The 55,482-nt window shown below is 71.9% G+C and carries 55 protein-coding genes (2 of these 55 running past the window's edge); 28 read left to right on the top strand and 27 right to left on the bottom strand.

From position 1 onward, the window contains the following. Positions 1 to 263, bottom strand: the 5' end (the start) of a protein-coding gene (locus ABZ937_RS28865; protein ID WP_361696257.1) for a tetratricopeptide repeat protein. Its footprint begins 1,909 nt before the window's first position; the window shows 263 of its 2,172 coding nt (coding positions 1-263); the start codon lies at positions 261 to 263; its stop codon lies beyond the left edge, outside the window. Further along, positions 260 to 817 carry a hypothetical protein gene (locus tag ABZ937_RS28860; RefSeq protein ID WP_361696256.1) on the bottom strand — a complete coding sequence of 186 codons (558 nt, stop codon included), beginning with the start codon at positions 815 to 817 and terminating at the stop codon, positions 260 to 262. The genes ABZ937_RS28865 and ABZ937_RS28860 overlap by 4 nt, the downstream gene beginning before the upstream one ends. 36 nt (positions 818 to 853) lie before the next feature. Here ABZ937_RS28860 and ABZ937_RS28855 point away from each other — a divergent pair, with 36 nt between their 5' ends. From ABZ937_RS28855 to ABZ937_RS28825, 7 genes are all read left to right on the top strand, one after another. Further along, on the top strand, positions 854 to 1,708 hold the full coding sequence (locus ABZ937_RS28855) for a 5'-methylthioadenosine/S-adenosylhomocysteine nucleosidase (protein ID WP_361696255.1): 855 nt from the start codon (positions 854 to 856) through the stop codon (positions 1,706 to 1,708). A 19-nt stretch (positions 1,709 to 1,727) separates the two neighbouring features. After that, positions 1,728 to 1,853 carry a hypothetical protein gene (locus ABZ937_RS28850; RefSeq protein WP_361696254.1) on the top strand — a complete coding sequence of 42 codons (126 nt, stop codon included), beginning with the start codon at positions 1,728 to 1,730 and terminating at the stop codon, positions 1,851 to 1,853. Positions 1,854 to 1,870: 17 nt separating this feature from the next. Further along, positions 1,871 to 3,778: a tetratricopeptide repeat protein gene (locus tag ABZ937_RS28845; protein WP_361696253.1), complete on the top strand. Its 1,908-nt coding sequence runs from the start codon at positions 1,871 to 1,873 to the stop codon at positions 3,776 to 3,778. Between the two features lie 68 nt (positions 3,779 to 3,846). Continuing rightward, positions 3,847 to 5,220: an extracellular solute-binding protein gene (locus ABZ937_RS28840; protein ID WP_361696252.1), complete on the top strand. Its 1,374-nt coding sequence runs from the start codon at positions 3,847 to 3,849 to the stop codon at positions 5,218 to 5,220. Then, on the top strand, positions 5,217 to 6,080 hold the full coding sequence (locus tag ABZ937_RS28835) for a sugar ABC transporter permease (protein WP_361696251.1): 864 nt from the start codon (positions 5,217 to 5,219) through the stop codon (positions 6,078 to 6,080). Before ABZ937_RS28840 ends, ABZ937_RS28835 begins: the two co-directional genes overlap by 4 nt. A gap of 7 nt (positions 6,081 to 6,087) precedes the next feature. Further along, the gene (locus tag ABZ937_RS28830) at positions 6,088 to 6,915 is read left to right on the top strand and encodes a carbohydrate ABC transporter permease (protein WP_361696250.1); all 828 of its coding nucleotides are present in this window, start codon (positions 6,088 to 6,090) and stop codon (positions 6,913 to 6,915) included. Between the two features lie 139 nt (positions 6,916 to 7,054). Further along, a complete protein-coding gene (locus ABZ937_RS28825) occupies positions 7,055 to 7,744 on the top strand; it encodes a helix-turn-helix transcriptional regulator (RefSeq protein WP_361696249.1) in 690 nt (229 codons plus the stop codon). On the opposite strand, the gene ABZ937_RS28820 is transcribed toward ABZ937_RS28825, so the two are convergent. Further along, positions 7,741 to 8,766, bottom strand: a complete 1,026-nt coding sequence (locus tag ABZ937_RS28820) for an ATP-dependent 6-phosphofructokinase (protein ID WP_361696248.1) — start codon at positions 8,764 to 8,766, stop codon at positions 7,741 to 7,743. The two genes, ABZ937_RS28825 and ABZ937_RS28820, sit on opposite strands and share 4 nt — an antisense overlap. 192 nt (positions 8,767 to 8,958) lie before the next feature. Here ABZ937_RS28820 and pta point away from each other — a divergent pair, with 192 nt between their 5' ends. The 3 genes from pta (at position 8,959) to pyk (ending at position 13,769) form a co-directional block, all read left to right on the top strand. Continuing rightward, positions 8,959 to 11,049, top strand: a complete 2,091-nt coding sequence (pta, locus tag ABZ937_RS28815; RefSeq protein WP_361696247.1) for a phosphate acetyltransferase — start codon at positions 8,959 to 8,961, stop codon at positions 11,047 to 11,049. Next, the gene (locus ABZ937_RS28810; protein ID WP_361696246.1) at positions 11,046 to 12,257 is read left to right on the top strand and encodes an acetate kinase; all 1,212 of its coding nucleotides are present in this window, start codon (positions 11,046 to 11,048) and stop codon (positions 12,255 to 12,257) included. The genes pta and ABZ937_RS28810 overlap by 4 nt, the downstream gene beginning before the upstream one ends. An 84-nt stretch (positions 12,258 to 12,341) precedes the next feature. Further along, a complete protein-coding gene (pyk, locus tag ABZ937_RS28805) occupies positions 12,342 to 13,769 on the top strand; it encodes a pyruvate kinase (protein ID WP_361696245.1) in 1,428 nt (475 codons plus the stop codon). Between the two features lie 99 nt (positions 13,770 to 13,868). Here pyk and ABZ937_RS28800 read toward each other — a convergent pair whose 3' ends face one another. From ABZ937_RS28800 to ABZ937_RS28785, 4 genes are all read right to left on the bottom strand, one after another. After that, on the bottom strand, positions 13,869 to 15,275 hold the full coding sequence (locus ABZ937_RS28800) for a hypothetical protein (RefSeq protein ID WP_361696244.1): 1,407 nt from the start codon (positions 15,273 to 15,275) through the stop codon (positions 13,869 to 13,871). Further along, positions 15,265 to 15,858 (bottom strand): DUF6114 domain-containing protein, encoded by a 594-nt coding sequence (locus ABZ937_RS28795; protein WP_361696243.1) that lies wholly within the window; start codon positions 15,856 to 15,858, stop codon positions 15,265 to 15,267. Before ABZ937_RS28795 ends, ABZ937_RS28800 begins: the two co-directional genes overlap by 11 nt. Positions 15,859 to 15,975: 117 nt before the next feature. Further along, positions 15,976 to 16,614, bottom strand: coding sequence for a DUF6230 family protein (locus ABZ937_RS28790; protein ID WP_361696242.1), 639 nt, complete (start codon positions 16,612 to 16,614; stop codon positions 15,976 to 15,978). Between the two features lie 622 nt (positions 16,615 to 17,236). Further along, the gene (locus ABZ937_RS28785; RefSeq protein ID WP_361696241.1) at positions 17,237 to 18,217 is read right to left on the bottom strand and encodes a tetratricopeptide repeat protein; all 981 of its coding nucleotides are present in this window, start codon (positions 18,215 to 18,217) and stop codon (positions 17,237 to 17,239) included. 224 nt (positions 18,218 to 18,441) lie between these two features. On the opposite strand from ABZ937_RS28785, the gene ABZ937_RS28780 reads away from it, so the two are divergent. Further along, the gene (locus ABZ937_RS28780) at positions 18,442 to 19,065 is read left to right on the top strand and encodes a TetR/AcrR family transcriptional regulator (RefSeq protein ID WP_361696240.1); all 624 of its coding nucleotides are present in this window, start codon (positions 18,442 to 18,444) and stop codon (positions 19,063 to 19,065) included. Positions 19,066 to 19,071: 6 nt separating this feature from the next. Here ABZ937_RS28780 and ABZ937_RS28775 read toward each other — a convergent pair whose 3' ends face one another. From ABZ937_RS28775 to ABZ937_RS28760, 4 genes are all read right to left on the bottom strand, one after another. Continuing rightward, positions 19,072 to 20,772, bottom strand: coding sequence for a methylmalonyl-CoA mutase family protein (locus ABZ937_RS28775; protein WP_361696239.1), 1,701 nt, complete (start codon positions 20,770 to 20,772; stop codon positions 19,072 to 19,074). A gap of 75 nt (positions 20,773 to 20,847) precedes the next feature. Further along, positions 20,848 to 21,186, bottom strand: coding sequence for a DUF3817 domain-containing protein (locus ABZ937_RS28770; protein ID WP_361696238.1), 339 nt, complete (start codon positions 21,184 to 21,186; stop codon positions 20,848 to 20,850). 43 nt (positions 21,187 to 21,229) lie between these two features. After that, a complete protein-coding gene (locus ABZ937_RS28765; RefSeq protein WP_361696237.1) occupies positions 21,230 to 21,739 on the bottom strand; it encodes a MarR family transcriptional regulator in 510 nt (169 codons plus the stop codon). 22 nt (positions 21,740 to 21,761) lie between these two features. Next, positions 21,762 to 23,003 carry an MFS transporter gene (locus tag ABZ937_RS28760; RefSeq protein ID WP_361696236.1) on the bottom strand — a complete coding sequence of 414 codons (1,242 nt, stop codon included), beginning with the start codon at positions 23,001 to 23,003 and terminating at the stop codon, positions 21,762 to 21,764. An 89-nt stretch (positions 23,004 to 23,092) separates the two neighbouring features. On the opposite strand from ABZ937_RS28760, the gene ABZ937_RS28755 reads away from it, so the two are divergent. Then, the gene (locus tag ABZ937_RS28755) at positions 23,093 to 24,073 is read left to right on the top strand and encodes a DUF5937 family protein (RefSeq protein ID WP_361696235.1); all 981 of its coding nucleotides are present in this window, start codon (positions 23,093 to 23,095) and stop codon (positions 24,071 to 24,073) included. Between the two features lie 173 nt (positions 24,074 to 24,246). Here ABZ937_RS28755 and ABZ937_RS28750 read toward each other — a convergent pair whose 3' ends face one another. The 5 genes from ABZ937_RS28750 to ABZ937_RS28730 form a co-directional block, all read right to left on the bottom strand. Beyond that, positions 24,247 to 24,903: a TetR/AcrR family transcriptional regulator gene (locus ABZ937_RS28750; protein WP_361696234.1), complete on the bottom strand. Its 657-nt coding sequence runs from the start codon at positions 24,901 to 24,903 to the stop codon at positions 24,247 to 24,249. Beyond that, positions 24,900 to 25,580 carry a DUF4166 domain-containing protein gene (locus tag ABZ937_RS28745; RefSeq protein ID WP_361696233.1) on the bottom strand — a complete coding sequence of 227 codons (681 nt, stop codon included), beginning with the start codon at positions 25,578 to 25,580 and terminating at the stop codon, positions 24,900 to 24,902. Before ABZ937_RS28745 ends, ABZ937_RS28750 begins: the two co-directional genes overlap by 4 nt. Continuing rightward, complete coding sequence (locus ABZ937_RS28740) at positions 25,577 to 26,329, bottom strand: hypothetical protein (RefSeq protein WP_361696232.1); 753 nt, start codon at positions 26,327 to 26,329, stop codon at positions 25,577 to 25,579. The genes ABZ937_RS28745 and ABZ937_RS28740 overlap by 4 nt, the downstream gene beginning before the upstream one ends. Positions 26,330 to 26,483: 154 nt before the next feature. Then, complete coding sequence (locus tag ABZ937_RS28735; RefSeq protein ID WP_014675047.1) at positions 26,484 to 26,777, bottom strand: MTH1187 family thiamine-binding protein; 294 nt, start codon at positions 26,775 to 26,777, stop codon at positions 26,484 to 26,486. After that, positions 26,774 to 27,124 carry a DUF3817 domain-containing protein gene (locus ABZ937_RS28730; RefSeq protein WP_361696231.1) on the bottom strand — a complete coding sequence of 117 codons (351 nt, stop codon included), beginning with the start codon at positions 27,122 to 27,124 and terminating at the stop codon, positions 26,774 to 26,776. The genes ABZ937_RS28735 and ABZ937_RS28730 overlap by 4 nt, the downstream gene beginning before the upstream one ends. 153 nt (positions 27,125 to 27,277) lie before the next feature. Here ABZ937_RS28730 and ABZ937_RS28725 point away from each other — a divergent pair, with 153 nt between their 5' ends. The 4 genes from ABZ937_RS28725 (at position 27,278) to ABZ937_RS28710 (ending at position 29,937) form a co-directional block, all read left to right on the top strand. After that, on the top strand, positions 27,278 to 27,910 hold the full coding sequence (locus ABZ937_RS28725) for an AIM24 family protein (RefSeq protein ID WP_361696268.1): 633 nt from the start codon (positions 27,278 to 27,280) through the stop codon (positions 27,908 to 27,910). Between the two features lies 1 nt (position 27,911). Further along, a complete protein-coding gene (locus ABZ937_RS28720) occupies positions 27,912 to 28,562 on the top strand; it encodes an AIM24 family protein (RefSeq protein WP_361696230.1) in 651 nt (216 codons plus the stop codon). Further along, a complete protein-coding gene (locus ABZ937_RS28715) occupies positions 28,559 to 29,368 on the top strand; it encodes an AIM24 family protein (RefSeq protein ID WP_361696229.1) in 810 nt (269 codons plus the stop codon). The genes ABZ937_RS28720 and ABZ937_RS28715 overlap by 4 nt, the downstream gene beginning before the upstream one ends. Positions 29,369 to 29,460: 92 nt before the next feature. Next, a complete protein-coding gene (locus ABZ937_RS28710; RefSeq protein WP_361696228.1) occupies positions 29,461 to 29,937 on the top strand; it encodes a MarR family transcriptional regulator in 477 nt (158 codons plus the stop codon). Here ABZ937_RS28710 and ABZ937_RS28705 read toward each other — a convergent pair. The 3 genes from ABZ937_RS28705 to ABZ937_RS28695 all read right to left on the bottom strand — a co-directional run bounded on the left by ABZ937_RS28705 (position 29,919) and on the right by ABZ937_RS28695 (position 33,559). Beyond that, complete coding sequence (locus ABZ937_RS28705; protein WP_361696227.1) at positions 29,919 to 31,196, bottom strand: MFS transporter; 1,278 nt, start codon at positions 31,194 to 31,196, stop codon at positions 29,919 to 29,921. The two genes, ABZ937_RS28710 and ABZ937_RS28705, sit on opposite strands and share 19 nt — an antisense overlap. A gap of 148 nt (positions 31,197 to 31,344) precedes the next feature. Continuing rightward, positions 31,345 to 32,322: a methylmalonyl Co-A mutase-associated GTPase MeaB gene (meaB, locus tag ABZ937_RS28700; RefSeq protein ID WP_361696226.1), complete on the bottom strand. Its 978-nt coding sequence runs from the start codon at positions 32,320 to 32,322 to the stop codon at positions 31,345 to 31,347. Between the two features lie 37 nt (positions 32,323 to 32,359). Next, entirely contained in the window at positions 32,360 to 33,559 is a 1,200-nt protein-coding gene (locus tag ABZ937_RS28695; RefSeq protein WP_361696225.1) for an acetyl-CoA C-acetyltransferase, read from the bottom strand. A gap of 149 nt (positions 33,560 to 33,708) precedes the next feature. Here ABZ937_RS28695 and mce point away from each other — a divergent pair, with 149 nt between their 5' ends. From mce to ABZ937_RS28680, 3 genes are all read left to right on the top strand, one after another. Then, positions 33,709 to 34,149 carry a methylmalonyl-CoA epimerase gene (mce, locus tag ABZ937_RS28690; RefSeq protein WP_361696224.1) on the top strand — a complete coding sequence of 147 codons (441 nt, stop codon included), beginning with the start codon at positions 33,709 to 33,711 and terminating at the stop codon, positions 34,147 to 34,149. Positions 34,150 to 34,355: 206 nt separating this feature from the next. Further along, complete coding sequence (gene scy / locus ABZ937_RS28685; RefSeq protein ID WP_361696223.1) at positions 34,356 to 38,303, top strand: polarized growth protein Scy; 3,948 nt, start codon at positions 34,356 to 34,358, stop codon at positions 38,301 to 38,303. A gap of 182 nt (positions 38,304 to 38,485) precedes the next feature. Next, positions 38,486 to 39,421 (top strand): cellulose-binding protein, encoded by a 936-nt coding sequence (locus tag ABZ937_RS28680; protein WP_361696222.1) that lies wholly within the window; start codon positions 38,486 to 38,488, stop codon positions 39,419 to 39,421. A 64-nt stretch (positions 39,422 to 39,485) separates the two neighbouring features. On the opposite strand, the gene ABZ937_RS28675 is transcribed toward ABZ937_RS28680, so the two are convergent. Beyond that, entirely contained in the window at positions 39,486 to 40,949 is a 1,464-nt protein-coding gene (locus ABZ937_RS28675; protein ID WP_361696221.1) for a PQQ-binding-like beta-propeller repeat protein, read from the bottom strand. A gap of 36 nt (positions 40,950 to 40,985) precedes the next feature. Here ABZ937_RS28675 and ABZ937_RS28670 point away from each other — a divergent pair, with 36 nt between their 5' ends. The 4 genes from ABZ937_RS28670 (at position 40,986) to ABZ937_RS28655 (ending at position 45,126) form a co-directional block, all read left to right on the top strand. Next, positions 40,986 to 41,939, top strand: coding sequence for an ATP-binding cassette domain-containing protein (locus ABZ937_RS28670; protein WP_361696220.1), 954 nt, complete (start codon positions 40,986 to 40,988; stop codon positions 41,937 to 41,939). A gap of 3 nt (positions 41,940 to 41,942) precedes the next feature. After that, positions 41,943 to 42,716 carry an ABC transporter permease subunit gene (locus ABZ937_RS28665; RefSeq protein ID WP_361696219.1) on the top strand — a complete coding sequence of 258 codons (774 nt, stop codon included), beginning with the start codon at positions 41,943 to 41,945 and terminating at the stop codon, positions 42,714 to 42,716. A 131-nt stretch (positions 42,717 to 42,847) separates the two neighbouring features. Beyond that, positions 42,848 to 44,263, top strand: a complete 1,416-nt coding sequence (locus ABZ937_RS28660) for an ABC transporter ATP-binding protein (RefSeq protein ID WP_361696218.1) — start codon at positions 42,848 to 42,850, stop codon at positions 44,261 to 44,263. Next, entirely contained in the window at positions 44,260 to 45,126 is an 867-nt protein-coding gene (locus tag ABZ937_RS28655) for an ABC transporter permease (RefSeq protein ID WP_361696217.1), read from the top strand. The genes ABZ937_RS28660 and ABZ937_RS28655 overlap by 4 nt, the downstream gene beginning before the upstream one ends. A gap of 10 nt (positions 45,127 to 45,136) precedes the next feature. On the opposite strand, the gene ABZ937_RS28650 is transcribed toward ABZ937_RS28655, so the two are convergent. Then, complete coding sequence (locus ABZ937_RS28650; RefSeq protein WP_361696216.1) at positions 45,137 to 45,469, bottom strand: ATP/GTP-binding protein; 333 nt, start codon at positions 45,467 to 45,469, stop codon at positions 45,137 to 45,139. Between the two features lie 221 nt (positions 45,470 to 45,690). On the opposite strand from ABZ937_RS28650, the gene ABZ937_RS28645 reads away from it, so the two are divergent. Beyond that, positions 45,691 to 46,719: an LLM class flavin-dependent oxidoreductase gene (locus ABZ937_RS28645; RefSeq protein ID WP_361696215.1), complete on the top strand. Its 1,029-nt coding sequence runs from the start codon at positions 45,691 to 45,693 to the stop codon at positions 46,717 to 46,719. Positions 46,720 to 46,833: 114 nt separating this feature from the next. Here ABZ937_RS28645 and ABZ937_RS28640 read toward each other — a convergent pair whose 3' ends face one another. Continuing rightward, positions 46,834 to 47,226: an SCO5389 family protein gene (locus ABZ937_RS28640; protein ID WP_190013271.1), complete on the bottom strand. Its 393-nt coding sequence runs from the start codon at positions 47,224 to 47,226 to the stop codon at positions 46,834 to 46,836. Between the two features lie 276 nt (positions 47,227 to 47,502). On the opposite strand from ABZ937_RS28640, the gene nucS reads away from it, so the two are divergent. Beyond that, positions 47,503 to 48,174, top strand: coding sequence for an endonuclease NucS (gene nucS / locus ABZ937_RS28635; RefSeq protein WP_361696214.1), 672 nt, complete (start codon positions 47,503 to 47,505; stop codon positions 48,172 to 48,174). Between the two features lie 36 nt (positions 48,175 to 48,210). Here the strand turns inward: nucS and ABZ937_RS28630 are convergent, their stop codons facing one another. From ABZ937_RS28630 to ABZ937_RS28615, 4 genes are all read right to left on the bottom strand, one after another. Continuing rightward, the gene (locus ABZ937_RS28630) at positions 48,211 to 50,832 is read right to left on the bottom strand and encodes an ATP-binding protein (RefSeq protein WP_361696213.1); all 2,622 of its coding nucleotides are present in this window, start codon (positions 50,830 to 50,832) and stop codon (positions 48,211 to 48,213) included. A gap of 311 nt (positions 50,833 to 51,143) precedes the next feature. Next, entirely contained in the window at positions 51,144 to 51,467 is a 324-nt protein-coding gene (locus ABZ937_RS28625) for an STAS domain-containing protein (RefSeq protein ID WP_014675024.1), read from the bottom strand. Between the two features lie 158 nt (positions 51,468 to 51,625). Beyond that, positions 51,626 to 52,474, bottom strand: coding sequence for a 3-hydroxyacyl-CoA dehydrogenase family protein (locus tag ABZ937_RS28620; protein WP_361696212.1), 849 nt, complete (start codon positions 52,472 to 52,474; stop codon positions 51,626 to 51,628). A 122-nt stretch (positions 52,475 to 52,596) separates the two neighbouring features. Continuing rightward, on the bottom strand, positions 52,597 to 53,238 hold the full coding sequence (locus ABZ937_RS28615; protein WP_361696211.1) for a TetR/AcrR family transcriptional regulator: 642 nt from the start codon (positions 53,236 to 53,238) through the stop codon (positions 52,597 to 52,599). Between the two features lie 79 nt (positions 53,239 to 53,317). Between ABZ937_RS28615 and ABZ937_RS28610 the strand changes: the two genes are divergently transcribed. Genes ABZ937_RS28610 through ABZ937_RS28600 form a run of 3 tightly spaced genes read left to right on the top strand, consistent with a single transcriptional unit; the run spans position 53,318 to position 55,446 of the window. Then, positions 53,318 to 54,100 carry an ATP-binding cassette domain-containing protein gene (locus ABZ937_RS28610; RefSeq protein ID WP_361696210.1) on the top strand — a complete coding sequence of 261 codons (783 nt, stop codon included), beginning with the start codon at positions 53,318 to 53,320 and terminating at the stop codon, positions 54,098 to 54,100. Between the two features lie 10 nt (positions 54,101 to 54,110). Continuing rightward, positions 54,111 to 54,860, top strand: a complete 750-nt coding sequence (locus tag ABZ937_RS28605) for an ABC transporter permease (protein ID WP_361696209.1) — start codon at positions 54,111 to 54,113, stop codon at positions 54,858 to 54,860. Positions 54,861 to 54,873: 13 nt separating this feature from the next. Beyond that, entirely contained in the window at positions 54,874 to 55,446 is a 573-nt protein-coding gene (locus tag ABZ937_RS28600) for a cob(I)yrinic acid a,c-diamide adenosyltransferase (RefSeq protein WP_361696208.1), read from the top strand. A gap of 12 nt (positions 55,447 to 55,458) precedes the next feature. Here the strand turns inward: ABZ937_RS28600 and ABZ937_RS28595 are convergent, their stop codons facing one another. After that, positions 55,459 to 55,482 carry the final stretch of a DinB family protein gene (locus ABZ937_RS28595; protein ID WP_361696207.1) on the bottom strand. It continues 480 nt past the right edge of the window, so 24 of the gene's 504 nt are visible here — the last part of the coding sequence; its start codon lies off the right edge, out of view; it ends in the stop codon at positions 55,459 to 55,461.

The following is a 55,482-nucleotide window of genomic DNA, read 5'->3' as shown; positions in this document are numbered from 1 at the left end:
GCCGCCTGCACCGCCAGCGCCGTCTTGCCGATGCCGCCGAGGCCGGACACGGCGGTGACGAGGACGGCCTGCTCCGCCCCCGGGCCCGCGGGATCCAGGGCCGCCCGCAGCCGCCCCAACTCCTCGTCCCGGCCGGTGAATCCGGCGGCCGACGGCGGCAGCGCGTCCAGGGCCGTAGGCGCCGGCGCCTGCTGCCGGTACTCCGCCTTCCCGATGACTGTCCCGAGGTAGTCCCCACCCCGGAACTCGACGTGATCGCTCACCCGGCCCCACCCCCCGCCCCGAACGGCACGGCGTACTGCACCACGCACACCCCCAGCCCCACGACCCCGACCGCCTCCAGCGCGGACACGACCGTCAGCCCGGCCGGGACGTCGTCCCCGGCCCAGTAGACGACGAGCGCCGCCAGCGGCACCACGCAGAAGGCCAGCAGGTCCACCACGCACTGCACGACCTTCCGGGAGACCCGACGGGCGTCCCCCCGGTGCGCGGTCTCCCAGCGGAAGACCTCACCGCCCTCCGCCCGTGCCGTCGCGGCGAGCCGGGGTCCCAGGTCGTCCCGCACATACGCCCCGATCGCCGAGATCTTCTGGTCGTTGACGAGGTACGTCCAGCCCAGGACGACACACACCGGCGGCAGCGCCAGCAGCATCGCGCTCTGCTTCGCCTGCGCCGCGGCGGCGATCACCGCGGCCACGACGGTCAGCGTCACGTACAGCAGGTTGTCCCGGAAGCCGATCCGTGTCTTCTGCTCGTCCTTGACGGTCTGGTACTCGGTGAGCAGCAACTGCCCCACGGTGACGTCTCGTTCCGGCACGTAAGCCCCTTCCCCCCGCAGTACCGGCAGTACCTTATGAGTGTGCCGGAGACTCAACCCACTGTTCTGGTCCTGACCGCGCTCGCGTTGGAGTACGCGGCGGTGCGTCCGTACATCGAGGACCGCGAGGAGCACGTCCACCCCAAGGGGACCCGCGTCGAGATCGGCGGCCTGCCCGGCAGCCCCTGGCGGGTCGCGCTCAGCGAGCTGGGGGTGGGCGCCGAGCGGGCCGCGGCGCTCGCCACCCAGCTCATCGAATGGCTGAAGCCCGAGGCCGTCTTCTTCATGGGGGTGGCCGGCAGCCTGAAGGACGACATCCACATCGGCGATGTGGTGGTCGGCACCCAGGTGTACGAGATCCACAGCGGCAAGCAGACCGACCGGGGGTTCAAGGTCCGGCCCAAGGCCCTGCCCAGCTCGCACGCGCTGGAGCAGGCGGCCCGTTCGGCGGCGCGGGACCTCGCGGACGTGCGGGTGCACTTCGCGCCGATCGCCACCGGTGACGTGGTGCTGGCCGACTCCGGGTCCGCCGTCGCACGGCACGTCGAGACGCACTACAACGACGCCGGGGCGATCGAGATGGAAGGGTCCGGAGCCGCCAACGCGGCGCACTTCAGCGGGCAGTTGGACGCCCTCGTCGTCCGGGGCATCAGCGACCGGGCGAACGCGGAGAAGGCCCGGGCGGACGCCGGCGGCTCGCAGCAGCGGGCGGCGGCGCAGGCGGCCTCGGTGACGGTGGCGGTGCTGCGCAAGCACCTGCCCCGCGGCGGGGGTTCCGCCGGCTCCGAGGAGGGTCCCCAAGGACGGCACGGGGGCGACCAGATCGTGTTCCGGGGCGGGGTCTTCCACGGGACCGTCATCGGGAAGCAGGTCGGAGGAGAGCAGCGGTAGGGGCACGGTCCACGGGCCGGTGCCGCGCGCCAGCGCCACCCTGCCGCCCCGGCCCATCGGCTTCACCGGCCGTACGGAGGCGCTGGACCGCCTGCTGCCCTGCCTCGCGCCCGCTCCGAGAACGACAGCGCGCCACCCGTCCTGATCTCCGCGCTCACCGGCATGGGCGGCATCGGCAAGACGGCGCTGGCGCTGGAGGCGGCCCACCGGGCGTGCCGGAAGGGCTGGTTCCCGGGCGGAGCGCTCTTCGTGGACCTGCGCGGGTACGACGACGACCCGGTCACCGCCGACCAGGCGGTGCTGGCACTGCTGGACGCGCTCGGCATACGCGGCCCGGACCTGCCGGCGACGGCGACGGGCCAGTACGACACCTACCGCGCCCTGCTCGCCGCACGGCGGGACCGGACGCTGCTGATCCTGGACAACGTCTCGGACCCGCGCCAGTTCCTGCCGCTGCTGCCGGGCACGGACCACCACCGGGTGCTGGTCACCTCGCGGGAGCGGCCGGACGCGCTGCCCGTCCGGCGGATCGATCTCGACCCGCTCGCCGCGGACGAGTCCGTCGCCCTGGTGACGCGGGCCCTGCTGGACGCCGACGAGCGGGACGACCGTCCGGCGCGGGAGCCGGAGGCGCTCGGCGAACTTGCCGAACTCTGCGGTCATCTGCCGCTCGCCCTGCAGATCGCCGCCGCCATGCTGCGCCGCCGGCACCCGCGGGCCATCGCCTCGCTGGTGCGGGACATCCGCAGGACCGCCGATCGCACGGTCGTCCTGGACGGCGTCCCCGGCGGCACCGACCAGTACGGCCGCTCGCTCATCCTGCGCCCGGTGCTGGAGACGTCGTACCGCAGGCTGCCGGCCGACCAGGCCCGGCTGCTGCGGCTGCTCGCCCTGGCCCCCGGCACCGAGACGGCCACGTCCACGGTGGCCGCCCTCGCCGACGTCGGCTGGGAGACCGCGCTCTCGCTGCTGGAGGACCTGGCCGCCACCTGTCTGGTCACCCGGGTCCGCGGCGCCGAGGGGGAGACCGTCCCGCGCTGGCTGGTCCACGACCTGGTGCGAGCCTTCGCCGCCGGGGTGGTCGCGGCGCGGCCGGGCCTCACGGAGGAGGGCGAGGCGGCACGCGAGCGGGCGCTGGAGTTCTACGTCATGTGCGCGAGCCAGGCCAATGCCCGCCTGCGCTGGCTGCCGGGCCGGCCGGAGCCCGAACTCTTCCCCGACCGGCCCCGGGCGCTGGCCTGGCTGGACCGGGAGCGGGCCGGGCTGGTGGCGGCGGTGCAGTGGGCGGCCGAGGAGCGGTACGCGCGGCTGTCGGTGCCGCTGGCCGAGTTCCTCGCCGAGTACCTGGAGTGGCGGCGCTACTTCGACGACTGGCTCACCGTCGCCGGGGTCGCCCGGGACGCCGCGCACCGCACCGGCGACCGGCGGGGCGAGGCCGTCGGCTGGGACTACCTGGGGCTGGCCCTGCGGAACCTGGGCCGTACCGAGGAGGCGATCGACGCCCATCTGCACGCCCTGGAGCTGAGCCGGGCCGACGGGGACCGCAGTGGTGAGGCGGTCCGGTGGGGCCACCTCGGCAACGCCCTGCGCAGGGCCGGCCGGCCCCAGGAGGCGATCGACGCCCATCTGCGGGCCCGCGCCCTGCACCAGGACGAGGGCAACCCCAGGGAGGAGGCCGACGAGTGGAACAACATCGCCCTGTCGCTGCACGACGTGGGCCGCACCGAGGAGGCGGTCGACGCCCAGGTGCGGGCCCGTGACCTCTATCTGGCCCTCGGTGATCTGCACGGCGCGGGCATCGCCTGGAACAACCTGGCCCGCACCTGGGAGGTGGCCGGCCGGACGGCGGAGGCGATCGAGGCCTACGGCAACGCACTCGAACTGGAGCGGGAGTTCGAGAACTGGTACGACGCCGGGCTGACCCTGAGCAACCTGGCCCGGGTCCATGCGAACGCCGGTGCCCCGGACCGGGCCCGCGCCGCCTTCCTCGAGGCCGCGGCCGCCTACACCCGGGCCCGCGCCCCCGCGGAGGCCGCCGCCTGCCAATCCCGCGCAGACGCATTGACCTGACTAGACCACTCCTCTTACCTTCACACGGCAGCAATCTCCGCGCCACCCCCACGTGTGCTCAGGAGGTCATGCCCGTGCGCCCCACCGCCGTCCTCTCCGCCCTCCTCACCGCCGCCCTCGCCGCCACGGCTCTCACCGCCTGCGGCAGCGGCTCCGGAAGCAGCCCGGACACGATCAAGGTGTCGTACAAGCAGAGCACCGACAACTCCGTCAAGGTGATGGACACCTACCTCGCCGGCATGAAGAAGCAGTTCGAGGAGAAGTACCCCGGCAAGAAGGTCGAGTTCGTGCCGATCAAGGCGCCGGACTCGGAGTACTACACCAAGCTGCAGCAGATGCTCCGCTCCCCGCGGACCGCCCCGGACCTGGTCTACGAGGACACCTTCCTCATCAACTCCGACATCACCAGCGGATACCTGAAGCCCCTCGACGCGTACCTCGCCAAGTGGCCGGACTGGAACCGGTTCATCGACACGGCGAAGGCGGCGGCCCGGGGGCAGGACGGGAAGACGTACGGCGTTCCGGACGGCACCGACACGCGCGGACTCTGGTTCGACAGGCGGGTGTTCAAGAAGGCCGGGCTGCCGATGGACTGGCGGCCGAGGACCTGGGACGACGTGCTCGCCGCCGCCCGCACCATCAAACGGAAGGTCCCCGGCGTCATCCCGCTCAACGTCTACACCGGCAAGCCGGCCGGTGAGCGGGCCACCATGCAGGGCATGGAGATGCTGCTCTACGGCACCGGCGACGGAACCTCCGATCCCCTGTACGACAGCGGCAGCAAGAAGTGGATCGCCGGGAACCAGGGGTTCACGGACGCGCTGGCCTTCGTCGAGACCGTCTTCGAGGAGAAGCTCGGCCCCGACGTCTCCGACGCCCTCGATCCCAACTTCGCCACCACCGTCATGGGCGAACTGCTCCCCCAGGGCAAGCTCGGCATCGACCTCGACGGCTCCTGGCTGCCGCAGGCCTGGCTCCCGGGCAGCGGCCACGAGTGGCCCGACTGGTCCGAGCGGCTGGGGCTCGCCGCCATGCCGACCAAGGACGGTCAGGCGCCCGGCAAGGTGAGCATGTCCGGCGGCTGGACCTGGTCGATCCCGGCCAAGGCCGGCAACCCCGACCTCGCCTTCGACTTCGTCAAGGTGATGCAGACCGAGGCGAACGCCAAGAAGTGGTACATCGCCAACTCCGGCATCTCGGTCCGCGAGGACGTCGCCGCCGACCGCTCGTACGCCACCGCCCAGCCCGGTACCAAGTTCTTCACCGACCTGGTCTCCAGCACCCACTACCGGCCCGCCTACCCGGCGTACCCGAAGGTGTCGACCGCCGTCCAGGAGGCGATGGAGAGCGTGACGACCGGCGACGCGTCCCCGCAGGAGGCGGCGAGGACGTACGACTCGGCGCTGGGGGACGTCACCGGCGGCCAAGTGGTCCAGAGGTGAGGCGCCACCGCCGGCTCGCCCGGGCCCTCCCCCTCGCCCCCGCCGTCGCCCTGATCCTGCTCTTCCTCGCCGGCCCGATCGCGTACTGCGTCTGGATCGCCTTCACCGACCTCCAGCTGACCGGCCAGGCCCACTCCTCCTTCGTCGGCCTCGCCAACTTCCGCCGGGCCTTCGAGGACGACGCGTTCCTGAACGCCGTCTGGCTGACCCTGGTCTTCACCGTGCTGTCCTCGCTCGTCGGGCAGAACACCCTGGGGCTCGCCCTGGCGGCGCTGATGAAGCGCGCCTCGAAGCCGGTCCGTACCCTCACCGGCGGGATCGTCGTCACCGCGTGGGTGCTGCCGGAGGTCGTCGCCGGCTTCCTGCTCTACGCGTTCTTCCGGCGCGAGGGCACCCTGAACGCGATCCTGGACTGGCTGCGACTGCCCCGGCAGAACTGGTTGTTCACCCTGCCCATCCTCGCCGTGTCCTTCGCCAACGTCTGGCGCGGCACGGCGTTCTCGATGCTGGTCTACTCGGCGGCGCTCGACGAGATCCCGGCCGAGATCACGGAGGCCGCGGAGGTGGACGGGGCCGGCGGGTGGCGGCGGCTGTGGCACATCACGCTGCCGATGATCCGCCGCTCCATCGGCACCAACCTCATGCTCAACACCCTCCAGACGCTCTCCGTCTTCGGGCTGATCTGGGTGATGACCCGGGGCGGGCCCGGCGGCAGGAGCCAGACCCTGCCGCTGTTCATGTACGAGCAGGCCTTCCAGAACAGCATGATCGGGTACGGCACCGCGGTCGCCCTGCTCCTGCTGCTCGTCGGCTCCCTGTTCTCCGTCGTCTATCTGCGTCTGCTGCGGACGGAGGTGTGACACCGGCATGCCCCGCAAGCGCTCCTCCCGGCGGCTGGCCGCCGACGTCTCGCTGCTCGCCGTGGCCGTGGCCTTCGCGCTGCCCCTCGCCTGGGTGCTGCTGTCCGCCGTGGACCCGCACGCCGGGCTGCGGGTCGGCGTCCCGGACGGGGTCACCCTGGACAACTTCCGCGCGATCCTGACCCCGGACATCACCTACACCCCGCTGCTCAACAGCCTGATCCTGTGCGGGGGCGGCACCGCGCTGACCGTGGTCTGCGCCGCCCTCGCCGCGTATCCGCTGTCCCGGTTCCGGTCCCGGCTGAACCGGCCGTTCCTGCTGACCGTCCTGTTCGCGACGAGCCTGCCCATCACGGCGGTCATGGTGCCGGTGTACGCGCTGTTCGTCCGGGTGAACCTGATCGACACCCTCCAGGGCACGATCTGCTTCTTCGCCGCCTCCCAGCTGCCGTTCGCCATCTGGCTGATGAAGAACTTCATGGACGGCGTGCCGCGGGAGCTGGAGGAGGCGGCCTGGACGGACGGGGCCTCGGCGCCGCAGTCCCTGGTCCGGATCGTGCTGCCGCTGATGGGTCCGGGCGTCGCGGTCGTCACCGTGTTCTCGTTCGTGATGATGTGGGGGAACTTCTTCGTCCCGTTCATGCTGCTGCTCACCCCGGACCAGCTGCCGGCCTCGGTCAGCATCAACGACTTCTTCGGCAACCGGGGCATGGTGGCCTACGGCCAGCTCGCCGCGTTCTCCGTGGTCTATTCGACGCCGGTGATCCTTTTGTATGTTCTGGTGGCACGGCGGCTGGGCGGCGGGTTCGCGCTGGGCGGTGCGGTGAAGGGGTGACACGAGGTAGCACCAGGCCACAAGGGGTGACACCGAGTGTCACTTCACTCTGCGCGATCAACCCGTACGTTCCTACGATCCGTGATCTCGGCGGAACCGACCGTAGTCACCGGCCCGGCGCGCGCCTAGCTTGTGCCGGGTGCGCCAACCCTCAGCTCCTCCGTTCAACGCCCCGGCGGCCCGCCGGCTGCGCGCCGCGCTCGGCATGGGACCCGAGCACGTCGCCTACGGCATGCGGGCCTCGTACGGGCTGCCGTATGTCACACCCGATCTGGTGATCGCCTGGGAACGCGGTGCCGCCGCCCCGAGCAGCCCGGAACTGACCGCTCTCGCGGGCGTACTGTGGTGCTCTCCGGGCGAACTCCTCGGCCGCCCGCAGACCCTGCGCGAACACCGCATCGCCCGTGCCGTCGCGCCCGAGGACGTCGCCCACGCCGTCGGCATGGACCTGCGCGCGTATCTGCGGGCGGAGGAGAGCGGGCAGTGGAAGGGCAACGAGCGCCAGTCGGCCGCGCTCGCCCGGATCCTGGACCTCGCCCTGCCCGACTTCGTCGCCGTCACCGGCCGCGAGGCGAAGCTGGCCGAGCTGCTGCACAGCGCGGTGACCACCCGCTGGCAGGCCTATGTGCGGCCGGTGACGAAGGTGGCGCCCCTGGACAAGGCCGTCCTGGAGGGCGTCCTGCAGGAGCTGCACCAGGACTACCAGGGGCACATGGCCGCCACCCTCAGCTGGGGCGGCGGCAACAGCAGTGCCAGTGAGTCCGGGCGGGATTTCCTCGACCGGATCGTGGAGAACTTCTGGGCGGCCGTCGAGAGCCGGAACGGCTAGAAGACCGACTCGGCCTCGTCCATCCGGTCCTTCGGCACCGTCTTCAGCTCGGTGACCGCCTCCGCGAGCGGCACCATCACGATGTCGGTGCCGCGCAGCGCGGTCATCCGGCCGAACTCGCCGCGGTGCGCGGCCTCGACGGCGTGCCAGCCGAAGCGGGTGGCGAGGACACGGTCGTAGGCGGTGGGCACGCCGCCGCGCTGGACGTGGCCGAGGATGACCGGCTTGGCCTCCTTGCCGAGGCGCCGCTCCAGCTCGTAGGCGAGGGCGGTGCCGATGCCCTGGAAGCGCTCGTGGCCGTACTGGTCGATCTCGCCCTTGCCGTAGTCCATGGTGCCCTCGGCGGGGTGGGCGCCCTCGGCGACGCAGACGACGGCGAACTTCTTGCCGCGGGCGAAGCGCTCCTCGACCATCTTGACCAGGTCGGCGGGGTCGAAGGGCCGCTCGGGCAGGCAGATGCCGTGGGCGCCGGCGGCCATGCCGGACTCCAGGGCGATCCAGCCGGCGTGCCGGCCCATGACCTCGACGACCATCACCCGCTGGTGGGACTCGGCGGTGGTCTTCAGCCGGTCCATCGCCTCGGTGGCCACGCCGACGGCGGTGTCGAAACCGAAGGTGCGGTCGGTGGAGGAGATGTCGTTGTCGATGGTCTTGGGCACGCCGACGACCGGGAGGCCGGCGTCGGAGAGCATGCGGGCCGCGGTGAGCGTGCCCTCGCCGCCGATCGGGATCAGCGCGTCGATGCCGAACTCCTCGACCATGTCGGCCGCGCCCTCGCAGGCCTCGCGCAGCCGGTCGCGCTCGAGGCGGGAGGAGCCGAGGATGGTGCCGCCGCGGGCCAGGATGCCGCTGACCGCGTCCAGGTCGAGGGTGCGGTAGTGACGGTCCAGCAGACCCCGGTAGCCGTCCTCGAAGCCGATGACCTCGTCGCCGTACTGCGCCACCGCCCGGTGCACGACCGAGCGGATCACGGCGTTCAGGCCGGGGCAGTCGCCGCCTGCGGTGAGAACTCCGATGCGCATCGTGCTGTGTCTCCTGCTCGCTGTCGGTGCCGGTGAGCCACTGCCGATTCTTTCACGTCCGCCGGACCGGTGAAGTCCTGACGGGCGCCTTATCCGGCAGCAGGGGTATTGTCAAGAGGGTCCTGCTCACCTTGGTGAGCGATTTTTATGCCACAGAGGCGACAGAAGCGACATGAGGAACGGAGTGGACACGTGACGCGCAGCGTGTACGTGACCGGGATCGACCGCGGTGACGGCCGCCAGGTCGTTGAGCTGGGAGTCATGGAGCTCCTGACCCGGCAGGTCGACCGGGTGGGCGTCTTCCGCCCGCTCGTACACGATCGACCCGATCGGATGTTCGAGCTGCTGCGCTCCCGGTACCGCCTCTCCCAGGACCCGGCGACGGTCTACGGCATGGACTACCACGAGGCGTCCGCGCTCCAGGCCGAGCAGGGCACCGACGAGCTGGTCGCCACCCTCGTCGACCGCTTCCACCTGGTGGCCCGCGACTACGACGTCGTCCTGGTCCTCGGCACCGACTTCGCCGACACCCAGCTGCCGGACGAGCTGTCCCTCAACGCCCGGCTCGCCAACGAGTTCGGCGCCTCGGTGATCCCGGTGGTGGGGGGCCGCAAGCAGACCGCCGAGTCCGTGCTCGCCGAGACCCGCAACGCCTACCGCGCCTACGACGGCCTGGGCTGCGACGTCCTCGCCATGGTCGCCAACCGGGTGGCCCGCCAGGACCGCGACGAGCTCGCCGAGCGGCTCGCGAACCGCCTGCCGGTGCCCACGTACGTGCTGCCCGACGAGCCCGCGCTGTCCGCTCCGACCGTCGCGCAGATCGCCCACGCCCTCGACGCCAAGGTGCTGCTCGGCGACGACTCCGGGCTCGCCCGGGACGCGCTCGGCTTCGTCTTCGGCGGTGCCATGCTGCCGAACTTCCTCGGCGCCCTGACCCCGGGCTGCCTGGTCGTCACCCCCGGGGACCGCGCCGACCTGGTCGTCGGCTCGCTCGCCGCGCACAGCGCCGGCACCCCGCCGATAGCCGGCGTGCTCCTCACCCTGAACGAGGTGCCGAGCGAGGAGATCCTCACCCTCGCCGCCCGCCTCGCCCCGGGCACCCCGGTGATCTCGGTGTCCGGCAACAGCTTCCCCACCGCCGAGCAGCTGTTCTCCATGGAGGGCAAGCTGAACGCGGCCACCCCGCGCAAGGCGGAGACCGCGCTCGGCCTCTTCGAGCGGTACGCCGACACCGCCGGCCTGGCCCGCCGGGTCTCGGCGCCGAGCAGCGACCGCGTCACCCCGATGATGTTCGAGCACAAGCTGCTGGAGCGGGCCCGCTCCGACCGGCGGCGGGTCGTGCTCCCGGAGGGCACCGAGGAGCGGGTGCTGCACGCGGCCGAGGTGCTGCTGCGCCGGGGCGTGTGCGACCTGACCCTGCTCGGGCCGGAGGACCGGATCCGCAAGAAGGCCGCCGACCTGGGCATCGACCTCGGTGACTGCCAACTGATCGACCCGGCCACCTCCGAACTGCGCGACTCCTTCGCCGAGAAGTACGCGGCCCTGCGCGCCCACAAGGGCGTCACGGTCGAACTCGCCTACGACGTCGTGTCGGACGTCAACTACTTCGGCACCCTGATGGTGCAGGAGGGCCTGGCCGACGGCATGGTGTCCGGCTCGGTGCACTCCACGGCCGCCACCATCCGGCCCGCCTTCGAGATCATCAAGACCAGGCCGGACTCCTCGATCGTCTCGTCCGTCTTCTTCATGTGCCTGGCCGACAAGGTGCTGGTCTACGGCGACTGCGCGGTCAACCCGGACCCGAACGCCCAGCAGCTGGCCGACATCGCCATCCAGTCGGCGGGTACGGCCGCGCAGTTCGGCGTGGAGCCGCGGATCGCGATGCTGTCGTACTCCACCGGTACGTCCGGTTCGGGCGCCGACGTCGACAAGGTGCGCGAGGCGACCGAGCTGGCGCGCTCGCGCCGGCCCGACCTGAAGATCGAGGGCCCGATCCAGTACGACGCGGCCGTGGAGCCGTCCGTGGCCGCGACCAAGCTGCCCGACTCCGAGGTCGCCGGGCAGGCCAGCGTGCTGATCTTCCCCGACCTCAACACCGGCAACAACACCTACAAGGCCGTGCAGCGCTCGGCCGGCGCGATCGCCGTCGGCCCGGTCCTGCAGGGTCTGCGCAAGCCCGTCAACGACCTGTCCCGGGGCGCGCTCGTCCAGGACATCGTCACCACCGTCGCCATCACGGCGATCCAGGCCCAGCACCTCAACGAGAAGGCGTCCCAGCAGTGAGCTCCCCCACCCGTGTCCTCGTCCTCAACTCCGGCTCCTCGTCGGTGAAGTACCAGCTGCTGGACATGCGGGACAGCAGCCGGCTCGCGATGGGCCTGGTCGAGCGCATCGGCGAGCAGACCTCCCGGATCGAGCACACCTGCCTCACCGGCGGCGACACCCGCGAGCACACCGGTCCGATCGCCGACCACGACGCCGCCCTGAAGGCGGTCGCCGAGGAGCTGGGCCGGGACGGCCTGGGCCTCGACTCCCCCGAGCTGGCCGCGATCGGGCACCGGGTGGTGCACGGCGGGCTGTTCTTCACCGAGCCCACCGTCATCGACGACGAGGTGCTCACCGAGATCGAGCGGCTGATCCCGGTCGCCCCGCTGCACAACCCGGCCAACCTCACCGGCATCCGCACCGCGCAGGCGCTCCGCCCCGACCTGCCCCAGGTCGCCGTCTTCGACACGGCGTTCCACACGACGATGCCGGAGTCGGCGGCGCGCTACGCGATCGACCCGAAGATCGCCGACCGGCACCGGATCCGCCGCTACGGCTTCCACGGCACCTCGCACGCCTACGTCTCCCGCGAGACCGCGCGGCTGCTGGGCAAGGACCCGTCCGAGGTCAACGTGATCGTGCTGCACCTGGGCAACGGCGCCTCGGCCTCCGCGGTCGAGAAGGGCCGGTGCGTGGACACCTCGATGGGGCTGACGCCGCTTGAGGGACTCGTGATGGGTACGCGCTCCGGTGATCTGGACCCGGCCGTCATCTTCCATTTGGCACGGGTTGGGGATATGTCCATGGACGAGATCGACACTCTTCTGAACAAGAGGAGCGGCCTGTTCGGTCTGTGCGGGGACAACGACATGCGGGAGATCCGCCGCCGGATCGACGAGGGGGACGAAGAGGCCGCGCTCGCGTTCGACATTTACATTCACCGGCTCAAGAAGTACATCGGCGCCTATTACGCCGTGCTCGGCACGGTGGACGCGGTGGCCTTCACCGCCGGCGTCGGCGAGAACGCGGCACCGGTGCGGGAGGCGGCGATCGCGGGCCTGGAGGGCCTGGGCCTCGCGGTCGACCCGGAGCGCAACGCCGTACGCGGCCGCGAGCCGCGGCTGATTTCGCCGGAGTCCGCCCGGGTGGCGGTCGCCGTGGTGCCGACGGATGAGGAACTGGAGATCGCGACGCAGACCTACGCACTGGTCGGAAAGAACAACTGAATAGCACCTGAGCGGTGTGGCACTCATTTGTATCTTCCGCCAGACGGAATATTCCGTAGCGAAACAAACCGATAGGATCGCCCCATGCGCCGTTCGAAAATCGTCTGTACTCTCGGCCCCGCGGTCGACTCCCACGAGATGCTCGTCGCCATGATCGAGGCGGGCATGAATGTGGCCCGGTTCAACTTCAGCCACGGCACCCACGCCGAGCACCAGGCGCGGTACGACCGCGTCCGGGCCGCCTCCAAGGAGACCGGCCGTCCCATCGGCGTCCTCGCCGACCTGCAGGGCCCGAAGATCCGTCTGGAGACCTTCGCCGAGGGTCCGGTCGAGCTGGAGCGCGGTGACGAGTTCGTCATCACGACCGAGGACGTGCCGGGCGACAAGCACATCTGCGGTACGACGTACAAGGGGCTGCCGGGCGACGTCTCGCGCGGCGACCAGGTCCTGATCAACGACGGCAACGTCGAGCTGAAGGTCCTGGACGTCGAGGGCCCGCGGGTGAAGACGATCGTCATCGAGGGCGGTGTCGTCTCCGACCACAAGGGCATCAACCTGCCCGGCGCGGCCGTCAACGTGCCCGCGCTGAGCGAGAAGGACATCGAGGACCTGCGCTTCGCCCTCCGCATGGGCTGCGACATGGTCGCGCTGTCCTTCGTCCGGGACGCCAAGGACGTGCAGGACGTCCACCGCGTGATGGACGAGGAGGGCCGCCGGGTCCCGGTGATCGCCAAGGTGGAGAAGCCGCAGGCGGTCGAGAACATGGAGGAGGTCGTCGCGGCGTTCGACGCCGTCATGGTGGCCCGCGGTGACCTCGCCGTCGAGTACCCGCTGGAGAAGGTCCCCATGGTGCAGAAGCGCCTGGTGGAGATGTGCCGGCGCAACGCCAAGCCGGTGATCGTGGCGACCCAGATGATGGAGTCGATGATCACCAACTCCCGCCCGACCCGCGCCGAGGCCTCCGACGTCGCCAACGCGATCCTGGACGGCGCCGACGCGGTCATGCTGTCCGCCGAGTCGAGCGTGGGCGCCTACCCGGTCGAGACGGTCAAGACCATGTCGAAGATCGTCGCCGCGGCCGAGCAGGAGCTGCTCTCCAAGGGCCTGCAGCCGCTGGTGCCGGGCAAGAAGCCGCGCACGCAGGGCGGTTCGGTGGCCCGCGCGGCCTGCGAGATCGCCGACTTCCTCGGCGGCAAGGGCCTGATCGCCTTCACGCAGTCCGGTGACACGGCGCGCCGGCTGTCCCGCTACCGCGCGACCCAGCCGATCATCGCCTTCACCACGGACGAGGGCACCCGCAACCAGCTCACCCTCAGCTGGGGCGTGGAGTCGCACGTCGTGCCGTTCGTGAACACCACGGACGAGATGGTCGACCTGGTGGACCAGGAGATCGCCCGGCTGAGCCGCTTCGCCGCGGGCGACACCGTCATCATCACCGCCGGCTCGCCCCCCGGGGTCCCCGGCACCACCAACATGCTCCGCGTCCACCACCTGGGCGGCCAGAGCAACTGACGGGTCCCGCAAGGGCCTTGTACGGCACTGAGGGCGCCCCCTGTGAGACAGGGGGCGCCCTCAGTGTGTTGCGGCTCCCGAACTGGCTTGTGCGACCGCTCAGTCGGTCGTGTACACGTGCATGCCGGGCACGTGCAGGTTGCCGCCGAACTGCGCCGCCTGGACCACCTTGACGTTGGTGAAGTAGATCAGCGGGATGTTCAGCGGGGGCGGGCTGTCGGGGCTGAACGTCACCGGGATCAGCCCGAACAGGTTGCCCGAGATGCTCTCCGTGTACATCACCGTGTCGCCGCCGGTGATGGTGGACGTCGAGCCCTTGGCCGCCTGGACGTGGTACGTCTTGTTCGCCTGCTTGTCGTTCACCGTCTGGTGCAGGTCACCGATGTCGGTGCCGCCGGAGATGACGTACTTCAGCACCTTCTTCGTGGTGCCGTTCGCCGTCTTCACCTCGACGATGCCCTGGTAGTCGGCGCCCTTGAGAAGCAGGGAGCTGGCGTTCAGGTACCAGGGGTCGTCCGCCACCGGCACCTTGTTGTCGACGCCGCCCTTGTCGTCCGTGGCCACCGGGCAGTCCTCGGCGGAGGCGGACTCGCTCGCGGACGGGCTCGGCGTGGCCGACGCGGTCGCGTCCCCGGCCGCCGGGGTGGCGTCCTGGGCCGTCTTGGAGGCCGTGTCCGTGGCGTCCCCGGCGGTGTCCTTGACCGTGTCCGTGGCCTTCTTCGCCGTGTCCTTCACGGTGTCGGAGGCGCTGTCGCCCGCGTCCTTGCCGGCGTCGGCCGGGGTGTCCGTGCCGGACGACGACCGGTCCGTGCCGGACGACGACTGGGACGGCGTCGGGGCGGGGGTCGCCGTCGACGTGCCGGAGTCCTTGTCCCCGCCGGTGAGGATGTCACCGACCGTGTCGCCGATGGTGTCGAGGACACCGCCGCCGCCCTGGGTCTCCGACGGCGTCGGCGTGGCCGTGTCGCCGCCGGAGGCCGGGCCCGAGCCCGAGTCCGACGAACCGGAGCCGGAGCCCGGGTCGGAGGATCCCGAGGTCGCGGTCGGCTCGGGCGTGGCCTTGTCGCCGGAACCTGAATCCGACGAAGAGGTGCCGCCCGTGCTGTCCTTGCCCGTGCTGTCCTTGCCCGTGGTGTCCTGCGCGTCCTTGCCGTCGTCGCTCGCCGAGGGCGACGGCGTGGCCGAGTCGGACGCGGACGGAGACGGCGAGGACGAGGGGTCCTTGTCGTCGTCCAGCGCCTTCACGCAGTCCTTGTACTCGTCGGCCGTCAGGCTCTTGGCGGACGACGAGGGGGACGGGGTGCCGTTGTTGTCGGCCAGGGCGAGCGTGGACGTGAAGCCCATGCCCATGAGGACCGCCGTGGGCATCGCCACGGAGGCTATCGCCTTGCCGGCCGGCATGTGGAACCTGGTGAACAGCTGCTTCCTGGGGGCCGCGTGGCGGGGCCCGGTTCTCGCGCGGGACCCGTCCACGTCGGTCCCGCGGGTCACCTCGTCAGCCGGCACTGTGCCTCCCGTTCGCCCCGTTGGCCGGGCTCGTTCCTGACAGGTCGTTCTCCCACGGCGTCTTGTAGGGGTGGGAGGTGCCACCACCGTCGGTCACCGGGTCCGTGCCCTGGTGCGGCACCGGGGCCGCCTCGGGGGCACCGCCCTCGCCCGGGGCCGCCTCGGCCGGCGGCTGCGGCTGCGGAGGCGCGCCCGGCGCCCAGGCCACGGCCAGCGCCCCACCGATCAGGGCGAGCAGGAAGCCCATGACGAAGCCGCCGAAGTTGGCCACAGGGATGGACACCAGCGCGAGCAGGATCGCGGCGACGCCGGCGAAGGTCCGTACGTGCTTCTGGAACCAGAGGCTGATGCCCAGGACGATGAGCAGCACACCGATGATCAGGGATCCGGCTCCCGCGGTGGTCGACATCGCCAGCGTCAGATGCCCGAGCTGGAGATGGGCGTACGGGAAGTACATGATCGGAAGGCCGCCGAGCATGACGAACAGACCGGCCCAGAAAGGACGCGTGCCCCGCCAGGCGCGGAACTGCAGCCTCCGGCGGGTGAACTGGCCAGGTGCGGCGGCAGGAGTCTCGGCGCTCATGGAAAACAGCTCCCTGGTGCGGCGTTGCTGTGGTGGTGATGTGTGCCGCGTGTGAGGACGCGGCCGGAGAGTGGACGGGCGGGGGCGCCACCGGCTCCCCCGCCCGTCAGCGAGTGCTTAGAAGCACTCCTTGACACCCGTCGACAGCGACATCTTCAGGCCGCTGAGCTTGAAGGTGCCGGCCGTGGTCGCCCACGCCGTCTGCTTCACGCCGACCAGCGTGGCCTTGTCGGCCTGCTGCGCGAAGCCGAAGGGGTTGGCCTGCTCGCCGCCGCCCTTCATGCCGGGACCCTTGGAGGCGTCCTTGGCGGCCACACCGATGTCGATGTTGTCGAACGTCGCGTCGGCCTGGAGGTCGGCAACGTCGATGTAGATGTTGTCGGCCTGGACCTTGTCGTGGCCCTCGCCGCCGGCCCGCAGGATCAGGCTGACGTTGCCGAAGATCGGCACGTCCGGCGTGACCACGGACTGGCACAGGTTGGTGATCTCGGCGTGCTTGAACGCGGAGACGGCCACCGGGTGCGCCGTCTTCTTGCCGTCCATCGTGTAGCCGCTGTCGATGGCGCCGTACTGCTCGAACCCGGTGCCGACGAGCTGGTCGGCGGACACCTTGAACGACTGGCCGGACACGCTGAACGAGGCGGCGAGAGCACCCTGCGCGAGGGCGACACCTATACACGCCGTGGCGGCCACGCTGGGCACCATGACCACAGCGAACCGCTTCCATCTGGTCCCGCCACGCACCTGGGACTCCATATTTCCTCCTTCTCGGACGTACATCTCCTGGCCCGGAACGGCCCCGAACAGGCGGCTCAGCCGGGCAGGGATGGGAGAAGTGCTACGTCCTCGGGAAGGAGAGCGCCTGCGCTCGGCGGCACGAACCGCGCCCGAATCACCGGCGATCACCCCCGAGCGACAACCACTGGTCGCGCCTGACACGCATCACGCACAACCTTGCTGGACAGGCTTCGCCGGCCGGCGAAGACCCCCCTGCCCTAGACCCGGCGCCACTGCCGCCGGCTCTGCTCGGTGGGGACCCAGAGTCCCCGCGACCCGACCGGGTGTCGGGGTGCGGGAATGGACCGAGCGTCGCCGATCGTGGTGCATTCTCGCCTTGGGCACAAGGGGGTTCGTTACCGGCTAGTAACGGCGGGATAACCGGAGGACGACCGCCCGGTCTCGGAGTGCGACGCTCGGTGGCATCACTGGGCAGAGCAAAGCCGTTGATCCCTGGACGAAACCAGACAGACCAACGGCCTCGATTTACTCGGAGTAACAGTGACCGCGATTACCAAGATTTGGTAAAGCGCGGCCACCGTGACGCCCTGTCGGCGAATCTTTCACCCCGGCATCACAAGCCGTGGCGTTTAGCGACTGGTCAGAACAGGGCGCGCGCGAGCGCCCTGCGCGCCCCCACCACCCGTGGGTCGTCCGGACCCACGACCTCGAACAGCTCCAGCAGCCGGAGCCGTACGGCATCCCGGTCGTCACCCGCCGTGCGCTGCACGGTCTCGATCAGCCGGCCGAAGGCGTCCTCGACATGGCCGCCCACCAGGTCCAGATCGGCGGCGGCGATCTGCGCCTGGGCGTCCTTCGGCTTCTCGGCGGCCTCCTGGCGCACCTTCTGCGGGTCCATGCCCTGCACCCGCTGGAGCAACTCGGCCTGCGCCAGACCCAGCTTGGCCTCCGGGTGCGCCGGGTCGTCGGCCAGCACGTTCTGGTACGCCCGGACGGCCCCGCCCAGGTCGCCGGCGTCCAGCGCCTGCGCGGCCGCGTTCAGCGCCGCGTCGTACGGGCCCTCGGGCGCCCCGGCACCGGCGGCACCCGCGGCACCGCCCGGCTCGGCGTCCGGGTCGACGGTCAGACCGGTGATCCCGAAGCGCTGCTCGGCCACCTGCACCAGCTGGTCCAGGGTCTGCCGGATCTGCTCCTCGCCGGCCGCCCCCTGGAAGAGCGGCAGCGCCTGGCCCGCGACGACGGCGAAGACGGCCGGAATCCCCTGGATCCCGAACTGCTGCATCAGCATCTGGTTGGCGTCGACGTCGATCTTGGCGAGCAGGATGCGCCCGTCGTACGCGACGGCCAGCCGCTCCAGGATCGGGCTCAGCTGCTTGCAGGGCTGGCACCACTCGGCCCAGAAGTCGATGACGACGGGGACTTCGGCGGAGCGCTGCAGGACATCGCGCTCGAATCCGGCTTCATCGACATCGATGACGAGATCGGCCGGGGAGACGGCCGCCGTCCCGCCCTGCCGGGCGGCTTCGGCGCGCGCCTGCTCGGCCTTGGCCTTGGCCTCCTGGGCCGCCTTCACCGCGGCGAGGTCGACGACGCCGCTCATGGACATGTTCCGTGGCTGCATGCGTCTATCCTCCCCCGATCCCGTGCCTGAGTGAAAAAACGGTGTGCGTGAATGAGTGATGGCGGCGCCGGGTCCCCACCCCACGCCTGACGCTCGTCGCTCGCGTACGTCCCTCACGAGCTTTCGCTACGACCCGTAGCGTAATGCCAGAAGGGCACCTCGCGACACCACACCCCGGTGATCTCCCTCACGACCGCACAGATCCCGCCGGTTATGGTCGTGGAATGCAGAGCCGCACCCCCGCCAGCCGTACCGGACGCCCGCGCAGCGCCGCCGCGGACACCGCGATCCTGGCCGCGACCCGGGAGGCGCTGGTCGAGCTGGGCTGGTCCAAGCTCACCCTGGGAGACGTCGCGACCCGGGCCGGGGTTGCGAAAACCACGCTCTACCGCCGCTGGGCGGGCAAGAACGAACTGGTCGTGGACGCCGTGGCGGAACTCTTCGACGAGCTGGAACTCCCCGACCGGGGCAGCCTCGCCGCCGACATCGAGGGCGTCGTCCTGCAGTTCGCCGCGATCCTGGCCCGCCCCGAGGCCAAGAGCGGCCTGATGGCCGTGGTCGCCGAGTCCACCCGCGACGACGCCCTGCGCGAGCGCATCCGCGCCTCCATCGTGGACCGCCAGATGCGCCTGGTCCTGGAGGGCCGCGCCCGTGCCCAGCTCCGCGGCGAACTCCCCCCGGAGCCCGACCCCGCCGAGGCGGCCCGCACGGGGGACCTCATCTTCGACGTGGTGGCGGGCGCGGTCGTCCACCGCACCCTGGTCAGCGGCAAGCCGGCGGACGAGGAGTGGGTGCGCAGCTTCACCCGGGTGCTGCTGCTCGGCCTCGCCTCGTCCGCCGCCGCCTGAGCCCGCTCAGAAGCCCGCGGGCTCCGTGTACACCCCCCACTCGTCCCGCAGCACCCCGCAGATCTCGCCCAGCGTCGCCTCGGCCCGCACGGCCTCCAGCATCGGCTCGATCATGTTGGCGCCGGACCGCGCCGCGGCCAGCATCCCGTCCAGTGCCGCCCGCACGGCCGCGTCGTCCCGCGCGCCCTTCCGCTCCCGCAGAATGCGGACCTGCTCCCGCTCCACCTCATGGCTGACCCGCAGGATCTCCAGGTCCCCGGTCACCGACCCGGTGTGGACGTTGACGCCGACGACCCTCTTGTCGCCCTTCTCCAGCGACTGCTGGTAGCGGAAGGCGGACTCGGCGATCTCCCCGGTGAACCAGCCGTCCTCGATCCCGCGCAGGATCCCGGACGTGACGGGGCCGATCGGGTGCCGCCCGTCGGGGTGCGCCCTCAGGCCCCGCTCCTTGATCTGCTCGAAGATCTTCTCCGCGTCCGCCTCGATCCGGTCCGTCAGCTGCTCGACGTACCAGGCACCGCCCAGCGGGTCGGCGACATTGGCGACCCCGGTCTCCTCCATCAGCACCTGCTGGGTGCGCAGCGCGATCTCCGCGGCCTGCTCGCTCGGCAGCGCGAGGGTCTCGTCCAGGGCGTTGGTGTGCAGCGAGTTGGTCCCGCCGAGCACGGCGGCCAGCGCCTCCACGGCCGTACGCACCACGTTGTTGTACGGCTGCTGCGCGGTCAGCGACACACCCGCGGTCTGCGTGTGGAACCGCAGCCACTGCGCCTTCTCGCTCTTCGCGCCGTACACGTCCCGCATCCAGCGCGCCCAGATGCGCCGGGCCGCGCGGAACTTGGCGATCTCCTCGAAGAAGTCGACGTGCGCGTCGAAGAAGAAGGAGAGGCCGGGGGCGAAGACGTCGACGTCGAGGCCGCGGCTGAGCCCCAGCTCGACGTACCCGAACCCGTCCGCCAGCGTGTACGCCAGCTCCTGCGCGGCCGTCGCGCCGGCCTCCCGGATGTGGTAGCCGGAGACGGACAGCGGCTTGTAGGCGGGGATGCCGGCCGCGCAGTGCTCCATGAGGTCGCCGATCAGCCGCAGATGGGGCTCCGGCTGGAAGAGCCACTCCTTCTGCGCGATGTACTCCTTGAAGATGTCGGTCTGGAGCGTGCCGTTCAGGACCGACGGATCCACTCCCTGGCGCTCGGCGGCGACCAGGTACATGCAGAAGACGGGCACGGCCGGACCGCTGATCGTCATGGAGGTGGTCACATCCCCCAGCGGGATGTCCTTGAACAGCACCTCCATGTCGGCGGCCGAGTCGATGGCGACGCCGCAGTGCCCGACCTCGCCGAGCGAGCGCGGGTCGTCGGAGTCGCGGCCCATCAGCGTCGGCATGTCGAAGGCGACGGACAGGCCCCCGCCGCCGGCGGCGAGGATCATCTTGTACCGCTCGTTGGTCTGCTCGGCGTTGCCGAAGCCGGCGAACTGCCGGATCGTCCAGGTACGCCCGCGGTAGCCGGTCGGATGGAGCCCGCGCGTGAAGGGGTACTCCCCGGGCCAGCCGATCCGCTCGAATCCCTCGTACGTGTCACCCGGACGGGGTCCGTACACCGGCTCCACGGGATCGCCGGAGAGCGTGGTGAAATCCGCGTCCCGCTTGCGGGCCGCGTCGTAGCGGGCCTGCCAGCGTCGGCGGCCCTCCTCGATGGCGTGAGCGTCCATACCCACGAATTTACTTGGACGTCCTAGTAAATGTCGATGGCAGACCGCCGCACGGTGTCCGTACGGCGGTGAGCGCTACGCCTTGGCGACGGCCGGGGCCTGGTCGCCGACCCGGGCCTCCAGCTCGCTGCTGATCTTCCGCTCGACGAAGAACGCGGCGGTGGGGAGGGTGCCCGCGAGCAGCACCCAGAGCTGCTTGCCGACCGGCCACTTCGCCTTGGAACCCAGGTCGAAGGCGAAGATCAGGTAGACGACGTACAGCCAGCCGTGGGCGATGGCGACGACCCGGGTGAAGTCGGCGGCACCGTCGACGTCCAGCCCGTACTTCGCGATCATGCCCAGACACAGCAGCACCAGCAGGACGCCGGTGAGGTAGGCCATGACGCGGTAGCGGGTCAGCACGCTCTTTTTCATGGAGTCGAGCGTAACCACCCGTTCCGGGAGATCTTGCCCGGGGTCACTCCTCGTCGAAGTCGTGTGCCGCGATCCGCAGCGGACGGAACATCGCGAAGATCTCCCGGCACTCCTCCGCGTCGTACACCCCGAGCCCGAAGTCCATGGCCATCAGGTCGCGGGTGGCCGCGTCGACCACCTCGCGGCCCTTCTCGGTGATGACGGCGAGGGTGCCACGGCCGTCGTTCGGGTTGGGGCGCTTGGCCACCAGGCCGGACTTCACCAGCCGGTCCACGGTGTTCGTCACCGACGTGGGATGCACCATCAGCCGCTCACCGATCTTGGACATCGGCAGCTCACCGGCCTTGGAGAAGGTGAGCAGCACCAGCGCCTCGTAGCGGGCGAACGTCAGCCCGTACGGCTTGACCACCGCGTCCACCTCGGCGAGCAGGATCTGCTGGGCCCGCATGATCGAGGTGATCGCGGCCATGGACGGCACGTTTCCCCAGCGCTGCTTCCAGAGTTCGTCGGCGCGTGCGATGGGGTCGAACGGGAGGCTGAGTGGCTTCGGCACGTCATCAGACCCTACCGGCCGGTCATATGCCGGTCAGCTCCGTCTCGCGTTTCGGTCGCCTTCCGGTTCCCCGGGCGGCCAGGGCGAGCCCGCAGCAGCACAGGGTGCCGAGCGCGCCGGCGCCCGCCACGGCCGTCCGCACCCCCACCGCCTGGGCCGCCACGCCGGCCAGCGCCATGCCCACGCCCTGGACGGTCATCAGCCCGGCGCTCAGCAGGGTCATCGCCCGCCCGCGCAGCTCCTCCGGCACCGCCCGCACGAACCACTGGTCCAGGCCCAGGGTGTACGCCGATCCGGCCCCGGACACCAGCAGGAGCAGCAGGGACACGGCGAGCCCGGGGTGCAGGGCCCAGCCGAGGTACGGCAGCAGGGACAGCGAGAGCAGCGGCAGCGCGACGCGCTCGCGGGTCGCGGGACGCAGCCGGGCGCCGGCGAACAGCTCCCCGGCGACCGTGCCGACGGGCAGGGCGCACATCAGCAGGCCGAGGCCGGCGGAGTCGCTGCCGAGGGCGTCGGCGTACGGCGCGGCCAGGGCCTCGGGGACGACGGAGAAGGCCGCCGGCACCCAGAAGAGGAGGAGCAGCAGGCGGACGCGGGGGCGGGTGAGGAGCGGGCGGAGGCCGGGCGGGGTGCCGGTCCGGTCGTGGGCGCGGGCGGGACGGCGCCGGGTGCCGAGCCGGAGCAGCGCGGCGGAGGCGAGGAAGGTGCCGACGGTGATCAGCAGGGCGTGACGCGGGCTGACGGCGGTGAGGAGCAGGCCGCCGAGGCCGTAGCCGACGAGCAGGGCGCTCTGGGCGACGATCCGCAGCAGGGAGCGGCCGAGGACGAACAGGTCGCCGTCGCCGAGGACGTCGGCGAGGGTGGCCATGCGGGTGCCGGCGAACACCGGCGAGACGACGGCGAGGCAGCAGCGCAGCGCGAGCAGGGCACCGATGCCGGTGCCGGGGGCGGCCATGGCAGCCGCGCCCGCCGCGCACACCAGGTCGCAGGTGACGAGCACCCGCCGGGCCGGGAAGCGGTCGGCGACCGGGGCGAGCAGGGTGCCGCCGAGGGCGTACGGCAGGAAGCCCAGGGCGAAGGTGAGCGCGCTGAGCAGCGGTGAGCCGGTGCGGTCGTACACGAGGACGGAGAGGGCGACCTCGCTGACGATCACGCCGAGCATGGACAGGACGTGCGCGGCGAAGACGGCGCGGAACTCGGGCACGGCGAGGACGCGGCCGTATCCGGCGGGGCGCGCCGGGGCCGCCTGGGGCGGTGCGGACATGCCGGGCAGCGTGCAGGGCCGGGGCGGCCCGCGCGTAGAGTTTCGGCTCAGTCCGAATGTTCCGGTGTTCCAGCCCTCCGGGAGGTGGCATGCCCTCGCTCCTCCGCTTCGGCGAGGACGACTTCCTGCGCTGCCGGTTCGCTCTCTCGCCGCTGTGGGAGACGCAGGAGGCGGTACGGACCCTGAAGCGCCCGGACCGGCACGGCTATCACGCGCCCTGGCTGCGGCGGATCCGTACGGCGGCGGACGGGCTCGACCTCGGCCCGCTGTGGCTGCTGATGCCCCGGCGGGGGCACTCGCCGGACTGGCTCGGTCCGCCGCCGATCGGACCGGCCGCCACGTTCGAGGAGGAGATCGCGGCCGTACGGGCGTCCGACCCGGAGGCGGCCCGCGAGGACACCGCCCGCGCGCTGGCCTGTACGCCGGGCGCGCGGGAGTCGGCGCGGGGCCGGGCCTGGCTGGCGGACCCGGTGCGGATGGTGCGGGAGCTGGCGGACGCCCTGGAGGCGGCCTGGCGGGTGCTGGTCGCACCGGACTGGCTCCGGCTGCGGGCTCTGCTGGAGGCGGACGTCGCCTTCCACTCCCGTCGCCTGGCCGAGGTGGGACTCGGCCGGCTGCTGCCGGAGCTGGACCGGCGGCTGTCCTGGAACGGCCGCACGCTGACCCTCGCGCGGCCCGACGAGTACGCGCGCGACCTCGACGGGCAGGGTCTGGTGCTGATGCCGAGCGTGTTCTCCTGGCCCGACGTGGTCACCGGTTTCGAGCCCCCGTGGCAGCCCACGCTGGTCTACCCGGCGCGCGGCCTCGCCGGCCTGTGGACCGAGCCCGGCACCCGGGTCCCGGAGTCGCTGGTACGGCTGCTGGGCCGCAACCGGGCGGCGGTCCTGGCCGCGCTGGACGAACCGGCGACGACGTCCGCGCTGGCACACCGCCTGGACCTGGCCCCGTCCTCGGTCTCGGCCCACCTGACGACACTCAGAGACGCGGGCCTGCTGACCACACACCGATACGGCCACCAGGTCCTCTACGAACGCACGCCCCTGGGAATGGCGGTAGCGGCGGGGGGCTGACGCCTCCGGACGGCACAGCCGACCCGGGGACGCGGGACTGCGTCGACATCACAACACCGGACACCGCAGCCGACCCAGGGGCGCGGGGCTGTGTCGACAAGCGGCTCCGCCGCGCAGGCGCGAGCACCCCCCACGCACCCGCACCCGCCGACGCACCTCGGCCACCCGAGCCATCAGGCCCGCCCAGCCGCCCGTCGCCGCAGCTGGTGCCGGACCGCCCGCTGAGCCACCGGCCCCAAAGACTCCACCGCGGCCACCAGCGCACCCAGCTGCTCCAGGGCGTCCAGCGCCGCGTGCGCACCGGCCTCGTCGACCCCCTCGTACAGCTCGATGCCCACGAAGGACGCGGCCACCGCCCGCGCCAGCCCCGCGGGATCGGCGAACTCGCCGAACGGCGTAGCCGCCAGCACCCGCCCCAGCACCTGCTCGATCTCCGTGATCCACAGGCTGAGGCCCGCGGCCGTGGCCGGCCCCAGGCCCGGATGGGTCGGCGCGCCGGCCAGCAGCTGGCCCAGCAGCGCCACATGTCCGCCCTCCCGCTCGTGCGCGTGGATCTCGCGGCCCACGGCCAGGAGTTCGGACAGCGAGCCCACCTCGGCGAGCCGCTCCCGGTACCGGGCGACCGCCTTCTCCGCCCCGTACCGGCAGGCCGCGGCGAGAAGTTCGTCCACCGATCCGAAGTGGTAGAAGACGAGCGCCTGGTTGACCCCGGCAGCCGCCGCGACCGTACGGGCGGAGGTCTTGGCGATCCCCTGCTCGGTGAGCGTCCGCAGCGCGCCCTCCAGGAGCTTCGTCTTGGTCTCCAGCGACTTGGCGGTCTCCGGGCTCACGCGCGCGACTCCTCGCGGACGGGCCGCAGCCCTGGCCGTACCCCGCAGCGGTGGATGTCGGTGTACGACGCAGTGAAGGAGCCCTGGTAGCCGAAGAGGGGGCCGAAGTAGCGGTTCACCACCCGGACCCGGATCCGGAAGCGGCCGGCCGTGTCGTCGTAGGACTCGCGGACCTCGGCGGTGGCCCCGACGAGTTCCGGGACGAGGACGTCCACCGGGCCTTCCCGGAACCGGTGCTCGCCGGAGCGGATGAGCAGGGAGCCGTCGGGCTCGGCACGGAAGTGCAGCTCGCTGGCGAGGTGCTGGTGGGTGCCGAGGTAGTCGAGGATGCGGTCGCCCTTGGGGCTCAGCACCATCTGGGCGTCGAAGCGGCGGGAGCGGCCGGGCAGGTCGAAGGTGCGCACGAACGTCACCGTCTCACGGCCGTGGGTGTCGACGTAGGGCACGTTCTCGATCACGAAGGGGATGTTCCGGCCCGCCTCCGGGACCAGGATGTTGCGGGTGGCACCGAGGGCCAGGAACGGCTTCACGAACGCCGGCCCGTGCCAGACGCGCTCCATCACGCCCCGGCCGGTGCAGGCCTCGCCGCTCGCCAGGCCGACCGAGAACCGGCGCTGGAGCCGGGGGTGCAGCCGGTCGAAGTCGGAGCCCAGCACGGTGCGGAACATCGAGGTCATGACTGCTTCTCCAGGGTGCGCAGGATGCGGGGGGCGGCCACCCGGGAGGGCGGGGTGCGCAGACAGCGGCGGGCGGCGGGGGTGGTGGCGAGCGGGGAGGTGAACAGGGTGAGGAAGACGCCGACGACCAGCAGCAGCGGGCACAGGAAGGCCAGGGCGTCCGGGAGGGGGCCGGGCGGGCCGGGGAGGGAGCCCCGGCCGAGCCCGGTCAGGCAGAGGGCGAGGACGAGGGCCCGGACCGCCAGCTCGGCCAGCCAGTTCCGCAGCGCCCGTTCCGGGGTGATCCCGCGCTCCAGCCACAGCCGCAGCCGGTCGAAGGACCAGGCCGTCGCCCAGCCCATCAACGGCCGGAACAGCAGCCGGTCGGCGAGCGCGCCGAAGGCGCCCCAGCGGGGCCGGTAGTCGTAGCCGGTGAGGAAGCGGACGCCGTCGGCGGCCGGGACGTAGCGCCAGTAGCCGCTGCCCTCGGCGAGCAGGGAGAGGGGGTGCGGGGAGGCGAAGCGCAGGGCGGAGGTGCGGGTGCCGTCAGGGCGTTCCTTCTCCCCGGCCGAGATCCCGGTGCCGGCGACCGTGAGGAACGGCAGCACGCGCGTGGCGTACCGGAAGCGCTGCGGTTCGCCCTCCGCGCGCGGGAGGTAGTCGATCTCGGTGAACCGCAGGTCCCAGCGCTGGTGCCGGGCCGGGTCCTGGGTGCGTGCCCACAGCTCGTCGAGGTCGGCGCGGATGCGCGCCTCTATGTAGAGCCCCATTGCGGTCGTACCCCCGTCAGTGGCGTTTTGAGCGAGTGCTCAAACTCTCTGGGGAGGAAGGTACTCGCTTTTGAGCATTCGCTCAATCGCGCGGACGGAAGAAAACCCCGGCCCTGGGCAGGACCGGGGTTTCCCTTGGCTGTGAGGCCGTGGACTACTGGGCCAGGTGGCGCTCGACCGTCTCCACCTTGCTGGTCAGTCCGTCGGTCACGCCGGGCCGGATGTCGGCCTTGAGGACGAGCGACACGCGCGGGGCACGCGCCTCCACGGCGGCGACGGCCCGCTTGACGACGTCCATGACCTCGTCCCACTCGCCCTCGATCGAGGTGAACATGGCGTCGGTGCGGTTCGGCAGGCCCGACTCGCGGACCACGCGCACGGCGTCGGCGACGTACTCCCCCACGTCCTCACCGACCCCGAGGGGCGTCACGGAGAAGGCGACGATCATGCGTTCACAACTCCTTCCTTGCGGGCACGGGCGGCGATCACGGCGTCCTCGGCCTCGCGGCGCAGCGCGCGCTCGATGACGAAGCCGCCGCCGGGGATGAAGGAGTACGCGAAGTAGAGGGCGGCCTTGCCCTTGTTCCACTTGGTGCGGTTCCAGGCGTCCAGCCAGAAGAGCACGTAGAGGATGAACAGCACGCCGTGGATCGGGCCGAGCACCGGGGCGACGTCGAAGCCGGAGGCCACCGTGTACTTGATGACCGTGCAGGTCGCGAGCACGATCCAGGAGATGCCCTCCGGCACGGAGACCAGGCGCAGGCGGCGGATGGCGGAGGCTGTCTTCAGGTCCACGGGTCACCTTCGGTGGGAGAGTCGTTTGTGAACGCACGCACAAGCGTTCCCCCATTGTGGCAAACGGTGACCCTAGGGGTCCGCTCAGGGTGGGTATCCACCCACGGGCCCTGTTCCGTCCACCCGCGTCGCCGCTACTTTCGCTGCGTGGCGATGTTCCGACTGCAAGGCAGCAAGGTGCTCGCCGTCGACATGACCGGGGACGCCGTGAAGGCGAAGAACGGCTCGATGGTCGCGTACGACGGGCAGATGGCCTTCAAGAAGCTGACAGGTGGCGGTGACGGGCTGCGCGGGATGGTCACCCGGCGGCTCACCGGCGAGCAGATGACGGTGATGGAGGTGAAGGGACACGGGACCTGCTGGTTCGCGGACCGGGCGTCCGAGATCAACCTGGTCAGCCTCCAGGGGGACAAGCTGTACGTCGAGGCGGGCAACCTGCTGGCGACGGACGCGGCGCTGCGGACGGGGACGACGTTCACGGGGCTGCGCGGCGCCTCGCAGGGCAACGGCCTGTTCACGACGACCGTGGAGGGGCACGGCCAGGCGGCGATCATCTCCGACGGCCCGGCGGTCGTCCTCCGGGTCAGCCCGCAGTACCCGCTGATCGTCGACCCGGGCGCCTATGTGGCCCATCAGGGCAATGTCCGGCAGTCCTTCCAGTCCGGTGTGACGTTCCGCACGCTGCTCGGGGAGGGCGGCGGCGAGGCGTTCCAGATCCGCTTCGAGGGCGACGGCCTGGTGTACGTGCAGCCGAGCGAGCGGAACACGATCGCGGGGGACGTGTGAGATGACCTTCCGAGAGATCAACTCCAAGATGGTCGAGGCGACCGTGGCGCCGGGGCAGCGGCTGTTCAGCCAGCGCGGGGCGATGCTCGCGTACAAGGGGGACGTGTCCTTCACGCCCAGCGTCCAGGGCGGGCAGGGCGGCCTGATGTCCATGATCGGGCGCCGGGTGGCCGGCGAGGCGACCCCGCTGATGACCGTGGAGGGCAGCGGCACGGTCTTCTTCGGGCACGGCGGCCACCACGTCCATGTGATCGCCCTCTCCGGCGACACCCTCTACGTCGAGGCCGACCGGCTGCTCGCCTTCGAGGGCACGCTGCGGCAGGGCACGATGTTCATGGGCTCGCAGGGCGGGGTCATGGGCATGGTGCGGGGCCAGGTCACCGGGCAGGGCCTGTTCACGACGACCCTCCAGGGGCAGGGCGCGGTGGCCGTGATGGCGCACGGCGGCGTCTTCGAGATCCCGGTCACCCCGCAGCGCCCGGTCCATGTCGACCCCCAGGCCTACGTCGCCCACCACGGGGACGTCCGCAACAAGCTGTCCACCGCGCTCGGCTGGCGCGACATGGTGGGCCGCGGCTCGGGCGAGGCCTTCCAGCTGGAGCTGAGCGGCCACGGCACGGTGTACGTCCAGGCGTCGGAGGAGAAGCTGTGAGCACCTACGGAACTCCGGGCGCCGGACCGGTCGTGCACGACCCGATGACACTGCCCGCCGACGACAACGTGAACCGGTACACGTTCTGTGTCGAGCTGAAGAGCGGCCAGTGGTTCCTGCAGAAGGGGAAGATGATCGCCTACTACGGGGCGATCGAGTTCAACGGCATCGGGCACGGTCGACTTGACCGGCTTGTCCGCACGTCGTTCCATTCGCCACTGCACGCGAGCGACTGGGTCGTGGCGGAGGGCTCCGGCAAGATGCTGCTGGCCGACCGGGCCTTCGACGTCAACTCCTACGACCTGGACGACGGGAACTTGACCATTCGCGCGGGCAACCTGCTCGCTTTTCAGCCAAGTCTCGCGCTCAAACAATCGATCGTGCCGGGTTTTCTGACCCTTATCGGAACCGGAAAGTTTGTGGCCGCATCTAACGGCCCGGTGGTGTTCATGGAACCTCCGATCCGGGTCGACCCTCAGGCGCTCGTCGGGTGGGCCGACTGCCCGTCCCCGTGTCATCACTACGACCACGGGTATCTGACGGGTGTACTAGGCGGCCTACGTGCGATGACGGGCTTCGGCGGGGTCTCCGGCGAGGAGCACCAGTTCGAGTTCGTGGGCGCCGGGACGGTCCTGCTGCAGTCGACGGAGACCCTCATGGCGGAGGCCGCCACGGGGGCGGTTCCGTCCGAACCGGGGGTCCCCGGAGGTGGCGGAACGGCACCGGTCGGACACGGTCCGCAATCGTCGGGCGTACCGCGCCTTCCCGGACAGCTGGGAGACCTCCAGCGTCGCTTCGGGCTGTGAGCGGTAGTCTGCGGAGTGTGACGTCGAACGCGTGCGCACTGTCACACCACCCGAAGTAGTTCGCCATTCAACTTCTTAGGTAGACTTCATTCATGGAGACCGAGACGGCCACGCGCTGGCTGACCGATGCGGAGCAGTGCGCCTGGCGCACCCACCTGGAGGTCAACAGGCTGTTGACGTACCAGCTCGAAAAGGATCTGCAGCCGTTCGGCCTGACAATGAACGACTACGAGATCCTGGTGAATCTGTCCGAGTCGGACGACGTGCGGATGCGGATGAGCGACCTCGCCTCCGCGACGATGCAGTCCAAGAGCCGGCTCTCGCACCAGATCACGCGCATGGAGAACGCGAACCTGGTGCGCCGCGAGAACTGTGACACCGACCGCCGGGGGCTGTACGCCGTGCTCACGGACCACGGCATGGAGACGATGAGAAAGGTCGCGCCGCATCACGTGGCGTCGGTGCGCCGGCACTTCATCGACCTGCTGTCCCCGGACGCGCTGACGGAACTGGACAAGGCGCTCAAACCGATCGCCGAGCACCTCAGGGGTCAGCGGGGACGCCCCTGAGCCTCCTGCGCCTGGGCGCGCGGGGAACTGCGCGACCAGCCTCCGCGGACCCGCGGCCGGACGACTGCCCGCAGCGACGGCGCTTTCACGGCCACGGCTGCGGCGGCGCACAGTACCGTTCCGCCCGCCAGGGCGAAGCACGCCGGCAGCGGCAGCCGGCCGATCAGTGACCCGGCCGCGATCGCCCCGCCCGAACTCCCCGCGTTGACCGCCATGTTCACCCACGCCCCGGCCTGTGTACGGCTGCCCTCGGGGGCCGTTTCGTCGGCCAGCAGGTAGGCCGTCGTCAGGGCCGGGGCGATGAACGCGCCCGCGAGGGCCATCACCCCGGTGAGGGTCCACAGGCCGGGGGCCAGGCCGGCCGGCGCGAGCACCAGGCCGAGACCCGCCGCGCACCGGCCCAGCCGGGCCCGGGCGGTCGTACGCCACCGCACCGCCCCGTTGACCAGTCCGCCCAGCGCGCTGCCCGCCGAGAGCGCGCCCAGGACCCACGGGACGAGGGCGGTGTCGTACGAGCGTTCCGTGGCGAAGGCCATGACCAGCAGCTCCACGCCGCTGAGGGCCAGGCCGACGCCCAGGGCGGCGGCGACCGGGGGCAGCAGACCGCGCACGGCGGCCGGCCTCGGCCCGCCGGACGCGGGGCGGGGGCGGGAGCCCGGCAGGGCCGGGGAGGTGACGAAGGCGCAGGTCCCCGCCGTGTTCAGGAACGCGCTCAGCAGGATTCCGGCGGCCGGCGGGGCGACGCCCATGAGGGCGCCGATGAGTACCGGGCCGGAGACGAACAGCAGCTCCTCGGCGACTCCGTCCAGGCTGTAGGCCCGCTGCAGCAGTTCCCGGTCCGTGACCAGTTCGGACCACAGGGCGCGCATGGTCGGGCCCAGCGGGGGCGCGCAGGCGCCTGCCAGGCCCGCGGACAGGGCGAGGAGCGGTGCCGGGGCGCCGGGGTGCCAGGTGAGGGCCGCCAGGGCGCACAGCAGGGTGCCGTAGAGGGCCGACATGGGCAGCAGCGCCCGGCGCGGTCCATGGCGGTCGATCAGCGCGGCCCGTACCGGCATCAGAAGCACGGTCGTGGCGCCGAACAGGGACATCACGATGCCGGAGACGGCGTACGACCCGGTGGCCCGGGTGACGGACAGCAGGACCGCCAGGGCGACCGTGCCGTAGGACAGCCGGGCGATCAGGGCGGCGGTGAAGGCGCGGCGCGCGAGGGGGACGCGCAGGACGGCGGCGTACGAAGGCCGCGAAAGGTGCGTGGACACGCGGACGTTCCTCTGCGGGAGGCGTGGAAGAGGGGACACCGAAGGACGCGGTGGCCGGTCGTCAGGCCCCGCGCACCCGGGTGCGCTCTACGCCAAGGAGAGGAACATGCCGGTCAAGGTAGCAGCGTGATCACCGAGTCGGCGACCCTCAGCCCACGGCCGGGCCCGCGACGCCCTCCGTCAGGCCCGCGACCAGTTCGTCCGCCGCGCGGTACGGGTCCAGTTCGCCGGAGACGATCCGCTCGGCGAGGGCGCTGAGGCGGCGGTCGCCGTGCAGGTCGCCGATGCGTTCGCGCAGCGCGGTCACGGCGATGGTCTCCACCTCGCGGGCCGCGCGGGCCTTGCGGCGCTCGGCGAGGACGCCCCGCTCCTCCATCCAGGCCCGGTGCTTCTCCAGGGCCTCCACGACCTCGTCGACGCCCTCCGCGCGGGCCGCGACCGTCTTCACGATGGGCGGGCGCCAGTCGCCGGGGCCGCGGGACTCGCCCAGACCGAGCATGTGGTTCAGCTCGCGGGCCGTGGCGTCGGCGCCGTCCCGGTCCGCCTTGTTGACGACGTAGACGTCGCCGATCTCCAGGATGCCGGCCTTCGCCGCCTGGATGCCGTCGCCCATGCCGGGCGCCAGCAGCACCACGCTCGTGTCCGCCTGGGAGGCGATCTCGACCTCCGACTGGCCGACGCCGACCGTCTCGACCAGGATCACGTCGCAGCCCGCCGCGTCCAGCACCCGGATGGCCTGAGGGGCCGCCCAGGCGAGGCCGCCCAGGTGACCGCGGGTGGCCATCGAGCGGATGTAGACACCGGGGTCGGAGGCGTGGTCCGACATCCGGACGCGGTCGCCGAGCAGGGCGCCGCCGGAGAAGGGGGAGGACGGGTCGACGGCCAGGACACCGACCCGTTTGCCCTGCTTGCGGTACGCGGTGACGAGCGCGGAGGTGGAGGTCGACTTGCCGACACCCGGCGAGCCGGTCAGGCCCACCACATAGGCGTTGCCGGTCAGCGGGGCGAGCGCCGCCATGACCTCCCTGAGCTGCGGGGACGCCCCCTCCACGAGGGAGATCAGCCGGGCCACGGCCCGCGGCCGGCCTTCCCTGGCCCGGGCCACCAGAGAGGAGACGTCCTGCATCAAACAGCTCCGTTCACTTCACCGACGTACTTCGGACTCAGGCCTTCGGAACCCGCACGATCAGTGCGTCGCCCTGGCCACCGCCACCGCACAGCGCCGCCGCGCCGACACCGCCGCCGCGCCGCTTCAGCTCCAGCGCCAAGTGGAGCACGAGCCGGGCGCCGGACATACCGATCGGGTGGCCCAGCGCGATGGCGCCGCCGTTGACGTTCACCTTTTCCGTGGACACGCCGAGGTCCTTCATTGACTGCACGGCGACCGCGGCGAAGGCCTCGTTGATCTCGATGAGGTCGAGGTCGGAGACCTCCAGGCCCTCCTTCTTGAGGGCGTGCTGGATGGCGTTGGACGGCTGGGACTGCAGGGAGTTGTCCGGGCCGGCCACATTGCCGTGCGCGCCGATCTCGGCGAGCCACTCAAGGCCCAGCTCCTCGGCCTTGGCCTTGCTCATCACGACCACCGCGGCGGCGCCGTCGGAGATCTGCGAGGAGGTGCCGGCCGTGATCGTGCCGTCCTTGGTGAAGGCCGGGCGCAGCTTGGCCAGGGACTCCACGGTGGTGTCGCCGCGGATGCCCTCGTCCTTGCTGAACAGGACCGGGTCGCCCTTGCGCTGCGGGATCTCCACCGGGGTGATCTCGGCCTCGAACAGGCCGTTCTTCTGTGCGGCGGCGGCCCGCTGGTGGGACAGGGCGGCGATCTCGTCCTGCTCGGGACGCTGGATGCCCAGGCGGGTGTTGTGCTTCTCGGTCGACTCGCCCATGGGGATGTTCTCCCACGGGTCGGTCAGGCCGTCGTAGGCCATCGCGTCGAGCATCTGGACCGCGCCGTACTTGTAGCCGTCGCGGGACTTGGGGAGCAGGTGCGGGGCGTTGGTCATGGACTCCTGGCCGCCCGCCACGACGATGTCGAACTCACCCGCGCGGATCAGCTGGTCGGCGAGGGCGATGGCGTCCAGGCCGGAGAGGCACACCTTGTTGACGGTGAGCGCCGGGACGCTCATCGGGATGCCGGCCTTGACGGCGGCCTGGCGGGCCGGGATCTGCCCCGCGCCGGCCTGCAGGACCTGGCCCATGATCACGTACTGCACCTGGTCGCCGCCGATCCCCGCACGGTCGAGGGCGGCCTTGATCGCGAAGCCGCCGAGGTCGGCCCCGGAGAAGGACTTCAGCGAGCCCAGCAGCCGTCCCATGGGCGTACGGGCGCCCGCGACGATCACAGAGCTGGTCGTTCCAGAAGACATGAGCTGCGATCCCCTTACCGGCCTGCACAGCCGAGGAGTGAACGAGGGTTTACTTCGAATGTACTGAGCGGTTGGACATGGCGTCACCGGCCAGTCGGTGTGATCGCGCGCACGTTGCGTAACCACCCCGGGGGCGCTGCACTGAATCCATGCTGACGCGAATCGACCACATCGGGATCGCCTGCCACGACCTCGACGCGACCGTCGAGTTCTACCGGGCCACGTACGGCTTCGAGGTGTTCCACACCGAGGTCAACGAGGAGCAGGGCGTGCGCGAGGCCATGCTCAAGATCAACGAGACGTCGGACGGCGGCGCCTCCTACCTCCAGCTGCTGGAGCCGATCCGTGAGGACTCCACGGTCGCCAAGTGGCTCGCGAAGAACGGCGAGGGCGTCCACCACATCGCCTTCGGCACGGCGGACGTGGACGCCGACTCCGAGGAGATCCGGGGCAAGGGCGTACGCGTGCTGTACGAGGAGCCACGGCGCGGCTCCATGGGGTCGCGGATCACCTTCCTGCACCCCAAGGACTGCCATGGTGTTCTGACAGAACTGGTCACTTCGGCCCCTGTTGAGTCGCCTGAGCACTGACCCTCGTACATAAGGGCCGGTAGGGTTGGGGGCGATCGTCCCTGAAACGGGGACGATCGCATGCCGGGGTCCGGGTTTCGGGGGACGAGCGTCGGGGCAGCAGCCCGTGCTCCGCCGTTGATCTGACACCATTCCCCGGGGGCCCCGTTCGGCGGATGGACGGAGCTCGTTGCAGAAGCTGACCAGGGGACGGATGGGACCGCGCAGTGCGGGGCTACGAGAGCCAGGAGCGAGAGCCGGCGGCTGACGTCGACCACCTCTCTCGGTTCGAGGCCGAGATGAAGCGGCTGAGGACCGAGCGGGAAAAGGCGATCCAGCACGCCGAGGACCTCGGCTACCAGGTCGAGGTGCTGCGCGCCAAGCTGCACGAGGCGCGGCGCACCCTCATGACCCGGCCCGCCTACGACGGCGGTGACATCGGCTACCAGGCCGAACAGTTGCTCCGTAACGCCCAGATGCAGGCCGAGCAGCTGCGCCAGGACGCCGAGCGGGAGCTGAGCCAGGTCCGCGCGCAGACCCAGCGCCTCCTCCAGGAGCACGCCGAGCAGGCCGCCCGGCTCCAGGCCGAGCTGCACCAGGAGGCGGTGACCCGGCGCCAGCAGCTCGACCAGGAGCTGGCCGAGCGCAGGTCCACCGTCGAGTCGCACGTCAACGAGAACGTGGCCTGGGCCGAGCAGCTGCGCGCCCGTACCGAGTCGCAGGCCCGCCGGCTGCTCGACGAGTCCCGCGCGGAGGCCGAGCAGGCGATGGCCACCGCCCGCGCGGAGGCCGAGCGGCTGACCCGGGAGGCCCGGGAGCGGCTGCAGAGCGACGCCGAGGCCGCGCGCACGGAGGCCGAGCAGATCCTGCGCCGGGCCCGCGCGGACGCCGAGCGGCTGCTGAACGCCGCCTCCACGCAGGCGCAGGAGGCCACCGAGCACGCCGAGCAGCTGCGCACCGCCACCGTCACCGAGTCGGACACCGCCCGCCGGCAGTCGGCCGAGCTGAGCCGGGCCGCCGAGGAGCGGATGGCGGCGGCCGAGGAGGCGCTGCGCAAGGCGCAGGCCGAGGCCGAGAAGGTGGTCACCGAGGCGAAGGACGCCGCCGCCAAGTCCCTCGCGAGCGCCGAGGCCGCGGGCGAGGCGCGCACGCGCACCGCCAAGGAGCAGGTCGCCCGGCTGGTCGAGGAGGCCACCAAGGAGGCCGAGCAGACCAGGTCCGAGGCCGAGCAGCTGGTCGCCGACGCCCGCGCCGAGGCCGAGAAGATCGTCGCCGAGGCCGCCGAGAAGGCCCGCACGGTCACCGCCGAGGAGAGCGCGACCCAGCTGTCCAAGGCGGCCAGGACCGCGGAGGACGTCCTCAACAAGGCGTCCGAGGAGGCCAAGCGGACCACCCGGGCCGCCGCCGAGGAGGCCGAGCGGATCCGCACGGAGGCCGAGGCCGAGGCGGACCGGCTGCGCGCCGAGGCGCACGACATCGCCGAGCAGCTCAAGGGCGCGGCGAAGGACGACACCAAGGAGTACCGGGCCAAGACGGTCGAACTGCAGGAGGAGGCCCGCCGGCTGCGCGGCGAGGCCGAGCAGCTGCGCGCCGACGCGGTCGCGGAGGGCGAGTCGATCCGCGCCGAGGCCCGTCGCGAGGCGGTCGCGCAGATCGAGGAGGCGGCGAAGTCCGCCGAGGAGCTGCTGGCCAAGGCCAAGGCGGACGCCGACGAGCTGCGGCAGACCGCGACCGCCGACAGCGAGAAGGTCCGCACCGAGGCCATCGAGCGGGCCACCGGCCTGCGCCGGCAGGCCGAGGAGACCCTGGAGCGCGCCCGCAAGGAGGCCGAGCGGCTGCGTGCCGAGGCCGCCGAGCAGGCCGAGACGGTCGGCGCGGACGCCGAGAAGGCCGCGCGGGAGCTGCGCGAGGAGACCGAGAAGGCCGTCGAGGCCCGCCGGGCCGAGGCCGCCGAGGAACTGACGCGGCTGCAGACGGAGACGCAGGAGCGGCTGGCGGCGGCCGAGCAGGCGCTGACCGACGCCCGTGAGGAGGCCGCCCGGATCCGCCGGGAGGCCGGCGAGGAGACCGAGCGGCTGCGCGCGGAGTCCGCCGAGCGGATCCGTACGCTCCAGCAGCAGGCCGAGGCCGAGGCCGACCGGCTGCGCAACGAGGCCGCGTCCGACGCGTCCGCCTCCCGCGCCGAGGGCGAGGCCATCGCCGTACGGCTGCGGTCCGAGGCCGCCGCGGAGGCCGAGCGGCTGAAGACGGAGGCGCAGGACACCGCCGACCGGGTGCGTGCGGAGGCGCAGGCCGCCGCCGAGCGGCTGGGCACGGAGGCGTCCGAGACGCTGGCCGCCGCGCAGGAGGAGGCCGCCCGGCGCCGCCGCGAGGCCGAGGAACTCCTCGGTGCCGCCCGCGAGGAGGCCGACCAGGAGCGGCAGCGGGCCCGTGAGCAGAGCGAGGAGCTGCTGGCCTCGGCGCGCAAGCGCGTGGAGGAGGCGCAGACCGAGGCGACCCGGTTGGTCGAGGAGGCCGACCGGCGCGCCACCGAGATGGTCGCCGCCGCCGAGCAGCACGCGCAGCAGGTCCGGGACTCGGTCGCGGGGCTGCACGAGCAGGCGCAGGAGGAGATCGCCGGGCTGCGCTCGGCCGCCGAGCACGCGGCGGACCGCACCCGTCGGGAGGCCGAGGAGGAGGCGGACCGGGTCCGCGCCGACGCCTACGCCGAGCGGGAGCGGGCGAGCGAGGACGCCTCCCGGGTCCGGCGCGAGGCGAACGAGGAGTCGGAGGCCGCGAAGGCGCTGGCCGAGCGGACGATGGCGGAGGCGATCGCCGAGGCCGAGCGGCTGCGCGCGGACGCGGGCGACTACGCCCAGCGGGTGCGCACCGAGGCGTCGGACGCGCTCGCCGAGGCCGACCAGGCGGCGGCCCGTACCCGGGCGGACGCCCGCGAGGACGCCAACCGCATCCGTTCGGACGCGGCGACGCAGGCGGACACCCTCATCACCGAGGCCCGCAACGAGGCCGAGCGGCTGCAGACGGAGACGGCCGCGGAGGCCGACCGGGTGCGTACGGAGGCGCTCACCGAGGCCGAGCGGCTCCAGGCGGAGACCACCGCCGAGGCCGAGCGCGTGCGGACGGAGGCGCTCACCGAGGCCGACCGGGTCCGCGCCGAGGCCGTCGCGGGCGCCGAGCAGCTCGTCGGGGAGGCCACCGGCGAGGCCGAGCGGCTGCGCGCCGAGGCCGCCGAGACGGTCGGCTCGGCCCAGCAGCACGCCGAGCGGGTGCGGGCGGATGCCGAGCGGCTCAGGGCGGAGGCGGAGGCCGAGGCCGAGCGGCTCGTCAACTCCGCGCGCCAGGAGGCCGAGCGGACCCTGGACGAGGCCCGCAAGGACGCCAACAAGCGGCGTTCCGAGGCGGCCGAGCAGGTCGACAAGCTCATCACGGAGACCACGGCGGAGGCCGACAAGCTGCTCACCGAGGCGCAGCAGCAGGCGCTGAAGACGACCGCGGACGCCGAGTCGCAGGCCGACGCGATGGTCGGCGCGGCCCGCAGCGAGGCCGAGCGGATCGTGTCCGAGTCGACCATCGAGGGCAACTCGCTGGTGGAGAAGGCTCGTACGGACGCGGACGAGCTGCTGGTCGGCGCGCGCCGGGACGCCACGGCGATCAGGGAGCGCGCGGAGGAGCTGCGCGACCGCATCACCACCGAGGTGGAGGAGCTGCACGAGCGGGCCCGCCGCGAGGCCGCCGAGACGATGAAGTCCACCGGCGACCGCTGCGACGCGCTCATCAAGGCCGCCGAGGAGCAGCTGGCGAAGGCCGAGGCGAAGGCCAAGGAGCTGGTCTCGGACGCCGGCTCGGAGGCGGGCAAGGTGCGTATCGCCGCAGTGAAGAAGGCGGAGGGGCTGCTCAAGGAGGCCGAGCAGAAGAAGGCCAGCCTCATCAAGGAGGCCGAGGAGCTGAGGGCGGAGGCGATCCGCGAGGCGCGGCGCACGGTCGAGGAGGGCAAGCGGGAGCTGGAGATCCTGGTGCGCCGGCGCGAGGACATCAACGCCGAGATCTCCCGGGTGCAGGACGTCCTGGAGGCGTTGGAGTCCTTCGAGGCTCCCGGGTCCGGCAAGGACGGCGGAGTCAAGGCGGGCGCGTCCGTGGGCGCCCCCCGATCGGGTGGCAAGTCGTCAGAGGGCTAGCGTGCGAGACGCGTTCCGGTGTCTTCTGGGGGCTTTGCCCTACTCCTTGGCAAGCTGTCCGACGGTCAGCCACCCAAAAGAGGTGCCATTCTCCAGATCAAAACCGTATCCGCTCGATGACACACCGCTTCGGCCCCTAGGATTTCCCCTATCACCTCACCGGTCTCATTGACAGGAACCCCATGAGCGACACTTCCCCCTACGGCTTCGAGCTTGTGCGGCGTGGGTACGACCGCGCTCAGGTGGACGAACGTATCTCCAAGCTCGTCTCCGACCGTGACAGCGCTCTCACCCGCATCACCGCTCTGGAGAAGCGCATCGAGGAGCTGCACCTCGAAACGCAGAACGCCCAGGCTCAGATCACCGACGCCGAGCCGTCGTACGCGGGTCTCGGCGCACGGGTCGAGAAGATCCTGCGCCTGGCCGAGGAAGAGGCCAAGGAGCTGCGTGAGGAGGCCCGGCGGGCGGCCGAGCAGCACCGTGACCTCGCGGAGTCGGCGGCCCAGCAGGTCCGCAACGACGCCGAGGCGTACGCGGCCGAGCGCAAGGCCAAGGCCGAGGACGAGGGCGTCCGGATCGTCGAGAAGGCCAAGGCCGACGCGGCTCAGCTGCGGGCCGAGGCACAGAAGGACGCGCAGTCCAAGCGCGAGGAGGCGGACGCCCTCTTCGAGGAGACCCGCGCCAAGGCCGCGCAGGCCGCCGCCGACTTCGAGACCAACCTGGCCAAGCGTCGCGAGCAGTCCGAGCGCGACCTGGCCTCGCGTCAGCAGAAGGCCGAGAAGCGCCTCGCGGAGATCGAGCACCGGGCCGAGCAGCTGCGCCTGGAGGCGGAGAAGCTGCGCACCGACGCCGAGCGCCGCGCCCGCCAGACGGTGGAGACCGCCCAGCGCCAGGCCGAGGACATCGTGGCCGACGCCAACGCCAAGGCCGACCGGATCCGTTCGGAGTCCGAGCGCGAGCTGGCGGCGCTCACCAACCGCCGCGACAGCATCAACGCCCAGCTGACGAACGTCCGCGAGATGCTCGCCACGCTGACCGGCGCCGCGGTGGCCGCGGCCGGCACGTCGACCGACGACGAGCCGATCTCCCGGGGCGTTCCGGCGCAGCAGTCCCGGTAGTCGTCCGGCACGGTGACGCCGCGAGGGGCGGTGGGACAGGGTCCCGCCGCCCCTTCGCCGTCGCCTAACGCAGGCCGTACAGCGGTGGTTCCTCGGTGCCCTCGCCGTTGACGACGATCCAGGTGCCGTCCGCGCGCAGCAGCTGGGTGCGCGTGGCGAGCCGGTTGGTGCGGACCATGATCCCGTCGTCCTCGCCGATCCGGTCGCCGTCGGCCGCGTCGAAGGTCCACAGCCGGCCGTTCTGGCTGAGCACCGCCACCCGGTCGTGGTCCACGGGCACCAGTCCGGCGACCCCGTCCACACCGGCGCGCCACAGCCGCCGTCCGTCGCGCAGGGCGTAGCCGGAGACGTGGTCGACGCCGTAGCCGCCGGGCTTCCCGGTGGCGACGACGAGGGTGCCCGAGCTGATCGTCGCCTTCGGGGCGGGCCGTGCCGTGAGGCCCTCGCCCAGGATCTCCTGGACGGCGAGGTTCTCGTCGTCGGCGGAGAGCGGGATCCGTACCGGGTCGGCGTCGTCGTCGGGGTAGGACAGGACGGCCGCGACTCCGCGCTCGTCGCTCTCCTTCAGGAGCAGGGTGAAGGGGTCGGCGGCGATCACCATGACCGTGTCGACGGGGCTCTCCACGGGCAGCGGCCGGCTGCCGCGCTGCTCGCCGGTGGCGTTGTCCAGGATCACCAGCCGCGCGCTGTCCTTGTCCCCGGTCCGGCAGGTCACCACGGCCCGGGCGGTGCCGTGGGCGGCGGACACGACACGGGGCGCGCACGTCTCGTCGGTCTTCCTGCCGCGCAGGTCGGCACTCCAGCGCCGGCGGCCGTCGGTGAGGCCGTACGCCCGTACCCCGGTTCCGGTCAGCGCGAGGGCCACGTGCCCGTCGGCCGCGAGCACGCCGTCGGTGCCGGTGGTGACCCCGGAGATCTTCCGCTCCCACAGCCTGCGGCCGGTGCGGGTGTCGACGCCCCACAGGGTGTCGCAGGGGTTGTCGTGGCGGGCGAAGGCGACCAGGCCGACGCCGTCGGCGACGCCCGCGCTCATCCCGCACACCGACTCGCGCACGGGCGCCCGCAGGGTCCAGCGGCGGTCGCCGTCGTGGGCGGTGTGGGCGACGAGCGCGTCGCTGCGCACCCGGACGACAGTCGAGCCGTGCTCGCCCACGGTCCACACGCCCTCGCCCCGGACGCTCGACGGCCGGTCCGGGCCGGCCTGCCAGGCGAGGTCGAGCACCGGGCCGCGCAGCCACAGGTACGCCTGCCATCCGGGCCACAGCGCGAGCAGCACGCCCACGACGGCCAGGGCGGCGGGTACGGCCTTGCCGGGGCGCCGGTCGGTGAACTTGCCGATGGTGACCAGGAGGGCGATGTAGCCGACGAACGTCAGCGCGAACGCCAGGACGAGCGTGGGGGTGGTGCCGTCCGGGCAGGGGCGGTACCGGCCGCCGCAGGAGTTGCCCGGGATGGACGTCCACCCCAGGAGATGGAACTCCACCGCGAGTCCGGCCGCGGCCCCGGCGGACATACCGCGACCGCTCAAGTGGCGGCCCTCCGCGGGCCGTCCTAGCGTGGCCGCATGATCGAGCTGGAGGGGCTGACCAAGCGGTACGGCGAGAAGGTGGCGGTCGACCACCTCACCTTCTCCGTGCGGCCGGGCATCGTGACGGGGTTTCTGGGGCCCAACGGCGCCGGGAAGTCCACGACCATGCGGATGATCCTCGGGCTCGACCACCCCACCGCCGGCGACGTCCGCATCGACGGCACGCACTACGACCGGCTCAGGGACCCGCTCACGTACATCGGCGCCCTGCTGGACGCCAAGGCCGTGCACGGCGGCCGGAGCGCCTACAACCATCTGCTCTGCCTCGCGCGGAGCAACGGCATCCCGGACAGCCGGGTGGCCGAGGTGCTGGAGACGGTCGGGCTCACGGCCGTGGCACGGAAGAAGGCCAAGGGGTTCTCGTACGGCATGGGCCAGCGGCTGGGGATCGCGGGCGCGCTCCTCGGCGACCCGCGGATCCTGATGTTCGACGAGCCGGTGAACGGGCTCGACCCGGAGGGCATCCACTGGATCCGGAACCTGATGAAGTCGCTGGCCGCGCAGGGCCGGACGGTGTTCGTGTCGAGCCATCTGATGAGCGAGATGGCGCTGACCGCCGATCATCTGGTCGTCATCGGACAGGGCCGGCTGCTCGCGGACACCTCGATGGCCGACTTCATCCGGACGAACTCGCGGTCGTACGTCCGGATCCGCTGCCCGCAGCGCGAGCGGCTGCTCGACGCGCTGCACCAGGCCGGGATCACCGTCGTGGAGGCGGGCGGCGGGGCGCTGGAGGTGGAGGGCGGCAAGGCCGAGCAGATCGGTGAACTGGCCGCGCGGAACGGGCTCGTGCTGCACGAGCTGAGCCCGCGGCAGGCTTCGCTGGAGGAGGCGTTCATGCGGTTGACGGCGCAGGCGGTGGAGTACCACGCGCACGCGGGTCCGGGTGCCGCCCCGCAGGAGTGGGGCGCCGGCTGGAAGGGGGCCTGAGCCATGGCCGCCGTCCAGGTCGTCCGGTCCGAGTGGACCAAGATCCGGTCGGTGGCGTCCACGGTGTGGACGCTGTCGCTGGCCGTGGTCGTCACCGTCGCCCTCGGGATGCTGGTCTCCGCGCTGTCGAACAGCCAGTTCGCCCGGATGCCCGCGCGGGAGCGGCTCTCCTTCGATCCCACGGTCATCAGTTTCGCGGGCATGACCCTCGGCCAGCTCGCCATGATCGTGTTCGGTGTGCTGGTCGTCTCGAACGAGTACAGCACCGGCATGATCCGCGTCTCCCTGGCCGCCGTACCGCAGCGCGGCACGTTCCTGTTCAGCAAGGTCGCGGTGGCCACGGCGCTCGCGCTGGCCGTCGGCATGGTCACTTGTTTCGCGGCGTTCTTCCTCGGCCAGGCGATGCTCGGCTCCCACGGCACCGGCATCGGCGAGCCCGGCGTGCTGCGCGCGGTGTTCGGCGCCGGGCTGTACATGACGCTGATCGCGGTGTTCTCCATGGGCGTCGCCACGATGCTGCGCTCGCCGATGCTGTCCCTCGGCATCCTGATGCCGTTCTTCTTCCTGATCTCCAACATCCTCGGCAACGTCGACGCCACCCAGAAGATCGGCCGCTTCCTGCCCGACCAGGCCGGCAGCCGGATCATGCAGGTGGTCCCGCGCGTCGGCGACGACACCCCCTACGGTCCCTGGGCCGGGCTCGGGATCATGGGGCTGTGGGTGATCGCCGCGCTGGCCGGCGGCTACGTCCTCCTCAGGCGCCGGGACGCCCAGTAGCCCCCACGATCACCCGGCGTAATGCCATGGCTTTACTTTCCCTTGGGCGGAACCGTCAGCGCCCCGATATCCTCCTAACCCTTACGGGGGCGTGTGCCCCGCTGTCCTGAACCTTTCGATGGGTGCGGAGCATGATCGAGGCTGTCGGCCTGACCAAGCGCTACGGCGACAAGACCGCCGTGTACAACCTTTCCTTCCAGGTGCGGCCAGGGGCCGTGACCGGCTTCCTCGGGCCGAACGGCTCGGGCAAGTCCACGACGATGCGGATGATCCTCGGGCTGGACAACCCCACGTCCGGGTCGGTCACCATCGGCGGCTACCCGTACCGCAAGCTGCCCAACGCCCCCCGGCAGGTCGGCGCGCTGCTCGACGCCAAGGCCGTGCACGGCGGCCGTTCCGCCCGCAACCACCTGCTGAGCCTCGCCCAGCTGTCGGGCATCCCGGCCCGGCGCGTGGACGAGGTGCTCGGTGTCGTCGGCCTCCAGGGCGTGGCCAAAAAGCGCTCCAAGGGCTTCTCGCTCGGCATGGGCCAGCGCCTCGGCATCGCCGCCGCGCTGCTCGGCGACCCGCAGGTGCTGCTCTTCGACGAGCCGGTCAACGGCCTCGACCCCGAGGGCATCCTCTGGGTCCGCAACCTGATGAAGGCCCTCGCGGCCGAGGGCCGTACGGTCTTCGTCTCCTCCCACCTGATGAGCGAGATGGCGCTGACCGCCGACCACCTCATCGTGATCGGGCGCGGCCAGCTGCTCGCCGACATGAGCGTGCGGGACTTCATCTCGGCCAACTCCGCGGACTTCGCGCGCGTGCGCACCCCGGACACCGAGCCGCAGCTGCGCGAGAAGCTCTCCTCCGCGCTCACCGAGGCCGGCGGCCATGTCCTGCCGGAGCAGGACGGCGCGCTGCGGGTGACCGGGCTGCCGCTCCCCCGCATCAGCGACCTCGCGCACGACGCGGACGTCCGGCTGTGGGAGCTGTCCCCGCACCAGGCCTCGCTGGAGGAGGCGTACATGCGGATGACGCAGGGCGCCGTGGACTACCGCTCGACCGTCGACCAGAAGGCGGGCCTGCAGCAGCCGCTGCCGCCCGGCGCCCAGCCGCCCGTGCCGGTCCCCGGCCAGGGCCAGCCCGGCTGGTACGCCCCGCCGTCGCCCCAGCAGGGCGGCCAGCCCTTCGCGATGCCGGCCACGCCCGCGGGCCCGTACGTCGGCGCCCCGGCGAGCGGGTACGGCGCCCCGGGCGCGGGTGCCGGCACGGCCAACCCGTACGCCCAGCCGGGCGCACCGGCCCAGCCGGCCGGTCAGCCCCAGCAGGCCCCGCAGGCCCAGCAGCCCGCGCAGCCCCAGCCGGCCGCGGCGCCGCCGCAGGACCAGCCGCCGGCCCTGACCAAGCAGGCTCCCGCGGCTCCGCAGGCTCCGGCCGCCCCGGCGGCTCCCGCGGCCCCGGTGGCCCCCGCCGCCCCGCCGGTCCCGGCCGCCGCGCCCGTGCCGCAGCAGGCGCCCGCCGCCTCCGCCCCCGCCGACCCGACCCAGCCCGAGGACGCCCGATGAGCACCCACCAGCCCCCGATGCCGCAGGCTCCGGCCGCCGCGCCCGGCGGCCAGTACCCCGGCTACACCTCGCCCATCCCGGTCGTGCGCACCCACCTCGGGCACGCCCTGGCCTCCGAGTGGACGAAGATCAAGTCGGTGCGCTCCACGATGTGGACGCTCGGCGTGTTCGTGCTGCTCGTCGTCGGCATCGGCCTGCTGGCCGGCGCGCTGGTCAACGCCAACTCCGACTCCACGACCCTGTCCGGCGAGAACCCGCTGTCGTTCGGCTTCTTCGGCCTGCTCCTCGGCAGCATCTGCATCATCACGCTCGGCGTGCTGACCACGGCCTCGGAGTACGGCACCGGCATGATCCGGACGACGATGACCGCGTGCCCCAGCCGGGCGCGGGTGCTCGCCGCCAAGTCGATCGTGTTCTTCGCCGTCGCCTTCGTCGTCACCCTGGTCGCGTCCGGCTTCGTGGCCATGGTCCAGGCGTCCATGCTGGAGAGCACCGGCGCCCGGACGCCCACCGGCGAGGACTGGTTCAAGGGCACCGTCGGCATCAGCCTCTACATCGCGCTGCTCGGGCTGCTCTCGCTGCTCATCGGCTCGGTCATCCGGCACTCCGCGGGCGCCATCACCATCATGATCGGCGTGGTGCTCGCGCCGCTGGTGCTCGCGCTGTTCATGGCGTCGGAGTCGCTGCACGACGTGCGCGAGTGGCTCTTCGAGTACTCGATCCCGAACCAGCTCAGCGTCTTCTACGCCAACTCGCTGACCGAGTCCGGCCCGTCCGGCTGGGACCCGCTGTGGATCGTCCTGGGCCTGACGGCGGCGGTGTACGCGGGCACGTACGCGCTGCTGCAGAGCCGGGACGTGTGACCCGGCCGGCTCAGAACCTCGGCGCGTTACGGGACCGCCGCACCCGCGTGGTGCGGCGGTCCTTCGCGTTCCAGCACGCCTTGTGCCAGTGCCGGCGGTCGTCGACGCCCGCGTGCTCCGGCCAGGCCACCACGTGCGGCACGCCGGAGGGGATCAGCTGGTCGCAGCCCGGGCAGCGGTAGGTCTTGCCCTCCGCGCTGGCCCCGGCGACATGCCGGACGCTCCACTCCTCGCCCTGCCAGTTCTCCGTGGACTGCCAGCCGCCGTACCGGCCGGCGTGATCGTCCTCGGCGCTCCGGCCCGACGATCCGGCTGCCTTCGGTCGGTTGCGACGCGGGGACACGGGACACCTCTCGGGGCTCTACAGGAAGGACGGCTGCATCCAGCCTACGCGCCGCCGAGCGGGGTACGCGTAGTGCACCAACCCGTACAACTCCCCCTCCAGCGCGACCCATTCTGCAGACAATCGGCAAATCTCTCCGCCAGGCCGTGTCCTGGGCACGTGTCAGACGGTTATGCCGGGTGGGGGAGCTCCGGGTCGGAGCCAAGGAAGCAGGAAATGCGATGCACGTAGGAAGTTTTGTGCTGGCCGCCCAGTTCCCGGGCCAGGGCCCGGGAGAGGCGCTGCACCGGGCGGTCCGCTCGGCGGAGGTCGCCGAGCGGTCCGGGCTGGACGCGGTATGGCTGGCCGAGCACCACTTCGTGCCCTACGGCACATGCCCGTCCGCGATCACCCTGGCCGCGCTGCTGCTCGGCCGCACCCGCCGCATCCGGGTCGGCACGGCGGTCAGCGTACTCCCCACCGCGCACCCGGTCGCCCTCGGCGAGCAGGCGGCGCTGCTGCACCTGACCAGCGGCGGCCGGTTCACCCTGGGCGTCGGGCGCGGCGGCCCCTGGGTGGACCTGGAGGTGTTCGGCATGGGACTGGAGGCGTACGAACACGGGTTCCCGGAGTCGCTCGATCTGCTGCTCCGCTGGCTGGGCGAACCGTCCGTGGCGGCCTCCGGGGAGCGGTTCTCCTTCCGTGAGGTGCCGGTCGTGCCCCGTCCGTCGGAGGCGCTGACGGACACCCCCGGCCCCGAGGTCGTCCTCGCCTGCACCTCGCCGTCGAGCGTGCGGCTGGCCGCCGAGCGCGGGCTGCCGATGCTGCTCGGCATGCACATCGGGGACGAGGAGAAGGCCGAGATGGTCGCCCTGTGGCGGCGCTGCGCCCGCGCGGCGGGCCGGCCGGCCGAGGAGATCGCGGGCGCCGCCCATGTCTCCGCCGGGGTGTGCCAGCTCGCCGACCGGCGCACGGACGCGGTGGAGACGCTGCTGAAGGCGATGCCGGGCTGGCTGAAGCAGGGGCTCGACGCCCATGTCACGGTGGACGGACGGGCACGCGCGATGCGCGACCCGCACGCCTACACCGAACTGCTCTGCGGCCTGCACCCGGTGGGCACCCCGCGGCTCGCCGCCGACCGGCTCGCGGCCACCTCGGAGCGCACCGGCATCTCCCGCTTCGCCCTCCTGACGGAAGGCTCGGGCGACCTCGCGGCCACGGAGGAGACCCTGCGGCGGCTGGGCGCCGAGGTGCTGCCCCAACTGCGCTGACCCGCCCCGACGGGCAAGCCACCTGGGGGGCTTGCCGCCCCGGTACCGAATGCACCTCCCGCGGATGGAGCGGCAAGCCGACGGCTCTCCGTCTCGCGGCCGTACCGAACCGCGTCAGCAGTCCCGAAGCTCCGGCGACTGGTTCAGCAACTGGTTGCGCACCGACGTGAAGCGGGCCAACGTCTCGTCCACCGAGGCGTCCAGCGGGAACACCGCCACCCGGTGGCAGTTCTGGAAGGCCAGCCGCACGCCGAAGTGCCGCTGCAGCGCGCCGCGGATGGCGTCACTCGCGAGCGCACGCAACAGCTGACCGCGTGCCTGCTCGTCCGGCGGGGGCGTCTGGTTGTCGGCGAAGGGGCCGCCGTCCACCTTCAGCTGGGCCACCAGGGAGCTGATCATCTCCCATGCGTAGGGCAGGGAGGTCCGGACGCAGTCGACGAAGTCTGCTTCGTCGACCTCGCCTCGCTCGGCCTGTTCGAGTAGGGCCGGTGAGACGTCGAGCGACATGGGTTCTCCTCTCGCACCCCCGAAGCACAGGGGTTGCCGGACAGATGTGGGAGTTCGCGATTTCGAACACGCTCAGTACATGAGCCGCAACCTCCCGTTCTCTACGGTAGGCAACGGTCGGTGACCACACCAGCAGAATGCGTATATGGAACGGTCTGCTCATGCTCACTATCGGCCAGGGATGAACAAGAGTTTCCAGTGACAATTGGGGCGATTCACAGGGAGCGGGATGGGCGGATCGCGTGCACCGGCGCGCGTCGAGTAGCGTTGCGGACCATGCGTCTCGTCATTGCCCGGTGCTCGGTCGACTACGCCGGCCGGCTCACCGCCCACCTGCCCACGGCGCCCCGCCTGATCCTGGTCAAGGCGGACGGCAGCGTCTCCATCCACGCCGACGACCGGGCCTACAAGCCCCTCAACTGGATGTCGCCGCCCTGCACCCTGAAGGAGGGGACCGGTGAGGACGAGGGCGTGTGGACCGTCGTCAACAAGGCGGGCGAGAAACTGATCATCACGATGGAGGAGATCCTCCACGACTCCTCGCACGAACTCGGCGTGGATCCCGGCCTGATCAAGGACGGCGTGGAAGCGCACCTCCAGGAGCTGCTCGCCGACCGCATCGAGACGCTGGGCGAGGGCTACACCCTCATCCGCCGCGAGTACATGACCGCGATCGGCCCGGTGGACATCCTGTGCCGGGACGCCGACGGCGGGACGGTCGCCGTGGAGATCAAGCGCCGGGGCGAGATCGACGGCGTGGAGCAGCTCACCCGTTACCTGGACCTGCTGAACCGCGACCCCCACCTGGCCCCGGTCCGCGGCGTCTTCGCCGCCCAGGAGATCAAGCCCCAGGCCCGCGTCCTCGCCACCGACCGCGGCATCCACTGCCAGATCCTGGACTACGACGCCCTGCGCGGCATCGAGGACGACAAGCTCCGCCTGTTCTAGCCGACGGCTCCTGTCGTCCCTCTCCCGAGGCGGCCGTCACATCACCGTGGCGGCCGTCCCGGGCGCGGTCTGCGACGCGGACGCGCTGCTCGACGTCTCTCCGGCGGAGCCGGTCGTGCCCGCGTCCGTGCCACCCGTCGTCGTGCCGCCGCTGTCGCCGCCCGTGGTGGTGCCGGTCGTGCCACCGGTGTCGCCGCCCGTCGTACCGCCGGTGTCGCCGCCGGTCGTGCCGCCCGTGGAGCCGCCGCCGGTGCTGCCGCCCGTCGAGCCGCCCGAGGTCGTGCCGCCGGACGTCGTACCGCCCGTCGAGCCGCCGCTGGTCGTGCCGCCCGTGGAGCCGCCGCCGGTGCTGCCGCCGGTCGAGCCGCCCGAGGTCGTACCCCCCGTCGTACCGCCGCTCGACGAGCCCGTCGAGCCGGACGGCTTGGGGGACTTGGACGGGGAGTGGGAGGGGGAGCCGGAGCCGGACGGGTCGATGCTCTCCGAGGGCCGGGCCGTGTCCGACGGCGCGGCCGGGTCGTCCGCCGTGCCGTACGTGCCGTCGGGGCCCGGCGAGGCGGGCCGGCCCGGGGCGCTGCCGGTACTCCCCGTGCCGCCGGTGTCGCCGGTGCCGGTCGGGTCCGTGCCCAGGCCGCCGTCGCCGATGTCCTGGCCCGCGGACGGGTTGGCGTCGACCTTGCCGGCCGGGTTGCGGTCGGCGTTGTCGGAGGACGTCATACCGAGCGTGACGACCGTGCCGAGCACGGCGGCGAGCAGCGCGCCGGCGCCGGCCGCCACCAGGTTGCGCCGGGCCATGCGCCGCAGGCCGGCGACCCGGCTCGCGGGCCGCGGGAGCTGCTGGGTGACCAGGGTGTCGGCCGCGGGGGCGTACGCCGGCGGCGCCGGCCGCTCGTCCCGGGCCTCCGGCACCTCCTCCGCCATCGGCACCGGCAGCCCGGGGGCCCGGCCGGTGCGGTCGGCGAGCAGCGCGAGGGCGCGGCGGCCGGCGACCGCGCCCCGCTTGTCGGCGAGGGCGCCGCGCAGCCCGCCCGAGGCCTCCAGCTCGGCGCGGGCCCGGTCGAGCTGTCCGGTGCAGAGCGCGAGGATGCCCAACTCATGGTGGAAATAGGCTTGTTCGGGTACCTCGCCGGCCAGCCGGGAGGCTTCCGCGCCGGACCGCAGGGCCCGTTCCCAGGCGCTCCAGTGAAGTCCGGCGGCGAAGGCGGGCGCGGCCGTGCGGGCCAGCCGTACGGCGCTGCTCTCCTCGCCCTCGACGGGCGGGGACGTCTGCGGTACGGCGGCGGCGAGCGCGGCCAGGACCGCGTCGGCCTCCATGCACACCCGTTCCGGGGTGACGGAGGGGTGTCCGGCCCACCAGGCGTAGTGCTGGGCGGCGGTGAGGGCGAGCTCGGGGGCGTCGTCGGCGTATCCGGCGGCCTCCAGCTGGGTCTGCACGCCGGCCGCGAGCCGGTAGCGGGAGCCGACCCGGGAGACCAGGCCGCACCCCGCCAGTTCGCCGAGGGCGGCGTCCGCGTGGGTGTCGCCGACCAGGGCGGGCAGGTGCGCCTGGTGGGGTATCTCGCCGCCGAGGGCGACCGCGAAGCGGAGGGTGGCGCGGGCGGAGGCGCTGAGCCGGGAGGCGAGCAGCGGGGCGGGCGCCGCGGCCTCGCCGAGGGCCGGCAGCGGAACGTCGTCCTCAAGGTCCACGGACGGATCCGCCGGCGGGCGCACGTCCTCGAAGACGCCGTACTCGTCCACCGCGCCGGTGCCGGCCCGCAGCTGGTCGCGCTGCCGGAGCAGGGCGCCGGCCTGGACGAACCGCAGGGGCAGTCCCTCGGACTCGAACCACAGGTCGCCGGCCCAGTTGGCCTCCTCCTCGGTGAGCACCCGGCCGACGGTCCGCTCCAGGATCTCCACGCCGGCGGCGCGGTCGAGGCCGGCGAGGAAGACCTCCTCCACCTCCGACTCGGCGGAGGGGGCGGGCACATCGGGGGTGGCACCGAGCAGGAACGCGCACTCGGGGGTGGCGTCGAGCACCTCGTCCAGGAGGGCGCCGCCGAACTCCAGGTCGTCCAGGACGACGACCGCGCCGATCTCGCGGACGCAGGCGACCAGTTCGTCCCGGTCGGGGCGGTGGCGCGGGGCGTCGTGGACGGCGTGGAACAGGTCGTGCAGCACGTCACCGGCGGTGCGGCGGAAGCCGCTCAGGCGGACCACGCCGTCGGGGGCGAGGTCCAGGCAGTCCTCGGCGACCAGGTCGAGCAGGGCGGTACGGCCGGATCCGGCCGGGCCGGTGAGGCGGACCGAGCGGCCCCGGGCGAGCAGGCGGACCAGGCGCTCGCGTTCGTCCTGGCGTTCCAGCAGGGAGAGCACCGGCTGGGCGGGGCCGGGCGGTACGGGCGGCCGGGCGGCGCGTTCGGTCTCGGCGCGTTCGTCGGCGGTGCGCTTGCGGGGCCTGCCGGGGCGCTGGGCCGGCGAACAGGGTTCTATCTCGCTGCCGTCGACCGGGTTGACCGTCAGCTGGAGGTCGCCGGAGACGAGCTGGACCATGCGGGCGGGTGCGGGCGTGCCCGGGGCGAAGTCGGCGGTGAGGGATTCCCGGGGCGGGCGGCGGCCGTGTGTCTGACCGTGGGCCTCGGGTCCCGGGTTGGTCGGGTCGATCGAGTCGATCGGGTCCATGGGTTCAAGCCCCCCAAAAGCGTCGTGTGCCCGTGTTACGGCCCTCCCGGCCTTGTCGCACACCGCGCTGTCGCTTATGGTCCGGGCCCGCTCGGTCGAGGGTTGCGAGACGGCGGGCGACCGCACCCTAAACCTTCGCCCAGTATCTCCGACAAGGCGGGGTGCCGTGCGGTCCGAGACGTCACGGTCTTATGAGGATTGCCCTCGACGTGCGCTTCGGCGGATGCGCCCGGGTCTCTCCCGGCACCCGGTTCGCCTCGTACGTCGCTCGTTGCGCCTCGTACGCCGCCCGGTTCACCCCCGTACGCGCCTCACACCCGGGGCAGCGACTCCACCCCGATGCCGCCCTCGATGGCGAGGATGCGGTGCAGCCGGGTGGCCACCAGCAGGCGCTGCATCTGCGGCGGTACGCCACGCAGCACCAGGCGGCGCCCGCAGCGGCCGGCCCGCCGGTGGGCGCCCATGATCACCCCGAGCCCGGTGGCGTCCCAGGAGTCCAGTTCGGACAGGTCGAGCACCAGGTCGCCGACTCCGGTGTCGACGGCCGAGTGCAGGGCCGTACGGGCGTCCGCCGCGCTGCGGACGTCGAGGCGGCCCCCGACGACCAGCTCGGCGTGGTCGCCCCTGATGTGCATATGCGCTCCCCGTTGAGTGCGGTTGGCGTACTCGATGACGGTGCTGTGCAACGTCTGACTGTTCGGGTGGCGGTGCGGTTGCTGTTTGTAAGCGAACCGATACCGAATTCACCCCGGGGGGTGATACTCCCGGGGCGGGTGTGCGTGGGCGGGTTGACTCAGTACGTGTAGAAGCCCTGCCCGCTCTTGCGGCCGATGTCACCGGCATCCACCATCCGGCGCATCAGCTCCGGCGGGGCGAACTTCTCGTCCTGGGTCTCGGTGTAGATGTTGCCGGCGGCGTGCAGCAGGATGTCCACGCCGGTGAGGTCGGTGGTGGCCAGCGGACCCATGGCGTGGCCGAAGCCCAGCTTGCAGGCGAGGTCGATGTCCTCGGCGGTCGCGACGCCGGACTCGTAGAGCTTGACGGCCTCGACGACGAGGGCGGAGATCAGCCGGGTGGTGACGAAGCCGGCCACGTCCCGGTTGACGACGATGCAGGTCTTGCCGACGGACTCGGCGAACTCCCGGGCGGTGGCGAGGGTTTCGTCGCTGGTCTTGTAGCCGCGGACCAGCTCCACGAGCTGCATCATCGGCACCGGCGAGAAGAAGTGCACGCCGACGACCCGCTCGGGGTGCTCGGTGGCCGCGGCGATCTTCGTGATCGGGATGGCGGAGGTGTTGGAGGCGAGCACGGCGTCCTCGCGCACGAGCTTGTCGAGCGCGCGGAAGATCTCGTGCTTGACCTCCAGCTTCTCGAAGACGGCCTCCACGACGATGTCGGCGTCGGCGGCGGCGTCCAGGTCGGTGGTCGGGGTGATGCGCGCGAGGGCGGCCTCGGCGTCCTCGGCCGCCAGCCTGCCCTTGCCGACGAACTTGTCGTACGAGGCCTTGATGCCGTCGGTGCCGCGCTGCAGTGCCTCGTCGGTGACGTCCCGCAGGACGACGTCCCAGCCCGCCTGTGCGGCGACCTGGGCGATGCCGGAACCCATGAGACCGGCCCCGATGACGGCGAGCTTCCGTGCCACTCCGACTCCCTTGAACGCGGTGAAGGTCTGCCTCTCGGCGGACCATAGCGCTCCGGCGCCGCTGTGTGACCGGTAAGTAACGCGCGTCACGTCTCATTTGACGGACATCACACCGGCAGGGGTCAGTCCACGCCTCGGACGGCGTAGTTGAGCACCTTTTCGCTCAACAGGTCCTCGATGTCGTCGAGGAGTACGAGTACCTCTCGTGACACTTCGGCCGGTTTGCGCCCGGCGAGCATCTCGCGTCCGATGGTGACGAAGACCGCCTGATGGATCCAGCAGATCTGACCGGCCATCAGGTTCGGCAGCGGATCGTCGTCGGCGGCGGCGGTCTCCTCCCGCAGGGCCGCCTCCAGGGTGTCGTGCATCTCCTGCTGCAGGCTCCACAGCCGGGAGCGCAGCGGCGGCGCGTCCTGGATGACGCGCATGAAGCGGTCGTAGCCCTCCAGCAGGCCGACCCTGGGCGAGACGGCCTCGACCTCCCCGCGCAGTTCGCGCAGCACGGCGCGCGCGGCGGACTCGCCGGCGTCCCGGCCCCGGACCCAGCGGGCCAGCCGGTCGGCCACCCCGGCCGAGCGGTCGAAGAAGAGGTCCTCCTTGGCCGGGAAGTAGTTGTAGACGGTGTTGACGGAGACGTTCGCGGCCTCGGCGATCTCCGCGACGGTCACCGCCTCGAAGCCGCGCTCCAGGAACAGTCCCGTGGCGACATCCGAGATGTACTGCCGGGTCTGCCGCTTCTTCCGTTCCCTGAGCCCCTCTGCCATGCCCGCATCCTAACTTCGCTGGGCCAACTGAAAACTTGGTGTCATTGCAAAATTTCAGGGACTCTGTTTTTCTGTGGGCATGGCAGTCATCAGTACGGCGGGCCTCGCCCGCACCTTCCGGACCAAGGCCGGGCCCGTCGACGCCGTCCGCGGCATCGACCTCACCGTCCGCGAGGGAGAGATCCTCGGCTTCCTCGGCCCCAACGGCGCCGGCAAGACGACCACCCTGCGGATGCTCACCACACTCCTGAAGCCGACCGGCGGCGCGGCCACGGTCGCCGGCTGCGACCTGGCGACCGATCCGGCGGGGGTGCGCCGGGCGAGCGGCTATGTCGCCCAGTCCGGCGGAGTGGACCCGCAGATCACCGTGCGGGAGGAGCTGGTCACCCAGGGCCGGCTGTACCGCCTGCCGAAGGCCGAGGCGGTCGCGCGCGCCGGGGAGCTGGCGCGGGAGCTGGACCTCACCGGGCTCCTCGACCGAAGGACCGGCGCGCTCTCGGGAGGCCAGCGGCGCCGCCTGGACATCGCGATGGCGCTCACCCACCGCCCGAAGGTGCTGTTCCTGGACGAGCCGACGACCGGCCTGGACCCCGGCAGCCGCGCCGACCTGTGGGACCTGGTCCGCCGGCTGCGCGACGAGCACGGTACGACCGTCTTCCTCACCACCCACTACCTGGACGAGGCCGACGCCCTCGCCGACCGGCTGGTGATCGTCGACCGGGGCACGGTCGCCGCCGAGGGCACCCCGGGCGCGCTGAAGCTGGAGTACGGCGGCTCGATCGACGCCTCGCTCCAGGACACGTTCCTCGCCGTCACCGGCCGCGGGCCCTCCCCGGCCGACTCCGCCCCCGTCGCCGTATAGGACCGCGCACATGCTCCTCCACGACACGGCCCTGATCTACGGCCGCTATCTCCGCCAGTCCCTGCGCTCCCGCTTCGCCCTGCTCTTCGGCGTGCTGACGCCGCTGCTCTACCTGCTCTTCTTCGGCCCGCTGCTCACCGGTCTGCCGCTGGGCGGGCAGGGCAGCTCCTGGCAGGTGCTGGTCCCCGGGCTGCTGCTGCAGCTCGGCCTGTTCGGGGCCCTGTTCGCCGGGTTCACCGTCATCATCGAGAACGGGCAGGGGGTGGTGGAGCGGATGCGGGTGACCCCGGTGAGCCGGCTCGCCCTGCTGCTCGGCCGGGTGCTGCGGGACGCCACGGTGTTCGTCTTCCAGGCGGTGCTGCTGGTGCTGGCCGCGCTGGTGATGGGCCTGCGCGCGCCGCTGGCCGGCATTCTGGTCGGCTTCGCCTTCGTCGCCCTGCTCACGCTCTCGCTGGCCTCGGTGTCGTACGCGCTCGGCATGAAGGTCCGCACCCCGCAGGAGTTCGGCCCGCTGATCAACGCGGTGTCGATGCCGTCGATGCTGCTGTCCGGCCTGATGCTCCCGATGACGCTCGCGCCCACCTGGCTGGACGTGCTCTCGCACTTCGTCCCGTTCCGCTATCTGGTGGACGCCGTCCGCGACGCCTACGTGGGCCACTACACGAGCGCGCACATGCTCTACGGCGTCCTGGTCGCCGTCGGCTTCTCGGCGCTGGCCGTGACGGTGGGCACACGGGTGTTCCGGACGGCCGGGGCGTAACTACGCTGGCCGCATGGTCAATCTGACGCGCATCTACACCAGGACCGGCGACCAGGGCACCACCAGCCTCGGCGACATGAGCCGGGTGCCCAAGACGGACCTCAGGATCTCCGCCTACGCGGACGCCAACGAGGCCAACGCGGTCATCGGCACCGCGATCGCGCTGGGCGGTCTGGAGGAGGAGATCGTCGCGGTCCTCACCCGCGTCCAGAACGACCTGTTCGACGTGGGTGCGGACCTGTCGACGCCGGTGGTGGAGAACCCGCAGTTCCCGCCGCTCAGGGTGGAGCAGTTCTACATCGACCGGCTGGAGGCGGACTGCGACCGCTTCAACGAGCGGCTGGAGAAACTGCGCTCCTTCATCCTGCCCGGCGGCACCCCGGGCGCGGCCCTGCTCCACCAGGCGTGCACGGTCGCACGCCGGGCCGAGCGCTCCACCTGGACGGCCCTGGAGGTGCACGGCGAGACGATGAACCCGCTCACCGCGACCTACCTCAACCGCCTCTCCGACCTGCTGTTCATCCTGGCCCGCAGCGCCAACCGGGAGACCGGCGACGTGCTGTGGGTGCCGGGCGGGGAGCGCTGACCGCCGCCGCGGTCAGTCGCCGGTCCGGCCGTCGGT

The sequence above is a fragment of the Streptomyces sp. NPDC046727 genome, assembly GCF_040645635.1.
Classification (GTDB): Bacteria; Actinomycetota; Actinomycetes; order Streptomycetales; family Streptomycetaceae; genus Streptomyces.
The sequence above is the reverse complement of the archived record's forward strand: the minus strand, read 5'-3'. Positions and strand labels throughout refer to the sequence as shown.

Coding starts and splice junctions, on each gene's coding strand:
- ABZ937_RS28855 (WP_361696255.1), top strand. CDS start 854: ATGAGTGTGCCGGAGACTCAACCCACTGTTCTGGTCCTGACCGCGCTC.
- ABZ937_RS28845 (WP_361696253.1), top strand. CDS start 1,871: ATGGGCGGCATCGGCAAGACGGCGCTGGCGCTGGAGGCGGCCCACCGG.
- ABZ937_RS28840 (WP_361696252.1), top strand. CDS start 3,847: ATGCCCGTGCGCCCCACCGCCGTCCTCTCCGCCCTCCTCACCGCCGCC.
- ABZ937_RS28830 (WP_361696250.1), top strand. CDS start 6,088: ATGCCCCGCAAGCGCTCCTCCCGGCGGCTGGCCGCCGACGTCTCGCTG.
- ABZ937_RS28820 (WP_361696248.1), bottom strand. CDS start 8,766: ATGCGCATCGGAGTTCTCACCGCAGGCGGCGACTGCCCCGGCCTGAAC.
- pyk (WP_361696245.1), top strand. CDS start 12,342: ATGCGCCGTTCGAAAATCGTCTGTACTCTCGGCCCCGCGGTCGACTCC.
- ABZ937_RS28795 (WP_361696243.1), bottom strand. CDS start 15,858: ATGAGCGCCGAGACTCCTGCCGCCGCACCTGGCCAGTTCACCCGCCGG.
- ABZ937_RS28790 (WP_361696242.1), bottom strand. CDS start 16,614: ATGGAGTCCCAGGTGCGTGGCGGGACCAGATGGAAGCGGTTCGCTGTG.
- ABZ937_RS28785 (WP_361696241.1), bottom strand. CDS start 18,217: ATGCAGCCACGGAACATGTCCATGAGCGGCGTCGTCGACCTCGCCGCG.
- ABZ937_RS28780 (WP_361696240.1), top strand. CDS start 18,442: ATGCAGAGCCGCACCCCCGCCAGCCGTACCGGACGCCCGCGCAGCGCC.
- ABZ937_RS28775 (WP_361696239.1), bottom strand. CDS start 20,772: ATGGACGCTCACGCCATCGAGGAGGGCCGCCGACGCTGGCAGGCCCGC.
- ABZ937_RS28770 (WP_361696238.1), bottom strand. CDS start 21,186: ATGAAAAAGAGCGTGCTGACCCGCTACCGCGTCATGGCCTACCTCACC.
- ABZ937_RS28760 (WP_361696236.1), bottom strand. CDS start 23,003: ATGTCCGCACCGCCCCAGGCGGCCCCGGCGCGCCCCGCCGGATACGGC.
- ABZ937_RS28755 (WP_361696235.1), top strand. CDS start 23,093: ATGCCCTCGCTCCTCCGCTTCGGCGAGGACGACTTCCTGCGCTGCCGG.
- ABZ937_RS28745 (WP_361696233.1), bottom strand. CDS start 25,580: ATGACCTCGATGTTCCGCACCGTGCTGGGCTCCGACTTCGACCGGCTG.
- ABZ937_RS28740 (WP_361696232.1), bottom strand. CDS start 26,329: ATGGGGCTCTACATAGAGGCGCGCATCCGCGCCGACCTCGACGAGCTG.
- ABZ937_RS28735 (WP_014675047.1), bottom strand. CDS start 26,777: ATGATCGTCGCCTTCTCCGTGACGCCCCTCGGGGTCGGTGAGGACGTG.
- ABZ937_RS28725 (WP_361696268.1), top strand. CDS start 27,278: ATGTTCCGACTGCAAGGCAGCAAGGTGCTCGCCGTCGACATGACCGGG.
- ABZ937_RS28720 (WP_361696230.1), top strand. CDS start 27,912: ATGACCTTCCGAGAGATCAACTCCAAGATGGTCGAGGCGACCGTGGCG.
- ABZ937_RS28710 (WP_361696228.1), top strand. CDS start 29,461: ATGGAGACCGAGACGGCCACGCGCTGGCTGACCGATGCGGAGCAGTGC.
- meaB (WP_361696226.1), bottom strand. CDS start 32,322: ATGCAGGACGTCTCCTCTCTGGTGGCCCGGGCCAGGGAAGGCCGGCCG.
- ABZ937_RS28695 (WP_361696225.1), bottom strand. CDS start 33,559: ATGTCTTCTGGAACGACCAGCTCTGTGATCGTCGCGGGCGCCCGTACG.
- mce (WP_361696224.1), top strand. CDS start 33,709: ATGCTGACGCGAATCGACCACATCGGGATCGCCTGCCACGACCTCGAC.
- ABZ937_RS28680 (WP_361696222.1), top strand. CDS start 38,486: ATGAGCGACACTTCCCCCTACGGCTTCGAGCTTGTGCGGCGTGGGTAC.
- ABZ937_RS28670 (WP_361696220.1), top strand. CDS start 40,986: ATGATCGAGCTGGAGGGGCTGACCAAGCGGTACGGCGAGAAGGTGGCG.
- ABZ937_RS28665 (WP_361696219.1), top strand. CDS start 41,943: ATGGCCGCCGTCCAGGTCGTCCGGTCCGAGTGGACCAAGATCCGGTCG.
- ABZ937_RS28660 (WP_361696218.1), top strand. CDS start 42,848: ATGATCGAGGCTGTCGGCCTGACCAAGCGCTACGGCGACAAGACCGCC.
- ABZ937_RS28655 (WP_361696217.1), top strand. CDS start 44,260: ATGAGCACCCACCAGCCCCCGATGCCGCAGGCTCCGGCCGCCGCGCCC.
- ABZ937_RS28645 (WP_361696215.1), top strand. CDS start 45,691: ATGCACGTAGGAAGTTTTGTGCTGGCCGCCCAGTTCCCGGGCCAGGGC.
- ABZ937_RS28640 (WP_190013271.1), bottom strand. CDS start 47,226: ATGTCGCTCGACGTCTCACCGGCCCTACTCGAACAGGCCGAGCGAGGC.
- nucS (WP_361696214.1), top strand. CDS start 47,503: ATGCGTCTCGTCATTGCCCGGTGCTCGGTCGACTACGCCGGCCGGCTC.
- ABZ937_RS28630 (WP_361696213.1), bottom strand. CDS start 50,832: ATGGACCCGATCGACTCGATCGACCCGACCAACCCGGGACCCGAGGCC.
- ABZ937_RS28625 (WP_014675024.1), bottom strand. CDS start 51,467: ATGCACATCAGGGGCGACCACGCCGAGCTGGTCGTCGGGGGCCGCCTC.
- ABZ937_RS28615 (WP_361696211.1), bottom strand. CDS start 53,238: ATGGCAGAGGGGCTCAGGGAACGGAAGAAGCGGCAGACCCGGCAGTAC.
- ABZ937_RS28610 (WP_361696210.1), top strand. CDS start 53,318: ATGGCAGTCATCAGTACGGCGGGCCTCGCCCGCACCTTCCGGACCAAG.
- ABZ937_RS28605 (WP_361696209.1), top strand. CDS start 54,111: ATGCTCCTCCACGACACGGCCCTGATCTACGGCCGCTATCTCCGCCAG.
- ABZ937_RS28600 (WP_361696208.1), top strand. CDS start 54,874: ATGGTCAATCTGACGCGCATCTACACCAGGACCGGCGACCAGGGCACC.